The sequence below is a fragment of the Nostoc sp. genome (assembly GCF_036917315.1).
In the GTDB taxonomy this organism is placed as follows: domain Bacteria; phylum Cyanobacteriota; class Cyanobacteriia; order Cyanobacteriales; family Nostocaceae; genus Nostoc.
Map to the genome: position 1 here is coordinate 57,672 of NZ_JBALDR010000046.1, position 52,156 is coordinate 109,827.

The following is a 52,156-nucleotide window of genomic DNA, read 5'->3' on the forward strand; positions in this document are numbered from 1 at the left end:
TAGCAATTGACATGAGCATACCACCCAAACCAATCGCACTTACAAAGATACCAGTTTTTCCTAGCTGTTTAGTTTCCATGATTCTAGCTATAGCTTTCTGCTCCAATTATCTATCAGTTAGTTATTCATTAGAAATCCTCCCTAGTACTTAGACTTGAGAATAAGTGAATGTAATTTTTCTTCCTTGCTAGGTGTAAAAATATCACATTATATAGACGATTTACTCTAACTTTTAGTTAATAAGGATGATTAACATGAGATTTAAGATTTAATTTTCTGAAAGTCATGTTTGATTGTGGTCTTGGTGAATTTAATTATTATTGGTGTTTGCCATGATGTCAGAAGAGGAATAGTTGCGATCGAGTAGAGTACTTATTAATATTTACGCCCTGAAAACGGACGTAAATATCATTAAGTAATTTTGCTGGCTAATTTATTTTCTCTAAATTTATTAGAAAATTTAGAAAATAAATTAATAGCCTTCTATAGTATAACCAGCAGATTGAACCATCTGTTTAATTGACTCTTCAGAAGCCGCAGCATCTACAGTTACAGTTTTAGTATCAACATTGACATCTACTTTGGCATCAGATTCCATAGTCAGAATAGATTTAGTTATTTTTTGGGCGCACTCATCACCTTTAATATCTGGAACTTTCAATTGAATTGCCATTACTTACCTCATTACGTAAAATGAAATTTACATTTAACAAATATAATATCGATTTTAAGAGTGAGCGCACATCTTACTTGAGTTAGGGAATTGAGCATCACATAAATAGTAATAAATAATAGTTATATCTAAATCATTATTGACAAATTCTTTAGGCAGCAAAACCAAAATAAAATACCAAACTTTATAAATTTATTTATGAAAATGCACTTAGTACTACTAACTTATAACAAGCCGCTTTTTTAGTTTATTCTGAAGACTCCACCATAGATTCACCCTGTTTTTCTAGGCGTTGCTGTTCGACGTAGTTGTTCTTATAGCACTGCCCGATGGTACAAGGGTCTATGCGTAATTCACGAAACCTTTTTATCTGTAGTTTTTAATTTATTGTATGCTTCAGGTACTTCTACCAACGTTTGGAGTACATATAGATTCAAAAAACAGCTATCTTCCGGCATAAATATACTGTGGGCTTCGCAACAAACACTTTCAGTGACACAATTACGATCAAAGTGGTGGACGCTGCTAATTTGGGTATTGACAATAGAGGCTGCTTCACATTGCCAATGGGAACGATTCCTGAAATGTGCCATTAGTTAAAGTGCGATCGCTAGAAGCAACGAAAAAACTAGCATTTCTCGTTTGATTTATTTTCCAATCTTTATGACGAACTACGATCCTCGAAGTAAAACTCGCTAACGCAACTCTTGGAGACGCTACGCGTAGCTTGCTTACGCTATCGGTGGCACAATTTCAGGATGCTGAAGTCATCTTACTCATAAACACAACCTAGTAAACTACAAATACCCACTTTGTCAGTTTGTCTAATTAAGCTATGTTTGGTAAATAAAGTAAGTAGCCTAAATAATCGGCTGTTATTCCACACTTGACATAAAGCATTGTGAGTGCAAAACGTCTGCCAGAAACCACTGCCCATGTCAGAATTACCCGCCAATCCTGGCAACACGGCTTCCTAGAAGGCGAAGTGAATGCGGGTGAGTTTGAGTGGCATTTCCAGTGGCATTTTCGCCGGGGAGAACTTGCCGTCAAGCCTTCCCAAGGCCGCGCCTTAATCAAAGAACCCCTCGGTCGATTTTTGGAGCAACAAGATTATCAGCTAGAGCCTGGAGGAGACTATGCTTTTACGATTCGGGCGGAACTTTAAAAGTTAGGAGTTAGGAGTTTGGAGTTTGGAGTTTGGAGTTTGGAGTTTGGAGTTTGGAGTTAACGATCTAATTCCTCACTCCTGACTGCTTAGTGTTGATTCCGTGAGGCGATTTAAGTATCTTTCGATTAAGAGGATGGCAACGATGTCATCTATGGGTCTTGGAGGCTGTCTTAGACCCTGTGGCAATAGCTTGATTAGCCCTTTGGGCGGGAACATTTGCCAATAGCGATCGCGTGCTTCTAAGGTTGTGTAGCGCTCATCCACTAAAATAATACTCAACGGTTCTGTCAATTCTTGATATAATCTCTGTCTCCACTGTTTGGCTGTAGTTTGGTCGCCCATGACCATCAAAGAGATCGGAAACCTTTGGCGCAGTGTCTCGATGGTAGCGATCGCCTCTTTTGCTAGCACGACTTGATGATAATACAGTTGCCGATCGAGTCCCATCACCGCTAAACCACACTTATCTCGACCTGGATCAAACCCCAAGATGACTGGTTGCGTTGGTGAAAATTCACGGAAATTCATAATAAATAAAAAATAAAAAATAAAACTTGTTACGCGTAGTGTCTGCTAAATAAAAATGCAGCTACAGCAACTATTTTGACTGCTGTTCAATATGTTTAAATCTTACTAATAACAGCGTGCAAATAATTTTTTAAGTACTAAAAATAATTTTTCCGTTAACTATTGCCACTAATTTTACTCTCAATGGCCCGGCTGTATAAGTATTCTCTGCTGCGATCGCTTTGATCTCCAGGGGTTGATTATACTGTCTTAATTGGCTGACAAAGCGCAGAAAAGTCCCCTCTACTTGCACATTTTCGACAATTCCGGCATTACGGGCACGAAATTGGGAAGCAGAAATCAGTATTTCTAGCCGCTGCTGTAACTGATAAGATGTCATGGTTTTGGAATCAGCAGTAGTCGTGGCTAGCACCGCGCCTCCCGAAAAAACCAGTTGATTCTGGGCTGTATCCGCGAAAAATTCTATCTGCTTTTCTCCCCTGACGTAATTACCAGCAGAGAAAATTCGCACGACGTATTCTTTACCATCCTCAATCTGCTTGCTTAATTGGTCAACTCTATCCTGGGTTACGCGCAGTAGCTCTACATTTGCCGGATTTGCACCAGGTTCGCTTAATTCGAGGTTGGCATTGCGATTGGCTTCTTGTAAAAGTTGTCCCACTGCCTGACGAGCAGCAGCAGGTTGGGTAACACGAATTACAGCCGCGGACAGAACTTGACCGCGAACTAAGGCTAGCTTACCCAGACGCAGGTCGCGGTAGGACTGATAATATTTTTCCAGCCTGGCAACTTCCTGTTCTAGTTGCTCCTGTTGTGCTTCCAACTCTTTGAGGCGAGATTCCCGCTTGGCAATCACTTGCTCTCGTGCTGCAACTTCTACATTACGTTTTTGAATTAGTTGATCCAGTTGGGAAATTTTTTGATCGCGCTGTTCTATAGCTTCTTGACGGTTAGCAAGTTCGCGATCGCGTTTTTCAATTGCTGTTTTGGCTTCGTCAATGGCTTTTTTCGCTTCCGCATACAGTCTTTGACGTTCTGTTTTCAGTAGTTCAACTGCCGCCTGTAGTTCCTTTCTCTGATTGTAAACACTTTGCAATTCAGCTATGGCTTTTTGATATTGAGTTACAACCCGATCTAGCTGACCTTGAGTACGTTGGAGTTGAGTTTGGGTTTGGGCTTGTTGACTAATGGTGCGGTTTAACTGAGCTTGTGTTTGCCTCTGTTTGGCATTTGCCGCCTGCAAGGATTGATTAATTGCCTGCAAGTCCTGTTGTGCCTTTGCTTGGGCAATTCTTGCTTGGTTTAGCTCACCTTCTACCTGACTTTTCTGAGTTTCTGCGGTTTTTAGCTGTTCCCGCTTCTGTCTGAGGTCTGTTTGAATATCTTCTAACTCAAAGACTCCTTTTCGCAAGCCTTCGTCGGCAGCGAATAAAATCCCTAAAGTTGATGCTGAAATTAAACCACCAGTAAAAATTGTTACTAGTACGGCAGTGTTTTTCGGACGAAGATTAAAAAGTGAGAGGCGGGCTTTGCCAACTCGTGTGCCGATGCGATCGCCCACGGTGGCAATTACGCCTCCCAGAATCAAAATTGCTGCGATGAGGATGTATCCGGTGGTCATCTTTAGCTACCGAAATCCTTCCTGATACAGCCTACTACTTTTAAGCATTGTCTGGAAAGAAGTGGAAATTGGCAATAGCTGAAATTATTCAATTTTAGATTTACCTCTAGCTATTAGTGTCATTTTTCAAAATAGAACACGCGCCGATTCCCCTTTCTCCAATTGTTTTTATGTGAACTGCCTACTTAAGGTAACAGGTTTATGCACAGTAATCTTCTTTTTGTGGATGGAAATCATCTTTTTCTCACGCAAATCTCCCAGTAGCCTAGTAACGGTAACACGAGTTGAACCAATTGCCTCTGCGATCGCTTGATGAGATAATTTCAAATCAATTGTGATCCCATCTGCGCAAGGAACGCCAAAATCCCGACAAAGAATTAACAAAAAACTCACCAACCTAGAACCCATATCTCGGTGGGCGAGAGTTTCAATCATCATCTCTGTTTGTAAAATTCGCGAAGACAGACCTCGCAGCATTAACATTGATAATTCTGGATTTTCCTTGAGTGCTACCTCGACCTGTTCAATTGGTGCCGACAGTAATTCCACAGGAGTAAATGCAACCGCATGGTAAAACCGATCCGACTTATTTCCTGTCAGCAATGACAATACACCAAAAACACTATTTTCCCGCAGCAACGCTACCGTTATTTCCTCTCCTGCCTCGTACACCCTGGAAAGTTTAACAGCACCTTTCAAAAGAAAATAAACTCGTTCGGCAGGATCGCCAGGAAAAAAGATCGTTTTATTGCGTTCAAACGTTTCCACAACTGGCGGAAACGCCCCGGTCGCCATCTGACGAAAAACATTTGCTAGGGCTTTATCTTGTGTCACGATCATCTCCCTTCCCCTACCCAATGCCGGAAAAACAAAAACTGATTACCTAAGAATACACCCGAAAAATGAATAAAGCACCGTCAACCTTTCTGTACTTTCCTATACTCAAACTCATCTCTTCATAACTCTTTGTTTATAATGATACATAATTGTTGATCCTTTCAGCTAGTAATTGTTGATAAGTAGTTCCAATAGCTATATTCAAAAGGTTTTTTGAAGAGCAAATAAAGATATCTTGAGAATATCTTTATAAAAAATCAAGATTTTTGTCACGGCAAACACCCTTAGCAATATTCATTTTTGTCAACCCTGTATAAAACAAAGACAAAACGTGCCTCGGATTCTAGTATGCTCCTAATGATCGATCGCACTAACAATTTATATGCTAAATCTGACTGGAAAAAATGCCCTTGTTACAGGTATTGCCAATAACCGCTCGATCGCTTGGGGCATCGCCCAACAACTGCACAAAGCCGGAGCAAACCTGGGTATTACCTACCTGCCGGATGAACGCGGCAAGATGGAGAAAAAAGTCGCGGAGTTAGTAGAACCCCTCAACCCCAGCTTATTTCTTCCCTGTAATGTCCAAGATGACGAACAAATTAAATCTACCTTTGAGACAATCCGCGAACAGTGGGGAAAGCTAGATATCCTCATCCATTGTCTAGCCTTTGCTAGCAAAGACGATTTAAGTGGAGATTTTAGTCAAACCTCTCGTTCTGGGTTCAACACCGCTTTAGAAATTAGTACCTACTCGCTGGTGCAGTTAAGTGGCGCAGCCAAACCTTTGATGACAGAGGGAGGTAGCATCGTCACCCTGACATATTTAGGCGGTGTCAGAGCAATCCCCAACTACAACGTTATGGGAGTTGCCAAGGCGGGGTTAGAAATGAGTGTGCGTTACCTGGCAGCTGAACTAGGACCGCAAAATATTCGTGTGAATGCCATCTCCGCAGGCCCCATCCGCACTTTGGCATCCTCGGCAGTGGGTGGGATTTTGGATATGATTCATCACGTAGAAGAAGTAGCGCCCCTACGACGCACCGTCACTCAGTTAGAAGTGGGCAACGCCGCGGCTTTCTTGTGTAGTGATTTGTCCAGTGGGATTACCGGACAAATTCTATATGTAGATGCAGGATATGAAATTATGGGAATGTAAGATAATTTGGGCATAGGGCATTGGGGATTGGGCATTGGGAATTGAGTATTAGTATTTTTGCTCATTCCTCATTCCCTATGCCCGATGCCCGATGCCCCATTCCCCATTGTTTATGCAAACAACCAATCGCCAAGTTAATTCAAACTACGATCGCTTAACTGAAACCCCTCGGATTGCCACTGTTCACCGCACCACTGGTGAAACTAATGTGCAAGTTACCATCAACCTGGATGGTAGAGGAACTTGCACAGCAGCAACAGGTATTCCTTTTTTGGATCACATGTTGCATCAAATTGCCTCCCACGGGCTGATTGATATAGATGTCCAAGCCAAGGGAGACTGGGAAATTGACGATCATCACACTAACGAAGATGTCGGCATTACTTTAGGGCAAGCTTTTAACCAAGCACTAGGCGACAGAAAAGGTATTGTCCGCTTTGGTAATTTTCTTGCACCATTGGATGAAGCCTTAGTTCAGGTAGCGCTAGACTTTTCTGGACGGCCTCACCTCAGCTATGGCTTGCAAATTCCTACTCAGCGGGTAGGAACCTATGACACCCAACTGGTGCGAGAATTTTTTGTGGCTTTGGTGAACCATAGCCAGATGACACTGCACATTCGGCAACTGGATGGTATTAATTCCCATCACATCATTGAAGCAACATTTAAAGCTTTTGCAAGAGCAACACGGCTGGCAGTGGAAATTGACCCCCGACGTGCTGGCTTAATTCCCAGTTCTAAGGGAGTTCTATGAAAAGAGTCAAATTGGGCATTGAAAAGAGGCAGAGGTGCGGAGGGGCAGAGGGGCAGAGGCGAGAAAACTTACTACAACTTCTCTTCTCCTCTGCTCCCCTGCCTCCTCTGCTCCCCTGCCTCCCCTGCTCCCTTGCTTCTTCCCCAGTCCCCAGTCCCCGATAATTGACACACCAGCAGTTGATGGTTATTATCAGCCTACCGGGTAACTTCTAATTAATATCAAGCTGGTAAATAGTGATTTAACCGAGATGAAGTCTGTTGCAGATGACTCTAATTCTCAACTTAATACGATAGACATTCCACCAGTAGTCCTAACTTCTGAGTTGCGAAAAGTCTATCGCACTGGTTTTTGGCTAAATCAAAAAGTCGTATCGCTCAAAAACTGTTCTTTAACGGTTTACAAAGGCGAAACCTTTGGGTTGCTAGGGCCAAATGGTGCTGGGAAAACTACCCTTTTAAAATTGTTGTTGGGAATTATTCATCCCACTTCTGGACGCGGATCGTTGTTGGGTAAACCCATCGGCGATCGCACTGTTAAGCAACATATCGGCTATCTACCAGAAAATCCCTATTTGTATGACTATCTCACTGGCTGGGAATTTTTGCAGCTAGCTGCTGGGCTATTCCAAATTCCCCAAAGTGTCCAACGCCAACGTATTCCCCAACTGCTGGAATTAGTCGGTTTATCCCAAGCCGACGCTCGTAAAAAGCTGCTGCGTCGCTATTCCAAAGGAATGCTACAGCGTGTTGGTATGGCACAGGCACTAATTAACGAGCCAGATTTAGTTTTTCTGGATGAACCAATGTCTGGCCTCGATCCGGTGGGGCGCTACCAAATGCGAGAAATTATCCTGGCACTCAAAGCTGCTGGTAAGACGATTTTTTTCAACAGCCACGTTCTTAGTGAAGTAGAACAGATTTGCGATCGCATTGCCATCCTCGCTCAAGGTGAACTAATTTGCTCTGGTTCCCTCAATGAACTCTTAGGCGTAAAAAACACATATCAAGTAAAAGGTCAAGGTGGTGACTGGGAAATTCTCAAAAAATGGATACCCACTCTCATATTTGAGCCTGATGGTTCCTGGCACGGTACACTACAAGATGATTACTATGATTTTCTTGCCAGTCTTCGTCTCATGGAAGGTAAAATTATCGCCATTAACTTGTCACGTCACTCCCTAGAAGAATTTTTTATTCAACAGATCCAAAGAAAAAACAATCCCTTGAATTAGTCTTGTTGCCAAATAGGAAATTGTTGATTGACTGGAAAAATAAAACCCAAAATTCTGCCTTTTTAAGTTCTCTTTGCCCAACACAATCCACAAAAAATAAAATTTCTGCATCTTTTCAAGGTTATTTGTATTTATTTAATGAACTTGTTCCTAATTTTAGTAGTCCCTTACTACTCATCACAGATTTTAAATGTCATCAAATTAACTTTGACAAGAAAACTTTATTCGTGACTACTTGATTGTTGGCTAAGAGACAATTTCTTGTAGAAACTGGGTTTAGTTGCGTAAATCCTATATTTTTTGATATTACTCTATTCAAGCAACATTAACTTTAAGCTAACTTCACTAAAAATTTAACTTCAATAAACAAATTTCCTCCGGAAAATCACACTTTTCTAGGAAAATAAGAGTGTCGGGGAACATGAATACTTAGGTATAGTCAAAATAAAAATGTTTAGACAGTACTTTATTGATCGTAGTTTCAGAGTCTCAGGTAAATATGCTTAACAAAAGTTTGTCTAAATTCCTAATTCAGCCAGCTGTAGGTATGGCTTTGTTAACTGCTGTCAATGCCGCTATGTCATCTGCCAGTTTAGCTCAGGGACAACCATTACCACCAAATACACAACCACCAATCACACAAACACAATTAGATACTAATTATTCATTAGGAGGCGGCGATCTCATCCGTGTAAATGTATTTGAAGTACCTGAATATACAGGTGAATACCAAATTCCCCCAGGTGGAGCAATCAACCTACCTTTAATTGGCAGTGTGTCGGTACTAGGGCTAACAACTGAACAAGCTTCTGACGAAATAGCTAGAAGATATGCTCGCTTCCTCAAACGTCCCTTGATCTCAGTCAATCTGTTGTCTCCTCGTCCCATCAATATTTTCGTTGCTGGAGAGGTGACACGTCCTGGAGCTTACACTCTAAGCTTGAGCGGAGGCGCCGGGAACAATCCAGGCGTACAATACCCCACTGTATTAGCCGCATTAACCACAGCACAGGGGGTAACTTTAGCTGCGGATGTTACTCAAGTTCAATTACGGCGTAGAATAGGACGTTCTTCAGAGCAAGCCGTCACCGTCAATTTAAAGGAACTCATTCAAACAGGCAAGTTATCGCAGGATATTACCTTGCGGGATGGCGACACTATAGTTGTGCCAACAGCAACAAACTTCAACCTAGCAGAATCTCGCAATATATTTGCAGCTAACTTTGCCGCCAGTCAAACCACGCCCCGCACAGTAACAATTATTGGTGAAGTTAACCGTCCTGGTTCGTATCTTGTCACCCCAGGTAACACAGATAGCCAAGTGGGCGCAACCCCTAACAGTGGTACTACCACTCCCAATGGTTTACCAAATGTGACACGGGTAATTCAATTAGCTGGCGGAATTACAGCACAAGCTGATGTACGTAATCTCAAGCTACGCCGACCTACAAGAACTGGCTCAGAACAATCTATAGATATTAATCTTTGGCAACTGTTACAGAGTGGTGATGCCAATCAAGACATCATTGTGCAAGACGGAGATACGATTGTTATTCCGACGGCAACTGAAATTAACCCCGCAGAAGCGACTCAATTAGCCACCACTACTTTGTCTCCTACACGGATTCAAGTTGGTGTGGTAGGCGAAGTTAAAAAACCAGGTCTAACAGACGTTCAGCCAAATAGCTCTTTAAATCAAGCTATACTCGCTGCTGGCGGATTTAATGATGCTAGAGCTAGTAGTAAGGCTGTTGATTTAATTCGCCTCAACCCTAATGGCTCTGTTACTAAACGTATAGTAAAAGTGGATTTCTCCGCTGGGATTAATGAGCAAACTAATCCCATACTCCGCAATAATGACGTTGTAGTAGTCAACCGATCTGGATCAGCTAAGACTGGCGATACCGTCAACACTATAACTGGACCTCTAGGTGTTATCTTTAATCTTTTGAACTTATTCGGACTCTAGTTTAAGAGATAGATGCAAATTGGGGGCGTTGGCTAACCGTCTCGTCCCTAAAATTGCATTATCCTTCAATCAAAAGCAAGTTAAACATAGCAGATGTTCCACAAGGCATCGCTTCTTGCAAATTGTGTTTTATAGCGGCTTCATACTGTTACGACAAGTCTGCTATGACCAAAAAGGGTGTAGGGAAAGAACGTTCTCCCACACCCAACAGATACAAGCCCCTATTTTTAAATACGGAAAAAGAAATGTATCTCTATTTTTGAGACACATAGTGCGATAAAAATCAGCCTCCATGTTTGAAACCCCTAATTTTAATTATGGAGTTCCTATACCCTACACCCTCTTCATCGCTCTCTTGTGATTTGCCAATGTTCTAAGCTATCTGACTACTTTTATATATCCGTCCTTATAATAATTTTAAGTAATATTACTCGTAGAGAAATACTATAAACTTTAAAATTCTCACTGTAACTTCATAATGTGCATTGATAGACTTTTGAAATCTTTATTGTAGGTACTCGGATTTCTTATGATAATGAGAATATTTTAGAAAGCAGATTCTGTAAATACTAGTCAATAACTGCTTTTTAGTTATTTAGTGATTCTTATTATCATAAGAATTATTTAAGTAAATTAACCAATTGATGACAGATATACTATTTTAACCACAGATACCGCGTATACACAGTAGAATGATGTCGAATTGGAAATGACGCCATTTGTACGGTTGCTTGGTGTTCATGAATAGGGTGACTCTGGATACTGATATTTTTTATTCAGTGATATTATCAGATGTTTGCAATTTTTTGGAACACAAGCTCAAAAGGTGGTTCAGCCATATTTACGCAAAAATGCGCAGGTTTAAACTTATAAAACCGTGTATAAACTTACAAGTGGCAGTGATACGACCGTATCCAATACTAGGTTATTAACTAAGGCTAGAGTTACTAACCGTTAACGATTGAGTTTTTGCAACATACCCTATTTTTTCCCTATGATGATTCATGGTTTCGGTTTTCTCAGTTTGAGCGCATCTCTTGTACTTCCCTGGGCATTAACAGGTCTGGTTCAAGGACAGAGAATAACAGAGTCTTTATTTAAAGATGTTCCTCAACCATCCACTATTAAGGAAATACCACTACCTAACCGCAAGCTGATCAGTGGTATTTCAACTGCGACAACATACTATGTTAGTGGTAACGGAAACGACAGAAATAGCGGACTCTCTACCTCATCCGCTTTTAGGACACTTCAAAGGGCAGCAAACCTTACTAATCCTGGCGACACGGTACTTATTATGAACGGGCAATACAAGAATGGGCCCAAAAACGGTGCTGTACTAGGTATTAGACGTTCTGGAACTGCAAATGCATGGATTAAATATAAAGCATATTCTGGGCATTATCCAAAAATTCAGCACAATACATGGAATGGTATCTCGATTTCAAATGGAGCTTCATATATCGAGATTAACGGGCTAGAGGTTGTAGGGAACAATGCTAATATCACCCGTGATTATGCGTTAAGTCAGAAATATAACAGATCAAATCCGCTTACTAACGGAAGTTGCATAAGCATTGAAGGAGGAAACAAAGGCCGTTCTCATCACATAAATATTCTGAACAACAAAGTGCATGATTGTGGAGGAGCAGGTATCTCAGCAATCCAAGCTGATTATGTGAAAGTGGATAATAACACTGTTTTCAATAACGCTTGGTACACAGTTTATGGTTGCAGTGGCATTTCCATGCTTAATAATTGGAGTTCTGACAACAAACAGGGATACAAGATATTTGTAACCAATAACAGGAGCTACAACAATCGAATGTACGTTCCTTGGATTGGTTCAGGAACGATATCAGATGGTAATGGCATTATTGTTGATGTTTCAAAAGGATATAGAGGACGGATTTTAGTTGCGAACAATCTCACCTACAATAATGGCGGTTCAGGTATTCATTCCCATGATAGTCAGCATATCGATATTATCAACAACACGGCATATTTTAATCAGCAAAGTCCAGAAGTTAAAAAAAAGGGAAAGGGCGAAATTTATGCGGGTTATTCGTCTGATGTCAAAATTTTCAATAACATTATGTATCCTTCCCCTGGTAATGCTGCAAATAGCAATATGAAAAATGTCAACGTCAATTATAACTACAATGTTTATCCCAGTAATTCGACGATCAAGATTACAGGATCTAACGATATGATTGCAGATCCACAGTTTGTTAATGCCTCAGGTCGTGACTTTAGATTGAAATCAACAAGTCCGGCAATTAATAGTGGTTTAAAGTGGAGTAGTTTGAAAACCGATTTTCTAGGCAATCCTCGTGTGTCCGGTTCTGCAACCGATAGAGGAGCAATTGAAAATCGGTAGTAGTTAAAAGTATGGCATTGGGTTGTATGGAAAAGTTCTTATTTATACAGATTTTTTGTCTACAACCCAATTGGAAACGGACGAGGAAGAGCTACAAACGAAAACAAAACGCTATAGTCCGATCGCAGAAACAAGCAAAGCAGAATACAAATGCGGGGATTATGTACGGCTACTAGAGAAATAGACCTGAAGTATTTGGATGAATTAGGGTTTTGTTTTGTGCATGGAGGTACTTTCGAGGCGAGCAAAAACCCTAATAAACCCAATTAAATTAGAGTGGCAATACCTGAATAAATCGGACTATCATCCAGAAAATTATCTATAGCTCCTAATATAGCTTTTCTTATACTGGTAAAGATATATCTTATTCTATCTAGGATCTCTATATAATTAGAGTCCGGTTAATTACTTATTATTTCAAACTTCTTACATCTTTGCGTCAGTCTTTATTAATAAATATTTATCCGGACTTGATGTAGCTCCTAAAATAATTTTTTAGAAGCTTTATTTCTTCGCCAGTCCCTTAAGCTCTTTTGTCAACTCTCTTGGTTTAAAATATTCGTGAGAATGATATCGATAACTACTAGATTCATTTTTATCAATGACTCCATTGACTACTAAACCTAGAACGTTGTAACTGGATCTCTCTAATATCTCTTGAGCAGCATTAGCACTGTTGGAATCAATTACTCCGGGTCGAGCTACTAACAAAATACCATCAGTCATTTGGCTTAAAGTCAAAGCATCGGCTGCCAAAAGCAGTGGAGGGGCATCAATAATTACAAAGTCATACTTGTACTGAGATGAGAAATTATCAATGAGTGATGCCATCCGTTTTGAGTCAAGCAAAGCAAGTGGGTTGGGAGGTCTAACTCCAGCAGTTAAAACATCAAGATTGTCCATTACCTGAGATACGGCAATTTCAAATTCAGCTTGGCCTACAAGAACCTCACTCAAACCAACTTCATTGGTTAGTTGCCAGAGATGATGCTGAGAAGGAACTCGCATATCTGCATCAATTAGTAAAACTTTACGTCCTAGTTGAGCGATCGCTGCTGCCAAATTTGCTGAAACTGTAGACTTGCCTTCTTTAGGAATTGCACTAGTTATCACAATGGTTTTGAGCAAATTATCTGAACTTAAGAATTTCAGATTTGCTTGAATCATCCGATACATTTCACTCGTTAAAGAGTGGGGAGTATCCCTGACGGCAACTATTTGAGATGTTGATTCTGCATTTGAATCACGGGAACGAAGCTTTTTAACAGATAAAGGAACAATTCCTAGCAGAGTATATCCAAATACATCTCTAATTTCTTTAAGTGTTTTTAGAGATCTATCTCTCATAGCGAGAAAGAGTATAGTTGTGGTGGCAAAAAATAAACCGAACATGACTCCTAGCACCAAGACAATTATTTTTTTGCCTAATGTAGGATCTTTGGGCACTAAAGCCTGAGCAATAATTCGGGAACTAGGGGTATTTGTATTTTCAACTAACTGTAATTCTTGAACCTTTTTCAATAGAGTTTGATAGGTCGATTCTGCAACTTCAACTTTCCGTTCCAACTCCCGCTGGTTTTGTGCTAGCTGGGGTATAAGTTTCACCCGCTGTTCGTAACTGACACGAGAATTATATAGAGAGGAGAGTCTTTGAGTTAAGCCAAAACGTTGTATTTCTGATTGCAGAAAGTTTTGTATCAGGCTTTGTCTGAGTTCTCCAATCTGCAATAGGCTTGTGGGAACTTGTGTTTGATTGCCAACAGTCTGACCAACTTGCTGTTGCAGGAGAGATTTTAAATTAGCTTTTTTTGCTTCTAGGTTAATAATTATAGGGTTGTCATCTAGAAAACGGCTGCGCTCAACCGCTAGCTGCCGATCGGTCTCTTGGAGTTGTGTAAGAATTCCTTGTACTGCTGGTGACTGACTGAGGGCACTCACAGCGATCGCTTCCTGAGAATTTAGCTCTACTTTCTGCCGCAGTTCATTGGTTTGGGCATTTACCTCATCCAGTTGAGCCTTGACAGTATTCATCTCATTGTCTAGATTTCCAATAGTCGCAACAGCCGATCTTGTCTCCTCGGATAAATCTGCAATCTGATGCTTTTGTTTAAATATACGTAGCGCTACTTCTGCATTATTAACAGCAGCTTGAGTCGTAGGAAGTTGCTTGGCCATAAACTGACGAGTCGCTCCTGCCTCAGAGCGATTTGTCAGAATATCATTTTCTAAATAAAACCTCATAACCGTGTTGACTACTGCCGCTGCTTCTTCAGGATCGTGACTGCTATAACTAATACGCAATACATCTGTCCCACCAACAATTTTTAGGTTCAGGGCTTTTTGTAGTGCTTTCACCTCCAGAGGTTCGCCTTCCTTGTCTTTGAGTTGTAGTTTGTCTATTGTCCGTTGCAACAAAGCTGGGGAAGAAATAACTTCTATCTGACTGCTTATGGGATTTTGAGTTGCTACCAATGGTTTCAAATCTCCTGAGTCTCCTCCTTCAGAGGTACCAGGGGAAAGATTATTGCCTGCTACTTTAAAACTGGGAACTCTGAATAACAGTTTTCCTTCTGCTTCATAGTCTGGCTTCAGAAATTTTGTAGATATAGCACTCAGAATAACTGTCGCCACAAATATACTGAAAGCAGGCACCCACCACCGTTTCAATATCAACAAGTAACGATTAAGGTCTAAATCAATAGATTCTCTAGATTCCATAGATTTTTCTGACATAAATCTTCCAAAGTACAGGTCTTAAGCAAGAAACTCAAAATTGACTTATAACAGTCACAAACCAGCGCAATTTACAATACTGATTATGTATAATTTTACAATATAAAATATAGTATAGACCAATACGGTTCAGTTAAAGCTTAACTCTATATCAAAATCATTTTTTAACGAACCGTCAAAGACGCAAGAAGTGCTTAACTGAACTGTGTTGTAGTATATATTTAAGTTAAAAATTTAGTCCCCATGAGTACAAATTTGTGACGGTGGTGTGTTTACCTTTATTGAGCAAAACCTTTGTTAATTTGGGGATTTTAGGTGAGTCAACTACCTCCTAACTATAACTGCCATCCTATAAATCAACCCTTTAGTAACAGGACGTTCAATTAAAAGTTTTTGCATTAGCCATCAACCATTAATATTCATTCAAATTTCTTTCTGGATTATCAAAGATTTGATTTTTTACTTGGATATTATTACGGCTATATTCCTTAGTGAGATCAACTATCTTAGCCAAAGCCAAAATTTCAAAGTCAGGTAAAAAACTCGACCTTTAGTCAGGTTGTAATTTTTGACCATAAACATCTACTCATTACTCAACTCACTTACTTAATATAGTAATTCTGAAACTTAAAGTAGCTACCTACTTTGCCAAACTTTCTCGTAAGCATCTAACAGTTTTGGAGCTTGATATTGCCATTCAAGAATCTCCTCCATTCTGCGTCTCCCCTCAGCTCCGATCTTTTGTCTGCGTTCAGGAGAATCTAGAAGTTCCAAAATTTTGTCGGCAAATTCTACCTCATCGTTAGGCTTGGCATAAAGAGATGCTTCTTGTGCAGAACGTCTTCCCTCTCGCAAATCAAACTGGACAATTGCTTTTCCCATTGCCATGTATTCAAGGATTTTATTCATAGTGCAGTTTTCGTTATAAGCAGATGTTGGAGAAGGTTCTACACACACGTCGCAGCTGGAAAGTCGCTCTAAAAGTTCTTCACCTTGCTTAAACCCTGTAAATTCTACAAACTCATTCACTTCTAATTCTTTAGATAAGTCCTTGAGCTTTTCTGCCATAGGTCCACTACCAATTAGCATAAAGTGAATATCAGAGCGATTTTTTTTGTGGACAATGTAATATACCATTCTCAGGAGATAATCAATACCCTCTGGTTCTCCCATGACACCCATGTAACCTATCAAATAGTTTCTACCTCTACGGTAATTGGGGTTTGGAGGCATTCGGCGAAAGCGCGAAAGATCCGGCGCACTACGAACTACAAATACTTTCTCTGCTTTCTTGTGCCCACGGTTAAGAGCTACCTCTCGGTGTGACTCGTTCGTTGAAATTACCATGTCTGCTGTGGCATAAGTCAAGCGTTCAGCCCAGCGTAATCCATGATAAAAAATATCGCGCCGCCGATACTTAGCTTCATACATTTCCGGACTGAGGTCATGATGATCGAAGATAATAGATATACCATGAAATAATTTAAACCATGCTGCTACCAAGAAAAGTAAATCGGGCGGATTACAAATATGTATGATATCAAAACCACGCTCTCGCCATACCCTTTGAGCTAGACGAAATTGCCAGTTAACCGCCCAGCTGTATTCTCGGAGATAGCCAATGACAGAACTTTCTTCCGGTGGTAGAGGATGACGGTAAATGTGAATCTGCTCAATAATTTCGTAATCTTTTTCAAAGCCATTACCTGTAGGTGAAATTACGCTAACTTCATACCCAGCTTTTTGCAAAGTAGTTGCTTCCATCCATACCCGTCTATCAAAGGGAACTGGGAGATTTTCTACGATAATTAGTACTTTCTTCGGTGATGCCATAATAATTTCAATTTTTAATTAGTTTCGCAAGTAATTATTCACTCACTCGGTAAAATGGTCAAAACCCATAATTTATGGGTGATAGGCAGGGGAAATGTGAAACGTTACTTTAGTAAAACACTCATTTGTCAAGTCTAAAATATACCTTATTTATGTAACCTATAGTCATCCTTGGCGAAACTGGGTTAGAGAATAAATATGTATGTCTACATCACAATAGCTGTCAGATTTGCGGTTACTAGCTGGCTACAGTTATGTTGATTAATCATCTGATTTTTACATTTTTACATTCTTACATTCTGACTGAGAGAGATGCCGCCACATAGAGAATCCAAGTCAAACTGTTTGATTCCATCAAATTAGACTCAGTGAGGCTAGATAAGACTATAAATGTCATGTGTATAAGTGGCCAAATATCGAATGCTGTTTTGCTACTACGTACCCAAGCAAATCCTTGCAGATAACTGCGCCAAAATCCTAAAAAGAATACTCCTAACCCTAAAAGACCCAAATCTAGGCAAAGAGCCAGATAGCCATTGTGGGGATGACTTGGCGTCCATCCAGCGGCAAGCCAAACATAGGCAGATTCGCCATTCCATCCTTGCCAGAATCCACCATAACCATAACCAAGCCAAGGATGTTTCCAAATCATATCAATTACTAATGGCCATAATTCTGTTCGACCCGTCAGCGTCGCATCTTTGCCAATTGCACTGAACAGGATATCAGCATCGTTAGACAACCAAAAATATAAACTTTGGCTGATAGTAGCTATGATTATTAAGGTTGGTATCATGAACTGGTATGACCAGCGCCAAATTTGAAAAGCAAAAAATGCCAATATGAGAATTAATAGATTAATTAGAGATGAACCTGAAGACGCAAGGAGTAAAAGTATTACTGATAAACAAAACCCACCCCAAAAAAGCCAATTACGTCTTTTATTTTGATAACCCAGGATCAAAAAAGTCATACTACTCGTTACCATTCTTGCTCCCAGACCGTTTTTGTGCGTGAATACTCCACGCCACTTTGAGCCACCCAAATCGCTCTGTATCCCGTATTTAGGCAGTGCTATAGCAAAAATGCAACTAAGTATAATAATAATTGCAAAGTTCCAAGCAAGTAAATGTAACTGCTGTTTTAAGCTATATCGCGAAGCAAAATATAGTCCAAATAAACTGGAATTAATGAGGGCAAAACTATTTTTTAATGTTGTTGATGGTTCAAAAGACCAAATAATAGAAACAGCTGCCAATAAAATTAAAGAATAAAGCAAAAAGCTTTTACTAAGTAAATAAAGAGTTTTCTTCCAACGCAAAACTAGTAGTACTACGGTCACTGCGTAGATTAAAGAATAAATAATCCGTATCACAGAGCTATCATATTCTACTAAATCGTTCTGTCCTGCTCCTCCTGACAGTAGAAGAACAAAGATTGCCCCTGAATACATCAGTAAGCTCGCAATTGTAAATCCCTGTTCAGCAAAAATTAGTATTTTCCTCATAATAGTTTAACTAATATTTATTTTGCATATTCAATTCTTTATAATAAACTTGAGCTGTTTTAGCGGCAATATTTGACCAATTTAAATCTTCTTGACAACGAGATACTGCCGCAGTTTGCATACGTTTTTGTAAATCGCGATCGCTTAACAAATAAATAATGGCATCTGCTAAAGATTGGACATCACAAGGTGGAACTAACAACCCATCTTTTTTATGCTGAATTATCTCACTTAATCCCCCTACTTCAGAGGCTACAACCAGTGTTCCCATCCCATAAGATAAGGCTGCTACACCACTTTGAGAGGCTTCTATGTATGGTAGAACTGTCACTGTACTGCGTTGAAATAGATTACTTACTTCTTCAAGGGGGATAAAGTCATTGATAATTTCGTAGCGTTTCTCATCATAACCATTAGGGAAATATTGTTTGATGTTTTCTCCCCTTCCAGCGATAATCAGCTTGACTTCAGGTATCCGTTCAGCAATTAAAGGCATAGCCTGAAGTAAATATTTCAATCCTTTGTAGGGCCAGATGCGTCCAAAAAATAGTAATGTATTTGGCTCACGAGTCTGACTATTCTGCTTACCCCGACGCTGATACAAACTACCAAGTTCCCCATGTGGCAAAACATTGACTCGCTCTTGAGGGATACGAAATTGTTCAGTTAGAATCTTTTTTAGTTGATGAGTATGGACAATTAATTGTTGGGAACGATAGAAGGCAATACGCCTGGTATACTCTGAACCGAATACAGCCATGCTATCTCCTGGGTGACGGAATATATCGTGGATAGTTGTCACCAATGGCGGCATTTTGTTCAGTAACAAAGTCCAATCATACCAAGGATCGTTAGTTTCTTGCACGTGCAAAATATCTGGCTGTATGTCTTTGATAATACGCATCATCGCGTACATAGACAATAGGTTGCGTGGGTCGCGAATCCGTGGTTTTTTAAAACTAATTACGCGGATACTGGAATCAAGAACATTGCTACACACATTTGATATTTTTTCCGGGTGAATTAGCGTTAAATCAACATGTTTAACCAGACTGTTTGCTAATTCAATGGTGTAATCTTCAAAGCCAAAATGTAATAAAGCAACCTTAATCATAATTAAAATTATCCTCCCACCCTAAATTATTTATTTCATCAATTTTTATGTATGAGTTAATGATAATAATTTATCGGAAACGAATTACTGTGATTTTAATAATTTTAACCATAAAAAACGAAACCCTCCAAAGGCACGAATACCTAAATAGATCACAAATAAGGCATAGGCACAAGTTGCAATAATTAGAGTTAATATAAAGTCTAAGTTAAGCTGTTGTAATAATATTAATATAGGTAGCATTAAAATAGTTATTATTAATGGTCGGCGGATAATTCGCCATAAATTTAATGGAAATAGGCGAGTATAGGTGAAATAAATATACTGGCTAAAACCAGAAATAGTCATTAATAATGCCATTAAAGCTGCACCAAGTAACTTATAGTGCGAAACTAATACCACACCTCCTAAGCTGCCTAATGTAGTGGTAATAACTACTTCACGTAGGTTCACTATCTCGAAACCATTGGCTACAAGTAAATAAGTCAGTGAGCGTGTAAACGGCAAAAAAACGAGTGATGCAGCGCTTATAATAAGAGCTATATTTGCTTCAGCAAAGCTAGCATTATAGAGAAAAACTAATAGATCCTTGCCAAATAATAAGATTCCAATAAATAAGGGCAATGCGATGATTAGTAGGATTTCGATAATATTTTCAGCTATCTGCCTCTGCTTTTCCCGTCCTTGCTCTACTGCCTTTGAAAGTCTTGGAAATATTGCTAAACCTATACTGTTAGCAATAATCATAAAGGGTTGTAATAATTGTGTTATTCCGCCAAACAAACCTACTAAAAATTCATTTCCTAACAATGAAAGGATTAGTATTTGAATTCTGCCACTTACTACAGCTATTGCTTCAATAGCAAAAAATGTGCGCGCACTTTTAATTGTATTAAGGACAAAACTCCTATCAATTTCCCATTTTATTGTTACTAACCGAGCTATAAAAATCCATTCAATTACGAAAATTAGTGTTTCTGAAAAAACTAGGATCGCCCCCAAATATTCAATTCCATATTTTAGTTGCATCGCCCAAATCATTATTATTAGGCGTAAAATATAAACTGGCACTGTAGCGATCGCAATCAGATGCATCTTTTCTTTCGCTTGAAAAATTGCCTCTGTTATATTAGAAAGCGCAAAGGGAATGATCGTTAAACCCATTATGTAACAAACAGTCGAGGTTTTGGAACTATAGGGAAGTAAAAATACTACAATCACCAATGCCGCATAACTGAAAAAACTAAATATTAACTGTAGGCAAGTACCACTGATTAAATAGACTGGTGTTTTTTGTGGCTCACGAGCTAGTTCTCTAGTAAACAATGTTTTTAGCCCTTGTGAAGCAATGCCCACAAAGATAAAATAGTAGCTATATGCTAGTAGATACTGCCCTAAAGCTTCAGCTCCTAGAGTACGAGCAATAGAAGCGGTTAATACAAAAGCTGTAACACTTTGTGCTAACCGATTGAGTATCATCGAGAAGGAATTACTTATGAATTTGTACTTTTCTACCATTCTTAATAATTCTTAATTCAGCTTAATTCTTTTATTTTGAGTCACCACAATTTTTTGTCGGATATATCTTTATAGATTCTTCAAGAGCATCCTCAAACAAAACAAGTAAGTAATTACTCAGTAATGTAAAAAAATCTAAATTTAATCCGCTATAAATTAAACTGAACACTGCAATAAATTTATTGATTGATACGGAAAGCAAATTCTCTAATCCTAGCCCTCATATTATGGATTTTTTCTGTTAGTAAGCACCATCTTTTTTCAAAACCACCATAACTGTTTTAAGGAGAATTTCAAAGTCTAACCCAAGCGACCAATTTTCGATATAGCTAATATCTAGATGAATCACTTGTTCAAAATCTAAAATATCTGAGCGACCTGAGACTTGCCAAAGGCCTGTAATACCAGGTAATATTTCATGCCGAATAAAATGGTGTTCAGAAAACTTTTCGACATCTCTGGTGGGTAAAGGTCGAGGTCCTACTATACTCATTTCTCCAAGGATAACGTTAAAAAGTTGAGGTAATTCGTCTAAACTGTAGCGACGGAGAAATTTTCCAACACGCGTAATGCGAGGATCATCTTTAATTTTAAAGATAATTCCATCTTTTGTTTCATTTAAAGCTTCTAATTCTTTCTGTAACTTTTCCGCATCAGACCTCATAGTTCTGAATTTCCATACTTTAAACTGTTGACCATGTAAACCTATACGCGTTTGTCTGTAGAATACTGTGCCTGGAGAGTCAAGTTTTATAGCTATAGCTATAGCTATATAAACCGGGAATAATAACATTACAAATAAAGTCGCAAAACAAAAATCACAACTACGCTTTATCCAAAAATCCTTACCTGTAATTATCGGACAATCCAAACTCAGACAAGGCATTCCCCCTATTTTGTTGAATTGTACGTTTTTATAAATTGGTTTTAATTCCATCGGTAAAATATGTACTTGTATCCCAGATGCTTGAAATAACCAGCACAAAAACATTCTATTTTTTAGCGCATCCCAAGATATAAAAACTTCTGTCACTCCTAGTTGATTAAGCTGAGACAATGTTTGCTGACGCTGATATCTGTCTAGTGAATTAGCATTCGCCGTTCCAGATATAATGTAATGCTTTTCTTTTTTTATAAAACTCGCAATCTGTTCGCGATCTTGAGGATCGCAAATAATGAAAACAGAAGAACGAACTATTTTTTTCTGCTTGCGTAGATATTCAAGAGTAATATTTACAGCGTATCTACCAGTACAAACAAAAAATATACTTAGTAACCAAGGCAATAATATTAATCTTGGACGTGTTATATCAACAACTGGTTTATACAAAAAACTAACTAAAAGGATTAATCCATGAGCAAAAGTTAGCGATTTGATAATATTGAAATAGTCATAGCGTTTTTGACCTTCTCGATAAATACCTTCTATAGCTAGCGATCCTATTTGAATCCCAATAGCTGTTAAGATTGGTAAATAATGAATCGGTATATACCAATGAAAATGTCCATAAGTAGATTGATATGCTGCTAAAACCCAAGCTAGAAATAAAAGAGTGCAGTCTACTAAGAATAATGTTGTTAATCTCAACCACCATGAACCCTTACGTACCGTCACAAATGTCGATGCACGTAAATCCAAAGGTACTTCACTGAATTTATTTGTTGTAATGCTTTGATTACTCATAGTTAGGAACACTTGGTCTAGGTAAAATTTGATAGGATCTTAGATATACAAGAGAATTTGGGTATCTGACTATTTTTATTTACAAACGAAAACTTGACTTTTTAGTCTAGTCTTAACAATTTTCTTCGGAGTAACTTTAAGTTTTTTATCAAAAGCATCCTCCAGGGCCGGTTTGAGTGCCGTTACTACCGAAATACCTAGGTTTGATTGCAGCTTATAATCACAATTTTAGTCTGTAAAAATTAATTAAAAAAAGTATTTGTTGTCAACTTTAGATTAGTAGTTAATCAAAACTGCTGATGTTAACAATCAAGCAAGTAGGCAAAATAAAAAAATATTATAATTTTCGAGGTTACTAATACATTCATCAGCTGAATTAATTATGGATATCGCAGATATGTTGGAGAGTTTTACTTCATTCGAGGTATAGAATGATTGATATCACCTCAAAAATTACTCTAGCATATTTATTTGGACTGATTCAGCTTTGAATATAAAGTTGTCTTATTGTATTGATGTTTTTTTACGCATAATTACTGATTAACAAAAACTACACATAACTTATAACAAAATGCATCAAAAATTTGATATTTGTAATAAAACTTTACATTATTAAGTATTTATGGTTAAACTTGAGTCAGTTTCATAGACATTTCTAAATGAAGTCTTAAAAGGGCAACAACCTTAACGACGAGACTGTAGTTTAGAGTAGAAGACTGATGTTACAAACGTAGTTGGATTTTATAAGGTTCGCCTAAATTCTTCAAAAAAATAATATTACGACTTTACATTAATTTTATATAATTAGAGAGAAAATGAAGATTTTGTAAAAACTATTTTTCATTCAGTAGATTTTACTGAGATAGGATAATGTAATTTTATAATTGCGTGTTTGTGTTTGTTGGCTAAAACAAAAGTTTAATTTTTTGGATTCAATTGTAATAATTTAGAGTTTCATTTCAATCAATAAAACACGGGGTGAAAGTATGGTGACTAGTAAATTAGATATATTAGATCGATTGGGTAGGTTTTTAACCAGTAAAAAGTGGAGTTTCCTGACAGATTTGCGTCTCAACAATTTAGAAGTTAATAAAATTTTACGAGCCACAAATGATTCGGAAATAGGAAAGGCACAGACAGAAATAAACAATTTATCTTTTTCTGAAAAAGATTATAGGAATTTTATAAATTCAGATGTACTGAGTAAATATAATCAGCTTGATTATATCCATTCCAAACCACTTGAATATCTGACGACAATGACTCTGTTAGATTTGAAAGAGGGTGATAAAATACTAGATGCTGCTGGTGGTGAAAAAGCTGAATATATAAAGGCTTTAATGGCAGTTTCGGAGTTCAAATTGAATGCTTACTGTCAAGACTCTTTATTGGACGGAAAAGTCACAGATGGAATTAAGTACATTGGTGGCTCTATTGATGCGATCCCTCTCCCAGATGAATCTTTAGATGGAATTAGCTGTCATCATTCTTTTGAGCATTTTCGAGATGATTTGGATATTAAGTTTATTAAAGAGGCAGTACGTTTATTGAAAGTTGGCAGAAAACTTGTCATTGCACCGCTATTTTTAACTAACGAATATGCAGAAATCTGGAACAATAAACGGATTCAGAAGCCCAATCTTGACAAAGCAATCACAATTTTTGACAATACTGCAAGCTTTGCTGGATGGGGTGCATATGAAGGGTTTGCTAGAACTTATAGCCCTGCTGCATTTAAAACAAGAATTATTGATAATTTACCAAGCAACTGCCATGCAAAAATCTACAAAGTTATTGTAGATGGAAAACCTGTGCCAGACCTCCAAAAAAATTATCATCAACCTCTACTCAATGCTGAAATGAAGGCACTGGTAATAATCAAAAGCTAAATAGCAACTTTTGAGTTTGGTAAGTGTTATGGCAATTTGCAATCGCTTAGAGTCCAAACAATTAGTAGGGGTGCACAAGGTATCTGTGTGCTCCTAGTGTGTTTATCATTCAAAATTGCTATTATGTTGGTTATGTGAGAGTTATTAATAGTATTGTTCTCATTTTTTATATAATATTGGGGGCTATATTTGCTCATATCTTTTTTAGTCATAAACTTTAATTATTTACGTCCTCATAAACTTTAATTATTTATGCCCACTGGAACTTAATATAGAAAATGCAGATAAATAGTCAAACATCAGAATATAAGCAAAATATTACCTTAAATACCTTAAATAACATCATCGGCACTCAAGTTTTACAGGAATTGAATGACACCCAAGTAGTTCATCATCAGGATCTGTGCATTCATCAAATGTTTGAGATGCAAGTGGAGCGATCGCCCCAAGCAATTGCAGTAGTATGTGAAAATACACAACTTACTTATCAACAGTTAAACCAGCGGGCAAATCAACTAGCGCACCACCTACGTGCTTTAGGCGTTGGGCCGGAAGTACTTGTAGGTATATGCCTAGAGCGCTCCTTAGAGATGATTGTAGGACTACTGGGCATTCTCAAAGCTGGAGGCGCTTATGTGCCTTTAGATCCGGCATATCCGTCAGAACGTTTAGCTTTTATCTTGGAAGACACCCAAACACCAGTATTGTTAACCCAAGAAAAATTGGTCAAGAACTTACCACCGCATCAGGCGCAGGTGGTTTGTCTGGACTTAGACTGGCAAGGGAATATTCAAAATAGTCAAGAAAATCCTGTAAATCAAACTACGACTGATAACCTCATCTACGTAATCTATACATCTGGCTCTACAGGACAGCCCAAGGGTGTAATGATCCCTCACCGTGGTATCTGCAATCAACTCCACTGGAAGCAAACAACTTTTGGATTAACTCACGCAGACAAAGTTTTACTAACTATTTCTTTTAGCTTTGACCCCTCAGTGTGGCAGATATTCTGGCCATTGTGCTTTGGGGGTCAATTGTTCATAGCTCGCCCTGGTGGACATCAAGATACAGCCTACCTTGTGAAGGTGATTACTGAGCAGCAAATCACAGTTCTGGCTTTAGTACCTTCCATACTGCGTGTCTTATTAGAAGAGAAGGGAATTGAGAATTGCCGATTCATCAGACACATTACCTGCGGTGGTGAAGCTTTACCTGGCGAACTTATAGAACGCTTCTTTGCCCAACTGGATTTGGACAATGTTCTACATAATTGTTATGGCCCGACAGAAGCTTCCATTGATACCACCTTTTGGAGTTGCCAGCGCGGCACTAACTATGCTATCGCACCCATTGGTCGTCCGATTACCAATGCAGAGATTCACATCCTCGATGAAAATTTGCAGCCAGTGCCTGTTGGTGAATCAGGTGAATTGCACATTGGCGGTATTGGTCTAGCGCGAGGCTATCTTAACCGCCCAGAATTGACCACAGATAAGTTTATTTTCAACCCTTTTAGCTCTGAACCTGGGGCACGCCTTTACAAAACTGGTGACTTGGCACGTTATTTGAGCGATGGTAATATTGAGTTCCTTGGTCGGATTGACTACCAAGTTAAAATACGTGGCTTCCGAATTGAATTAGGAGAAATTGAAGCCATACTAGCTCAACATCCGGCACTGACGCAGACTTTAGTTATAGCCAAAGAGGAGATGCCTGGGGACAAGCGACTCGTGGCATATATTGTTGTTGCCAGTCCAGAGCAAATTCCTAGTCAGGCTGAATTGCGTCGCTTTTTGGAAACTCGGTTGCCTGAATACATGGTGCCTAGTTTCTTTGTATTTTTGGACACTCTACCATTAAATCCCAACGGTAAAATAGACCGTCGCGCCTTACCTGCACCGGATACATCTGATATTGGGCTGTCAACTAACTTTGTTCCACCTCAGAATTCGATAGAAGAAGTTTTAGCTGGCATTTGGGCAAAAGTTTTGCGTCTCGAACAAGTAGGCATCCACGACAATTTTTTTGAATTGGGAGGGCATTCACTGCTGGCCACTCAAGTGATGTCTAGGGTTCGCCAAGCTTTTCAAATAGAAATATCGTTCCAACTCTTATTTGAGAATCCCACGATCGCTACTTTAGCTCAAGCGATGCCTACGGCAACCCGAAGCGGGAACGCCCAAAACCAAACTCCAGAAAACGATCCCCAAAATCAGACTATTCCTCAAATAGCCAATCGGGGATCAGCCCCTTTATCCTTTGCCCAACAGCGAGTCTGGTTTTTGGAGCAGTTGGAACCCAACAGCACAGCGTATATTGTCTCCAATGCACAGCGCTTAACGGGTAAGTTAAACGTGGGTGTATTGCAACAGTCATTAGATGCGATCGTTGTCCATCATGAGGCATTGCGAACCAACTTTATTACATCACCTGATGGTAGCCCCATACAAGTAATTGGCACGCCTCGGACAGTAGAACTTAAAATCATTAAGGTAACAAAGGAACCAGTAGAATTTCTCCTACATCAAGAAGTGCAACGCCCCTTTAACTTAGAATCTGACTTGATGTTGCGAGCTACTTTGCTCCAAGTAGACGAACAGGAGCATATACTCTTGTTAATGATGCACCACATCGCTTCAGATGGTTGGTCAATCGGTATTCTTTGGCAGCAGTTAATAGCGCTTTATGAAGATTTTTTGAACAGTAAGCCTTCTCCCTTGGCAAAATTGCCCATTCAGTATGCGGATTTTGCTGTGTGGCAGCACCAATGGCTATCAGGTGAAGTACTTTCCAGCCAAATTAACTATTGGAAAACCCAATTAGCAGGTGCTAATACTGTACTGGAATTGCCCACCGACCGACCACGGCCACCAGTGCAAACTTACCAAGGAGCAGCCCAATCTTTGATGCTACCGCAGACTTTGAGTGCATCACTCACAGAACTCTCGCATCAGGAGGGTGTCACTCTATTCATGACATTGCTGGCAGCCTTTGGGACAATACTGCACCGCTACACTGGGCAAGAAGACATTCTTATCGGTTCTCCCATTGCGGGACGTAACCGTTCTGAGATTGAAGGGTTAATTGGATTTTTTATTAACACCGTTGTTTTACGGACTGATTTTGCCGAGAACCCCAGTTTTCGTTCAGTGTTAAATCGAGTTCGCCAGATGGCATTAGCTGCTTATGCCCATCAAGATATGCCCTTTGAGAAACTGGTAGAAGAACTGCAACCAGAGCGAGATACCAGTCGCAACCCACTATTTCAAGTGTGGTTTAATATGCTCAACTTAAGGGACATCCAACTGGAACTACCTGGAGTGGCTATCGAACCAGTCTCGATCCTAGAAACAGCTTCTAAGTTCGACTTAACCCTTTATGTTACAGAACAAAATCAAGGAATCCAACTTGATTTAGTCTACAACACCGATCTGTTTACTTCAGAGCGGATGATGGAAATGCTCGATCAATTCCATCACTTGCTGAATCAAATTGTTGCTGCTCCAGAGAGGAAAATTAGTTTATATTCTCTGGTGACACCAAAAGCGCAACTTTTGCTGCCAGAACCAAGGAAGGTTTTGCCAGAACCACGGTATGAGTTGACGACAACAATGTTTACCTCTTGGGTAAATCGTACCCCAGAACATTTATCACTTCGTCAAGGATTTCGTACTTGGAATTATGGGGAATTGGGCAAAATCGCTCAAACCTTAGCACAGATTTTGTTATCTCACGGAGTAGAGCGGGGAGATGTCGTAGCCGTGTTTGGGGCACGCAGCTTTGGGCTAATTGCCAGTATGCTGGGCGTACTCTTGAGTGGCGGTGTGTTACTCACCCTCGATCCCAAACTTCCCAGCCAACGCCAGCGGCTGATGTTACAAGAAGCTAAAGCTAAATACATATTATATATTGATGGTCAGCGTCCAGAAGACGAAAAGATAGGGGAGTCTTTAACTAGCATTTGTGTCAACCCAGACACAGGAGAAGCCATAAATTTATCCAAAAAGAGCATTGAAGCAGTAAATCTACCTGAAATCGCTGCCGACGATGCAGCTTATATTTTCTTTACTTCCGGCACTACTGGTGTACCGAAAGGTGTGCTGGGGTGTCATAAAGGGTTGGCACATTTTCTGAACTGGCAGCGACAGACCTTTGAAATTAATCAGCAAGACCGCATTGCCCAATTAACTGGTCTTTCTTTTGATGTCGTTCTTAGAGATATCTTTTTACCTTTAACTAGTGGTGCAACTCTATGCTTGCCAGAAGAAGAGGATAACTTAGAACCGACTAGAATTCTACGTTATTTGGAAAATGAGCAAATTTCTGTACTTCATACCGTTCCTTCGCTGGCGCAATTATGGTTAGCGAATGTACCGTCAGGAGTCTCTTTACGTAACTTACGCTGGTTATTCTTGGCTGGAGAACCTCTGAAAGAAACTCTTGTACTTCGGTGGCGGGATACTTTTCCCGAATCTGGTGAAATAGTTAATCTCTACGGCCCAACAGAGACAACCTTGGCGAAATGTTATTACCAAGTACCTGTTGACTGTAGCCCTGGTGTACAGCCAGTAGGATTACCGCTGCCTCAAACTCAAGCACTGGTTTTCACATCAAATCAACAACCATGCGGTATCGGTGAACCGGGCGAGATTGTAATCCGAACTCCATTCCGCAGTTTGGGCTATATCAATGCCCAGCAAGAAAACCATTCTCGGTTTGTCAAGAACCCTTTTCGGAACGATCGCCAGGATTGGCTTTATTATACAGGCGATCGCGGATGCTATCGTCCAGATGGCTCTCTAGAAATTCTCGGTCGCCAAGATCATCAAGTCAAGATCCGGGGGATACGCATTGAACCAGGGGAAATTGAAACGGTGTTAGCCCAACACCCAGATGTACTCCAGACTGTAGTGATTGCTCGTGAAGACGTTCCCGGCGATCGACGTTTGGTGGCTTACATTATACCTAATCAAGACTCAGCAATTGCGATTACTGATATCCGGGGTTTCCTCTCGACAAAATTGCCACAGTACATGATACCTTCGGCTTTTGTCGTGCTGGACACCATGCCCTTAACCCCCAACGGCAAGGTAGACCGCCGCGCCCTACCAGCACCAGACTTATCGAGGCAAGAGCCAGAAGATACCTTTGTTGCTCCCCGCAATGAAGTGGAACGTCAATTAACCCAGATTTGGGAACAAATTTTAGGTGTCCAGCCGATTGGTGTTAGGGATAACTTCTTCGAGCTAGGAGGACATTCTATCCTAGCAGTAAAACTGTTTTGGCAAATTGAAAAGACATTTAATAAAAACCTGCCGCTTGCCATTCTTTTCCAGTCGGGGACTGTAGAAGCTCTAGCCAAAATAATCTCTCAAGCAGAAGATTTAACAACAAACTCAGTTTTAGTAAATACCTCAAATCAGTCAAAATCTAGCTGGTCATCCTTGGTAGAAATTCAGCCCAACGGCTCCAAGCCACCTTTCTTCTGTATTCACGGATTGGGTGGAGAAGTTTTATGTTTCCGTGAATTGGCATTGCATCTGGGGACAGAACAACCATTTTACGGATTACAACCACGAGGGCTAGATGAAAAATACCCTCTTCATACCCGCATTGAAGATATGGCAGCGCACTACATTCAAGAAATTCAAACCCTTCAACCTCATGGCCCTTATTTTCTCGGAGGTTATTCCTTTGGGGGTACAGTTGCCTTCGAGATGGCTCGGCAACTCCAAAAGCAAGGCGAACAAATTGGCATTTTAGTTATGCTTGATAGTTGTCGTCCAGGTTATAGCTGGCAGTCGCCAGTTCTCAAGCGAGTTTTTTTGCATTTAAATAATATTGTTCAACAAGGGCCTAACTACCTTTGGCAAAAGGTTGTGAGATGGAGTTATTGGCGTAAGCAAGAATTACAAAATACATATAACCGTTACTTGGAAAACGTACTTCATGTACCTGAAACTGATAAGCATTTAAAGGTTATAGATACTAACACTCAAGCCCTCAATGACTATATTTTTTCACCTTACCTTGGTCGAGCTATTCTTTTGCGGACAGAGGATAAAAATCGGGACGAAGCTATAGGCATAGAATACGCTCCTCGATTTGGCTGGGACGAGCTAGTAGTTGGAGGATTAGATATCCATTACATTCCCGGATCTCACCTTGACATACTTAAAGAACCTCATGTACAAGTGTTAGCTGAAAAATTGAGAAATTGCTTAATTCAGGCGCAGTCTCAGTCTTTACAGCGTTTCCGGCTATTATGAGGTACAGTAGCAGCAACTAGCAAACCAGTTTCTTAAATGTTGAGGATTTATTAAATCGAGTGCAACTGAGATTAGTTTATCAACCATTTCTGTTGTAGTTGGAGCGAAACGGCGTAGAAAAGATTTAAGTTGTGACCACCATAATTCAATTGGATTAAAATCGGGAGAGTATGAGGATAAACAAATAACTTTCGCGCCTACATCTTCAATCATTGGCACAATTGAATCTAGTTTATGTGCGGATAAATTATCCATTACTACTACTGCTCCTGACCATAAATTTGGCACTAAAAAATTCTCAACAAATAATTCAAATGCTCTGCTATCCATTGAATCATTCATTGTCATTAATGCAACTACTTTATTAATACTAATTGCTCCAATTACTGTAACTTTTGAACCTCTATAAAAGGGGTTAATAGAGTAAGCTCTTGTTCCCATTTGTGAACGAGCATGAGTCCTCGTTAACCCAAGTAGAACGCCAGTTTCGTCCAAAAATACTAAATTTTCTGGCTCTATATGTTTGACCTTTTCCCAATAATCTAATCTTAAATTTAGGACTCTCTCTGTTCCGGCTTGGGTACTCCGCTTTGTTTTTTTTTACGATTTAATCCTAATTTCTGTAAGGCACGACACATTGCACTTCGACCCACCCAATTACCAGTCTTGTCTGCCAAGAATTCACATAACTCTATCAATGTTGCATCTGGATGTGCTTCAACTAATTCTCTTAATTCTACTTCCGCATTTGTTAAATGACTAAATTGTGGTTTCCCTCGCGGCTTTGGTTGTAAATTTCCTTCAACTTTTTGTTGCTTTACAAGCTTTTGCACTAAACTCTTTGAGACGGAAAATATGTTAGCTACTTTCCTGATTGAGATGTTTTTTTGAAGATGTGCTGCAACTATCTTTTCTCGAAGTTCGACAGAGTATGACTTCATTTAAAGGTATTTATATTTTAATTTAGTGTACCTCATAACAGACGCAAGTGCTGTAAAGAATTAATTTTAACTTTTTCGTTAGTTCACCTCCGCACAACTCAGCACTGCTAGGTCATTTTGCCATTTCTTGGTCTAAACTTGAGAAAATGGTAACTACGATGAGATAATTAGTCTGTGGAGCTGGAATATTGGTAAAAATCCAATAACCAAAAGACCTGACCGATTTAAGAATGCAATGAATATTGCTAGTGTCACAGATTGAACAGAGGAAATGATTGTGGCACTAAAAGCTGGAATGACTATCGTTGTTAGATTTTAAGTTGGTAAGCAATCCACAATCCACTGATGCTATATAGAAGATTTGGACGCACAGAATTAGAAATGCCAGTGTTTTCCTGCGGTGGCATGAGATATCAGTTCAAATGGGAAGATGTTCCCAATCATGAAATTCCTGCTGATAACCAGGCGAATCTGGAAGCGACTATTAGAAGGGCAGTCGAGGTTGGGATTAATCATATTGAAACTGCCCGTGGTTATGGCACTTCTGAAATGCAATTGGGGAGAATATTACCCAAATTTCCTCGCGAAAAGTTAATTGTTCAAACTAAAATCAGCCCAAAGGCAGATGCGAAAGAATTTCGGGAGACATTTGAACAATCATTAAAAAATCTCCAACTAGATTATGTTGACCTTTTAGGGTTGCACGGTATCAATCATCCTGAGTCGTTAGATGAAAGCATCCGTCCCGGCGGCTGTTTGGAAGTAGCGCAGCAGTTGCGAGCAGAGGGAAAAGTTAGATTTATTGGCTTTTCCACACACGGCTCGACAGATATAATCGTGCAGACAATTAATACCAATCAATTTGATTACGTGAACCTGCACTGGTACTACATTAATCAATGGAATTGGGCGGCAATCGAAGCAGCTAAACGCCACGATATGGGGGTGTTTATTATTAGTCCATCTAATAAAGGAGGTTTATTGTATGAACCCCCAGAAAAATTAGTAAATCTTTGCGCCCCGTTGAGTCCAATGGTGTTTAATGATTTGTTTTGTTTGAGCCATCAAGAGGTACATACCCTGAGCTTGGGAGCAGCAAAACCACAAGATTTTGATGAACACCTGAAGACTTTAGAATTAATAGACCGGGCATCAGAAATTTTGCCCCCAATTTTAGCAAGGTTGAAATCAGAAGCGATCGCTACTTTGGGAGAAGATTGGGTAAAATCCTGGGAAACAAATCTACCAAACTTTGACGAAACCCCTGGTGAGGTAAATATTCGGGTAATTTTGTGGCTGCGAAATTTAGCGATCGCCTACGATTTAGTAGACTACGCTAAAATGCGCTACAACCTGCTTGGCAATGGCGGGCACTGGTTTCCCGGCAACAAAGCCGATCGGCTAGATGAATTAAATTTGCGGCAATGTCTTACCCGGAATCCCCATGCCGATAAAATCCCCCAACTTTTGGAACAAGCTCATCAGATGTTAGCGGGTGAAGAGGTCAAACGTCTATCTCGCACTTAAAGGGATTGGGAAGAGACAAAGGAATGACTTTTTGAATAATTCCTCCTTTGCCTCCTTTTGCTAGTCAGATTTTTTCGTATCTGCTGATTTAACTGCCTTAGGTACGACTAGCACCTTATCAACGCGATTACCATCCATATCCATTACTTCAATTCGCATACTTTGCCATTCAAAATGATCTGCTGCGGCAGGAATACGACCTAGATGGGTAATCACAAAACCGCCTAAAGTTTGATAACTGCCGCGTTCCTCAGATTCCCACTCTTCCATACCAAAAAGTTCCAAAAACTCCTCAACAGGCAACATCCCATCCAAAAGCCAGGAACCATCTTCGCGTTGTACAGCTTGTGGTTGATCCTGTCCATCCGTTGAAGGAACATCACCCACGATTTCACTCATGATGTCGTTGAGAGTGACTAATCCTTGAATTACGCCGTATTCATCCACTACTAACGCCATGTGAGTGATAGTTTGCTTGAACAACTCTAAAACTTTCAAGCCACGAGTGCTTTCTGGCACAAATACAGGCTGTCGCAATCCGATCGTTAAATCTAGTGGTTCCCCTCGGAAACTCCTGGCTAATAAGTCGGTGACAGGGATAACACCCAGCACATTGTCAAGTCCCCCCTGACAAACTGGATACCGAGAATAAGCACTATCAACCATTTTTTGGCGATTTTCTTCGGCAGAGTCGTCTAAGTCTAGCCAAACAATATCGGGACGGGGCGTCATTAAGTAACTAACAGGGCGATCGCCTAAACGAAAGACCCGCTCTACCATATCCTGTTCAGCTTCCTCAAAGGTTCCCGCCTCAGTACCTTGCTCAATTAAGATTTTAATTTCTTCTTCGGTGACTTGCGGCTCAGTAGAAGCTGTAATTCCCAGCACTCGTAAGATCAAATCTGTAGAAGCACTTAAAAGATATACCATTGGCGAAGCGATCGCCGATAAAGCACGCATTGGAATAGCTACAGTCGATGCAATTCTTTCTGGGTTGTTTAATGCCAGACGCTTTGGTACTAATTCGCCAACAATCAGTGACAAATAGGTAATGATCAAAACCACTACTCCAAAAGATATCGGTTCACTATAAGGTGCTAGCAAAGGTACAAGTTTTACATAAACTGCCAGTCGGTTGGCAATTGTTGCTCCTCCAAAAGCACCAGTTAGGATACCGATCAGGGAAATACCCACTTGAACAGTTGACAGGAAATGATTTGGAGACTCCGCTAATTTCAATGCTGCCATTGCCTTGGCATCTCCTTGATTGGCAAGCTGCTGTAACCTTACTTTCCGTGCCGAGACAATCGCCATCTCAGACATAGAAAACACGCCATTGGCAATAATTAGCACCAAAATGATTAAAATTTCAAAAGTGATGGAGGACATGTTTAAAATTGCCGCTTATCAGAGCGAACGTAGCTCAATCCCTAGTATCTAGTATTAAAGGTGCTTCGATAAATACTTTGACTATATACAAAGTAGTAGTTATAGTTCTTAAGTTTATTAGTCACTGTGGATTATTCTTCCACTGAAGGAATAAGAAAGCTGTTAACACTTTTAAAATAGTTGACATAAACTGCCTCAAGATTTGCTGACCCACAAAGACTCCCATCGCTAGTAGTACTTATGTCATTTTCTTCTATTGTGCGTGCCTTAGGCCGATCGCCGCTCACCACTGAATTTATTTCTAAGCTGAATCGACAACAAGAATTGCGGTTAAATGGCATTCCCAGGCTGCCCAAGACTCTAGTAGCTTCGGCATTAGCGCAGTCTCAGGGCAAGGATTTGTTTGTGGTTTGCGCCACCCTAGAAGAAGCTGGACGCGTTTACGCACAACTGGAGGCAATGGGATGGCAAACAGTACATTTTTACCCCACCTCCGAGGCTTCTCCCTACGAACCTTTTGACCCAGAAACTGAAATGAGTTGGGGGCAAATGCAGGTATTGGCAGATTTACTCAAAAATCAAGAGTCATTAGTCATTAGTGAGTTGTCATTAGAAACAAACCAAAGACAAAGGACAAATGACATAGACGCTTCTGCGGCTTCCCGCAGGGTAGGACAAATGACAAATATGGCGATTGTGGCTACTCAAGGGGCGCTGCAACCTCATTTACCTCCGCCAGAAGCTTTTGGGCAATTCTGTCTTACCCTGAAAAAAGGGATGGAATTAGACCTGAATAGCTTCAGTGAGAAAATAACTATTCTGGGGTACGAAAGAGTTCCTTTGGTGGAAATGGAAGGGCAATGGAGTCGGCGGGGCGATATTGTTGATGTGTTCCCAGTTTCCTCGGAATTTCCAGTCAGGTTGGAATGGTTTGGTGATGAAATCGAGCAAATGCGGGAATTTGACCCAGCAACCCAACGTTCCGCCCTCGACAAAGTTGACCAGATAATTCTTACTCCCACTAGTTTTACTCCTGTGGTGATGGCTGCACTGAAAAATAGTGCCCAGTTCCGAGTGCTGAGTGCTGAGTTAAATTCTGACTCAGAACTTAGCACTGCGAACTCATCAATGTTAGAGGGTAGTCGTCGCTTTTTGGGGTTAGCATTCGAGCAACCAGCATCTCTGCTAAACTACTTAGCAGAAAATACCTTGATTGCCATTGATGAGCCAGAACAGTGTCATGCTCATAGCGATCGCTGGGTGGAAAATGCCCAAGAACAATGGGGAATGGCGCATGGGGAAGAATCTACTCCCCTAAGATTGCCGAAAATTCATCGTTCGTTTGATGAGTGTTTGGTTGATGTTGCCAAATTTAAAACATTATATTTATCGGAACTGTCAGAGGAAAATAGTGGGATCAATCTTGCTAGCCGTCCTGTTCCAGTCACGCCGCACCAGTTTGCTAGACTAGCTGAAACCATCCGCCAAGAACGCGATCGCAATTTCTCGATTTGGCTGCTTTCTGCTCAACCTTCGCGTTCTGTCTCGCTGTTACAAGAACATGATTGTCCGGCTCAGTTTATCCCCAATCCCCGCGACTACCAAGCAATAGATAAGCTGCAAATTAACCATATTCCCATAGCCCTCAAATATTCTGGTCTGGCGGAATTAGAAGGTTTTATCCTGCCTACATACCGATTGGTAATCGTTACAGATCGGGAATTTTTTGGGCAGCATTCCTTGGCGACTCCCGGCTATATCCGCAAGCGCCACAAAGCTACTTCTAAACAAGTCGATCCCAATAAGCTGCGTCCAGGCGATTATGTGGTTCACAGAAATCATGGTGTTGGCAAATTTGTCAAGCTGGAAAGTTTGACGATTAACAATGAAACCCGTGATTATTTGGTGGTGCAGTATGCTGATGGGTTACTCAGAGTCGCAGCCGATCAAGTAGGCGCTTTATCCCGGTTCCGCGCCGCAGGTGATAAAGCACCGGAACTTAACAGGATGACCGGTAAAGCTTGGGAAAATACTAAGAATAAAGTCCGCAAAGCGATTAAAAAATTGGCGGTGGACTTGTTGAAACTGTATGCAGCGCGATCGCAACAACAAGGTTTTAGCTTCCCAGGTGATATGCCTTGGCAGGAAGAACTAGAGGATTCTTTCCCCTACCAACCCACGACGGATCAGCTTAAAGCTGTACAAGATGTAAAACGCGACATGGAAAGCGATCGCCCAATGGATCGCTTAGTTTGTGGCGATGTCGGTTTTGGGAAGACGGAAGTGGCGATTCGTGCTGTTTTTAAAGCAGTCACCGCCGGTAAACAAGTGGCACTCCTTGCGCCAACAACTATTTTAACACAGCAGCATTACCATACACTCAAAGAACGTTTTGCACCCTACCCCGTGAATGTCGGTTTGCTCAACCGTTTTCGTTCCGCCGAAGAACGCCGCGATATTCAAAAGCGATTGGCTACGGGTGAATTAGATGTAGTAATTGGTACGCACCAACTTTTAGGTAAAGGCGTGACATTCCGGGATTTAGGACTGTTGGTAGTGGATGAAGAACAGCGGTTTGGGGTAAACCAGAAAGAGAAAATTAAAAGTTTGAAAACTCAAGTGGATGTGCTTACCCTCTCCGCCACACCCATTCCCCGGACTTTGTATATGTCCTTGTCGGGAATTCGGGAAATGAGTTTGATTACTACACCACCTCCAACCAGACGACCGATTAAAACCCATCTGTCACCGATAAATTCCGAAAGTATTCGCACTGCTATTCGTCAAGAATTAGACAGAGGCGGACAGGTTTTTTATGTAGTTCCACGAGTGGATGGAATTGAAGAGACAACAGCCAATTTACGAGAAGTGATACCGGGAGCTAGGTTTGCGATCGCTCACGGTCAAATGGATGAAAGTGAGTTAGAATCAACCATGCTCACCTTCAGTAATGGCGATGCAGATATCCTTGTTTGTACGACAATTATTGAATCTGGCTTAGATATTCCGCGAGTCAACACAATTTTGATTGAAGATGCTCACCGCTTTGGATTGGCACAGTTGTATCAATTACGCGGTCGTGTGGGACGTGCAGGTATCCAAGCTCATGCTTGGTTATTTTATCCGAAGCAACGGGCATTATCTGACGCAGCACGGCAACGTTTACGAGCGATTCAGGAATTTACTCAGCTAGGTTCTGGTTATCAGCTAGCGATGCGCGACATGGAAATCAGAGGCGTGGGTAACTTGCTAGGTGCAGAACAATCCGGTCAAATGGATGCCATAGGTTTTGATTTATACATGGAAATGCTAGAAGAAGCAATTCGGGAAATCCGAGGACAAGAAATTCCGAAAGTGGAGGATACCCAGATTGACCTCAACCTCACGGCGTTTATCCCAGCAGATTACATTACCGATTTGGATCAAAAAATGAGTGCATACCGGGCGGTAGCTACAGCTAAATCTAAATCAGAATTAAAGCAGATTGCAGCCGAGTGGAGCGATCGCTATGGTAGTTTACCAGTCCCTGCAAATCAACTTTTGCGAGTCATGGAACTCAAACAACTAGCGAAAAAACTTGGATTTAGCCGCATTAAACCAGAACAAAAGCAGCACGTTGTTTTAGAAACGCCGATGGAAGAACCCGCTTGGAATTTGTTGGCGGCGAATTTACCAGACAATCTCAAGACTCGGTTTGTGTATTCTCCTGGAAAAGTCACGGTGCGAGGGTTAGGAGTTTTTAAAGCAGATCAACAATTGCAGAATTTGATTGACGCTTTCGGGAGAATGCAGGGTGCGATTCCAGAGGCCGCTGTAGTTTGATCGGTAGAAAAAGATTAGTCATCAAGTGAAAACATATCTCAGACTTACTGAGAAGTAGTTTAGAGTAAAATAAGGTGTTCAAAGCATAGACAATGACGAGCAGTTGAAAAGAGTGGAAACATGGAAACTACAACTAAAAGGCAAGCGTTAATCAAGGCTATTAATGAACAAATAGAACTGGCTTATGACGATACATTGCAAGAAATTTTATCACTGTTGGAAATCCGTAAACAGGAAGACGAGTCCGACGAAAGAGACTTTGAAGAGGGATTAAAAGATATCGTAGAAAATGGTACTTTAACTTGGTCAGAACATCAGCAAAAAACTGCATGAGCTACCAAGTAGAAATTTCCAAAAGTGCATCTAAACAACTCAAAAAATTACCCGTAGATATTCAAGAAAAGCTAGAGAGCAAAATTCAACAATTAGCTATTGATCCACGCCCTGATGGTGTCGGCAAATTAAAAAATGGTGAAAATCGTTATCGCATCAGAGTCGGCGATTATCGGATTTTGTATCATATTTATGATGATGTCCTAGTCGTAACCGTTGTCAGAGTAGGGCATCGTAGAGAAGTTTATAAAGATGATTGACGCTTGAACAAGCAAGAATTTCATACCCAGCCTTTTAAGTCTAGTTAGTAGAATTAAAGGAAATACCAACCCAACTTAAACTCATCTCATGATAAAAACTGTCGAAGGCATTTATCAAGATGGGGAAATTCACTTCACCCAGCTACCGCAAGAGATTAGCGATCGCTCTCAAGTTCTCGTCACCTTTCTAGACCCTGCCAAAATCGACCCTACCAAATTACGTCAACTGATTGATCAATTGGAGACAATTGCTGGTATTGGACAAGGTTTCGAGGATTGATGAATGCTATTGCTAGCCTACAAGAGAAGCCCCAACGTTGTGCTTTAGCAGTCGAACATGAAGTTTTTCCAGAAGAAGTACGTCAACTCCTTTATGGGAAAACTAAAAATGTATACCGAGTAATTTTTACAATTCGAGGTACTACAGTTAATGTATTGTATGTGCGCCATAGTGGCCAAGCACCACTGACAGTAGATGATCTAGAGGAGTTAGAAGGTGGAGTTTAGCATTTCAAGGCGATCGCTATGGTACTTTACCAGTCTCTGCAAATCAACTTTTGCGAGTCATGGAACTCAAATAGTTAGCGAAAAAACTCGGATTTAGCCGTATTAAACCAGAAAACAAGCAGCACGTTGTTTTAGAAACGCCAATCGAGGAACCTGCTTGAAATCTGTGACGACAACATAAAATGGCGTTCTTTAAACTTTAGTTTGGTAGGAGATGAGGTTATCATCCTCATCTGAGGTGATAATAAATAGTTCAACGCCTTCGAGAGGTTTAGGAGCAATGGGATATCGATTTTTAGTTTTGTACTGTTTTGATCCAATTTCGTTTGTATAAAATTCTCCTATCCAAGTGTCTACGCATGTAGCGAAATTAATTATTTCATCGTTATATTGGTTTTTGTTTTTATTAGACAATCTCTTAAAAAAAGTTTTAGATATATTGTCACTAACTTGAACAAATGCAAGATGAGCTTCCTTTTCAGGTTCTATTATCACTGCATATAATGCATCTAATATTCTTGATGCTTGCTCTCTAGCCCGAATGTATGTGGGATGCATTTGCGGATGATATGGTTTATCTCGTTTCGGACGGTAACAGAACACTTCAAACCCTGAACAAATTATTTTAGGCTCATTGTTTTCAAGATGTAGCTTGTTTAACATTTCCTTTAATCTCGAATCCTTAAAGGTTATCATTTCAGCATAAGTTGCCTCAGTCTCAAAATCTACTTGATGGATGCGAACCATCATGATAGGTTGATGCTGCCAAACAATAAGCCCTACTTCGTCACTCCTAACTATTTCACCAACAAATAGGCAAAGGCTATTCATAAATCCTTCTGTGGTATAAGTGTCTAGCGCTTTGCTATAAGCCCATTTAATATCAGTCACTTTAATTGTTTTATGCACAGTTAATGGTTTCCCTAAGCCAAATATTGTTAACGCTCTATTAACAATAATCTATTTTAGATGAATAGTACTGAAGATAGCATGTGTCTAAAATTAGTAAGTAAGGGCTAAAATAAAGAATAACTTTCAGCCTTGTCTATGTCTTCTCCACGGACTCCATCTAATTCTTCATCCAAGATACAAATCACACCACGCGAAAAGGCAGAGAAATTTCTAGCAACAGTTCTAGCTCCTATTGATGTCTTTGGCAAAGCTTTGATGGGCGACCTATGGAAGACTTTTTACGAGTCTATACAGGATGCGATCGCACTGAGTCTATTACTTCAAATTCCGAGCTTAATTGGAAGATGGATTTTGGGTAAAGAGTTTTCAGGGTTTGATGTATGTATGCAAGAAAGCCAATTTGGAGTTAACCGCTATGCCTGTTTCATTATTGTTATTTCTGACTTTTGCCTTTGGATTGTTCTGGCAGGTAGAATAATAAGCCGCTTTCTGTCAGACCTTAACCAACTTCTTGCAAAAAAGGGAGGTAAACGTGTTGGCAACCCCTAATTTATCAATGGTTACAAAACTTCAAGTCAACCTGAAATCATTAGTCAAGCAGGTTACATTAGTCTTTCTAGGGTTTGTAATCTTGCTGCTAGTAACTGGAGGTCATCTGCCTTCTTCTTGGTTAGCTATGTACATTTCTATTGGAGTTCTCTTTGTTGCCTGGGATGAGTACAGACGAAATTTTCACAGTTCAGAAGCAAGTGAACAACTTTTTGAGTTAACTCAAGAAGAATCAAATCAGCATTCACAACCTTTAATAACTAAAGATTTTCAATTGGCAATACTCCAGCGCAGTATTTATGAATGGAATGCTTGGAGACAACAAACACCAATAGAGATACAGCTAAGTAAAGTAAATCTTCGTGGAGCTAACCTATCTGGGGCTAATCTCTCTGGGGCTGACTTTCGCGCAGCCAACCTTCGTGGTACAAATCTTGGTATGGCTGACCTTCAAGACGCTGACTTTCGAGATGCCCACCTTAGTAGAGCCAACTTTCAGGGAGCTAATCTAAGGGAAGCTAACTTTAGCAGAGCTAACCTGAGCGAAGCCAATTTCAGCAGAGCCAACTTGAACGAAGCTAACTTCAGCAGAGCGCATCTAGGTGGAGCCGATTTTAGTGAAGCGGATATTAATGAAGCCAACTTCAGCAGAGGACATCTCAGTGAGGTCAACTTTAGTAGATCCCATCTTAATGAATCAAATTTTATTGGGGCTGACCTCAGTGGAGCCGACCTCACAGGAGCTAACTTCAGCGAAGCTAACTTTCTTGGGGCTGACCTCAGCGGAGCTAACCTCTATAAGGCGAACCTTAGCGGAGCTAAACTTTACAGGGCTGATCTCTGTGGGAGCAATCTTCTAAATACAATCCTGAGCTATGCAAACCTTGTTGGAGCTAACCTTAGTGAGGCTGACTTCACCAATACTGTTGTAGAAAGCACTATCTTTGGAGAAAACCGTGGCTTAACAGAAGAAGATAAATCTAATCTACTTGCCCGTGGAGCTATTTTTCAGAACTCTCCTGACTCAGATGTTCCGGCTTCGATGAGAAGTTAGTATCAACCTCCACCGCACTATTGCTTTTCGCACCCTAAAAACCCAACAGAGTGCAAGCAGAGATAATTTATAGTATGACTTTCGTAACGATTGACAGCTATGACTGAGCTACTCGAACAAGCGATCGCCAAACTAAAAAATTTGCCTGCCAATGAACAAGATGCGATCGCGGCGATGATTTTGGAAGAACTAGAAGATGAGCGCTCTTGGGATGAAGCTTTCGCCCGTTCCCCTGATGTACTCGCTTTCCTGGCAACTGAGGCAATGGTGGAATACCGCGCAGGAAAAACCCAAGAGTTAGATCCAGATAAATTGTGAAGTCACGTATAACCTATAAATATTCAAAAAATACTTCAGGTACTAATCTGAATTCCCCAGATTTCAAGCGAGAGATATCTATCCATAACGCTCTATGTTTATGATGTGGTGATTCTGAAAAAACTAAACTTTCCAGTTGATAAAATTTGGAATCAGCAAAGTCACATTGATAAAGTTGAATAATTTCATGACCTTGCCTACCATTAAATGTAAACAGGTTCTCTATACAACCAAGATATTTAATATTCGTTAACTCTGCTTGAATTTCCTCTTGAAATTCCCGTTTTAAGGCGGCGTGGCTGGTTTCGCCAAAGTCAACACCACCGCCTAAAGCACGATAAAATGTCTCTTGTTTTACGGAGTCGTAGCCTTCAGAAAGAAATATGCGTTCGCCATTCCGAATTAACCCCAAGGCTATTACCCGAATTTCACCAGCTTTATTCATTTTTGTAACTAATTATCATAAATAGACTGGGGACGACTTTCGCTATCCTCAATAGGCCAATCTGAATTTTCACCACCGATATACAATTCTTCAATGGTGACATATTCCTGACTTAGCTGGCTGAGGGCGTTGATTAAAATATCCAGAGCGATCGCATCACTGGTTCCTAAGTCAAACCAACAACGCCCCCATTGACCCTCATATTCAAACTCACCGATGTTGTGCATCAGTGCTAGCAGGCTTTTGTCATAGCCTTGTTCATCATAATTCATGTAGCTGATATCGAGTCCAGTGTCCTGCACCTGGAGATTTTCTGCATTAAATGCACCCAATTTACCTAAATAAAACCAGGAATTGAAAACTTCTTCTACATACTGCTTTTCACGCGCAGAAGGATTTGTGCTGAATTTCAGCCAAATCCACATATCAAAAGGATTAATTTCGCGGAACTGAATCTCCATTTTGGTCTAATATCTCAAGTACTCTTCTGCAAATAAGCATATCAAAGTAGGGAGTGGGCTTGCCGTGACTTGTGCCGAGCATCTCGACTTACTTCGACTACGTTCAGTACAAGTCGCTCGATGGAACCGGAGCCGAGGTAGCGTAGCCGAACGGGAGTAGGGAATGGAGGTTAAGAATTCTTCAAGCTAACAGCACTTCTGCGTTCACGCTCAATTTGTTTAACTAAATCGCCTGGGAGTTGGGATTTTTTAGTCAATGCTTTGTCAAAATTAGCGATCGCTTCCTGGAACAACTGCTGGCTTTTTTCTTTTTGCCCAAGTTTTTTAAGGATTTGGGCTTTGAGATAATAAATTTCTGGATTATCTGATGTAGTTTTGATCGCCCGGTTGACATATTCTAGTGCCTGTGGATACCGTTTTAAATCCCGGTAAGCAAGAGCAATACCCCGATCCACTAAATACTCAGGAGCAGCATTTTTTTCTAAGCGTCCAATTGCCTGATCTGGGCTAGCAAAAGGCAAATTAACCGCCAACAATAAATCCATATAACCCTTGATTAAATTCAGTTCTGGATCGTTGGCAGAAATTGCTTCAGCTTTGTCTAAATATTCATAAACTTGCCGCAACCGACTAAAGGCTTGCGGCACACCGTTGACTGTACCCTCACGGGTAATAACTACTGCACCTTCTAAAAAATGACCAACAGCAGTGTATAAATTACCACGCAATGGATCGCTAGGAATCAGTTTTTGTCCAGTTTCTAGAGTTTTCTGACTATATGTGTCAAGTTTAGCCCAATCTTTATTTCCGTATGCTAAAGATGCCTTCATAGCATAGACTAGAGGTTCATTTGGCTCTTTGGATAGTGCTTGTTCCAGATAACGATCTGCTGCTGGATAGTTGCCCTGTTGGAAAATCGCTTTAAAAGCTGCTTCTGTTTGGTCGCCAATTTGATGAGGTTCGCGATCGCGAAACGGATCGCCAGCCAGGGAGGGATTTACCCAGACATTAAGTGCGATTGCCCAAGGGGCAACGCCAAAGGCGAACGCAACTGCAAAAGCAGTCTGAGCAAAGGCAGTGAGTTTAGCAGACACTACTAATCGAGGCGAAGAAAACCTTTTAGTCATTTTAACCCTCAGAATAATTGCGGTTGAAATAGTTGTATGTGTTACTTAGAATGCAAAAATGGTTAATTTCAACTTGCCTCTGCTTCAACCAAAATTTTTTTATATATTGGTAATCTTTCCATGTTTCCAGGCTTGCTCTAGCCATTATTTCAGGCCTAGTCTGCCACAATGGAGAAAAAGTGGATAATTCTTGCTGCTAAATTAAGGTGTTAATCCAGGTAAGGCGCTATAAATTGTTTTTCCAGAATTTTCCAGACATTCTCAGTGTAACTAATCAGTAATTTGCTGACTTTTTGGTAATCTTAACAAATGCTTTATCTCCGAAATGTAAATTATCATCCTACAGCGTGCCCAACAGCGATTCTCAAATCGATCAATTTAGAATTAGCACCCCAGCAGCTAGGTCTGATTATTGGCCCGAGTGGTTCCGGTAAAAGTACCTTACTAGAAATTTTGTCGGGACTAGCCGAACCCACTACCGGCGCACTCTTCTGGCGGGAACAAGAACTTATAGCCGAACAGCTACAACAATTAGCCGGGTTAGTATTTCAGTTTCCAGAGCGGCACTTTTGCGGTGGTTCGATTTTAGAAGAATTACGTTTAGGACATCCTGAGTTAGGGTCAGAACGAGTCAGACAGGCCCTTACTGAAGTGGGATTAGAGCATTTATCGCTCTCCGCCGCTCCCCATGCTTTGAGTGGTGGTCAGCAACGACGTTTAGCTTTAGCAGTGCAATTGATTCGCCAGCCAAATTTACTGTTATTAGATGAACCCACAGCTGGTTTAGATTGGTCAATGCGTCGGCAACTGGTAAATTTATTAGCGAAACTGAAACAAGATTGGACATTGTTAATAGTGACACACGACGCTGGGGATCTGTTAGCGATCGCAGACCGTTGCTGGACACTCAACCACGGCGAACTAGAATCAGTAGACCCAAAGTCACTAGAATCCAAAGTTAAAGAACCTCTACCAACTGTGTGAGAGCAGGGGAGCAGGGGAGCAGGGGACAAAAGGACAAAGAGAAAAACTATGCCCCATGACAAATGACAAATGACAAATGACAAATGACAAATGACAAACCTATTGCCTGAAATGGCAGAAATCTGGCAGCAAACTCTTAATTGGCAACCAACTCTTCAACAACAAGCGCAATTCCAAAAGCTTTATGAGTTAATCCTAGAAGGTAATCGCCAACTAAATTTAACTCGGATCGTCGATCCCCAAGAGTTTTGGGAAAAACATCTTTGGGATTCTCTACGAGGAATTGCACCTCTATTATCAGCAAATTTCTCCCTCGCTTCCCCTGCTCTCATCGATATTGGTACAGGTGCGGGTTTTCCGGGTGTTCCCGTAGCAATTACTGTAACTAATTGCCCAATTACTCTTCTTGATTCCACTCGGAAAAAAATTACTTTTCTCGACAATATATTAACTGAACTTGCCCTTATCAATGCCAAAACTCTTGTTGGTAGGGCTGAAGAAATCGGTCAGCACTCCCAGCATCGACTAGCTTATGATATTGCATTGATCCGTGCTGTAGGGGCAGTTTCTGTCTGTGCAGAATATACTCTACCACTGCTCAAACAGGGAGGTTTAGCTATAATTTATCGCGGTAATTGGACAGAGGATGAAACAGCTGCTTTAAAGAATGCTGTGAAGCAGTTGGGTGGTGTCATTGAATCAATCGAACAATTTACAACACCCCTGAGTCACAGCATCCGACACTGTGTGTATGTGCGTAAGGTAGCTACCACTCCAGCTAATTTTCCTCGTGCTGTAGGTGTACCGACTCAAAAGCCTCTTTGAGCCGCAAGTGCGAGAAAAAGACAAAGTATTAGCTCTAATTCCCAAAAATATACCAAGTGCCATTACTCGATCGCCAAACTGACTTCGCAGTTTGGCGATTTAAAGCAAATCATTATTCATCTTTTGAAAATGATTAGCGCTCTTCTATGACTCTGGAGAGAGAATAATCCAAGCGATTAGATAATGCACAACGGCCGTCTCAGTGACCACCTGCGCGGACTAATGCCAAAATAGGGTTTCTAATTTAATCTGACGAGAGTAATAAAAGAGCGTTAGATTATCACATCAAAAAACTGGCAACAGAAACAATATTCTGTCGCCAATTTTTAAGCACATATAACCCTAAATTGTTGTCTGGTTTCAGGCAAATTTACTTGCTGCTGCAAACCGCTTGTTAATCTCATCCCAATTAACCACGTTCCACCAAGCGTCTAAATAATCAGCGCGGCGATTCTGGTAATTTAGATAATATGCATGTTCCCATACATCATTACCCAGGATGGGATATTTACCTGCACTTAAGGGACTGTCTTGGTTAGCTGTAGTTGTCACTTCCAACTTGCCACCTTTGTTACGTACTAGCCAAACCCAACCACTACCAAAACGACTAGCACCAGCTTCGTTAAACTTTTCTTTGAAAGTTGCAAAAGAGCCAAAACGTTGATTAATTGCGGAGGCTATATTTCCTGTTGGTTCACCACCACCTTTCGGCTTCATAATTTCCCAGAACATTGAGTGGTTAACATGACCACCGCCATTATTACGTACCGTTCTACGAATATCTTCTGGCACATTCTCAAGTTTTTGCAACAGTTCTTCAACAGTTTTACCTTTGAGTTCTGGATGTTTTTCTAAAGCTGCATTTAGGTTTTTCACATAAGTTGCGTGGTGTTTATCGTGGTGAAATTGCATCGTTTTGGCATCGATATGTGGTTCCAGTGCTTCATAGGCGTAAGGTAAACGCGGTAGTTGGATAGCCCCTGTTGTATTGGCTGTCGTATTTGCTTTTGTATTTGGTGTTGTGTCTGAAGTTGCAGTGTTTACCTGAGGAGATTTCTCTGCCAATGCACAAGCATCTAATGCAAAAGCACCCGCACCTGCTGTGAGTAAAAACACGAAATGGCGTCGATTAATAGTCATATAAGTTTTTGCAGCTAATCCATTAAGTCTCTATTGCAGTTTTTATTTTCTTAGATTCTGGCTACAAAAAATTAGAAATTGACAATTATTTCTGACAGTTTAAGAAACTCTTTAGAAGATTCTGTCCCCAGTTTTAGGATCAAATACAAACAATTGATTTAAATCGAGTTGTAGAGAAAGGCGATCGCCTGGACGAAGACGCACATCACCGCCTACCTGGATATTCAACATCACCGCCGAACCAGGTAAACCAGCACGAATCAAAGTTTCTCTTCCCAAAGGTTCCACCACCTTAACTTCCACAATCAGCTGACCATCATTTACTTCTTGGGGACTTGGCGGTTCCTTAATAAAAATATGCTCTGGACGAATCCCCAAATCATAACTGTGTCCTTGACGCAACTGTAATTTTTCTTCCACAACTGCTGGAATTACTAATAACTGTCCACTTACATCAAAACCGTTATTTTCATAGATTGCAGGCAAAATATTCATTGGTGGACTGCCTAAAAAACTTGCCACCATCTGATTAGCAGGACTTGCATAAATAGTTTGGGGATCGCCAATTTGTTGAATCCGCCCGCGATTTAGCACGACGATTTTATCAGCCAAAGTCATCGCTTCAACTTGATCGTGGGTGACATAAATAGTTGTAATGCCTAATTCTTGATGTAACTGTTTCAATTCTGCCCTGGTATCATCGCGCAATTGGGCATCTAAATTAGATAAAGGTTCATCAAGTAAAAACACTTGGGGTTCACGAGCGATCGCTCTTCCTAATGCTACCCGTTGTTGCTGTCCCCCGGAAAGTTGTTTGGGTTTACGATCCAGCAAATGATCCAAAGAAAGCGATCGCGCCACATTCATCACTCGTTCTTGAATGATTTTTCGGTCAACCTTCCGCATTTCCAAGCCAAAGCCGATGTTTTGCGCCACACTCATGTGAGGATAGAGAGCGTAGTTTTGAAACACCATCGCCACATCCCGTTGTCTGGCTGGGATATTATTTACCAAGCGATCGCCAATATAGAGTTTGCCAGATGTAGCGGTTTCTAAACCCGCGATCGTTCGCAAAATTGTAGACTTACCACAACCCGATGGCCCAACTAAAACCCAAAATTCGCCATCAGGAATTTCAAAGCTAATGTCCTCGATCGCGGTGACATTATTGAATCTACGCTTAATATCTTCTAGACGAACGTTTGCCATTATCTAATTTGAGATTGTGGATTTGGGATTAGTGGAAAACTTCCCAAGTCTATTATTCCAGCAAACCTATAAACTCTTCCCTTGTAAGTTCAACATCGCGTAGTATTTTGCGTAATAATCCTTTACCTATTGTTTTACCAGCATGAACAGGAATAGTTACTAACCGCCCATCTTCATGTTGCATTTGTACATGAGAGCCTTTTTGACGCACCGTCTGAAATCCTATTTTCTCAAGGGCGTTAATAACTGTTTTACCTGTTAAAACTGGTAGTTTTGGCATTAAATTACTACCTTTTGAATACCTATAAATTCTGGTATTTTTTCATCACTTGTTGTTTCTAAACAAAGCTCAATTACTTCTTTCATATTAACCATCAACTCATCAATTGTTTCTCCCTGACTGTAACAGGCTTTTAGCTGAGGAACTTCTCCAACATAGTAGCCATCTTCATCCCGTTCAATGATGACGTAGAATTCTCGGTTCGTGGGATTAATCATAATCTATTTGTACGTAGGCTCAAAATCATTTTTCTGGATTCTTCGACCAAGCAGGGTGAGAAAGTAAAGAAGCAAAAACTCGTACTCCCCGAAGTTGATTAGAAAGGGGTAAGTGACCTTTAGGCGCACTCAAATCCCAAGTAAACTCGTTAGGGTATCGCGTCCAAGTATTACCTGCTTTCCAGCCAATTTTCGGCCAGAAATTCTCCCAGTTTTTACCCAAACTTAACCAGATTTCTCGCTGCACTGAAAAACCAAATTTACCTTCGGAGTGGACTAACCAGAGGTTGTTAATAGTTTGCAAGTCAACAGCCGAGGTATTTTCTACTTCAGTAAAATACAACCATTTTCGTTGTACAGCCGTTGGCCCTGATAGTTCGCACATTTTTTCAATGGTGACGCGATCGGCTGCTTGGAAGTCTTGAACAGCCAATAGCTGTTGCAAAGAATTATAGTTAATCCCGCACTCTGATTTTAGAGGTACAATTCCCTCAGGAAAAGAAGAGCGCAAAAATTCTTTGACTTGAGGTGCGTCAGAGTTGTATAGGACTTGGTAAGCTTTGCCATCAACCCAAGTTGCTGGGTTTTCACGTCGTTTCAGTAAAAATTCCATCAACACGTCTAATCCCTCATTACCCAACTCAGCTAACTGTGGGATTATCTGCTGTTGGACTTTTTCAGACCCAGCGATTAACGGTTGTCGGAGGGAGTCGATGTCATTTGCAGGGCCTGATAAAATCATTGGGTCTGTCATGCCATTCTTGTGTTAACGGTCAGTGAAAGAGCGGTAAGCTATCGGGCATTCTCGAAAGTGAAACACTGATAGCGAAAAGTAGTTTACTATTTTTGATCGTACAAAATTGCGATCGCTTCACTGAAATCTCTCACTTAATCCCCAAATAATGTACAAGGGGAATAGGGGGAAAATCTGTGCCTTATGGCTTGGCGAACAAAAGACATAGCAAAATATACAAGCCTGCCACATAAAGATTTTTTGAATAGCAGCGTATCGATTAGGAGTGTGTGAACGATGTACGAAAAGATTACCCCCCCCGCAGCCGGAGCAAAAATCACCTTCAAAAATGGTGAACCAATCGTACCGGACAATCCAATTATCCCCTTTATTCGTGGTGACGGCACAGGTATAGATATCTGGCCTGCTACGCAAAAGGTGCTAGATGCTGCGGTAGCCAAAGCATACAAGGGTCAGCGTCAAATTAGCTGGTTTAAGGTTTACGCTGGGGACGAAGCTTGTGATTTATACGGAACTTACCAGTATTTACCTCAAGACACTCTAACAGCAATTGAAGAATATGGTGTAGCTATTAAAGGGCCTTTGACTACTCCCATTGGGGGAGGGATTCGTTCTTTAAATGTGGCATTACGGCAAATTTTTGACTTGTATGCTTGCGTGCGTCCTTGCCGTTACTATGCAGGTACGCCCTCACCGCACAAAAATCCCGAAAAGCTGGATGTAATTGTTTATCGGGAAAATACAGAAGATATTTATTTAGGGATTGAGTGGCGACAAGGTAGCGAAATCGGCGATCGCTTAATTAAAATTCTCAATGAAGAATTAATCCCCGCCACCCCAGAACATGGGAAAAAACGCATTCCTCTTGATTCTGGTATTGGCATCAAACCCATCAGCAAAACTGGTTCTCAGCGCCTAGTCAGACGTGCTATCAAACACGCCTTGCTATTGCCCAAAAACAAGCAACAAGTGACTTTGGTGCATAAAGGCAACATCATGAAGTACACCGAAGGCGCTTTCCGCGATTGGGGTTATGAACTAGCAACTAGTGAATTTCGCCAAGAAACTGTTACAGAACAAGAATCTTGGATTTTGAGTAACAAAGAAAAAAATCCGAATATTTCCTTGGAAGAAAACGCCCGCCAGATTGAACCTGGGTTTGATAACCTTACCCCAGACAAGAAGGCGCAAGTTGTCAAGGAAGTTGAAACTGTTCTTAACACAATTTGGGCAACCCACGGCGATGGTAAATGGAAAGAGAAAGTTTTGGTGAATGACCGGATTGCTGACAGTATTTTTCAACAAATCCAAACCAGACCGGATGAGTATTCGATTTTGGCGACGATGAACTTGAACGGCGATTACTTGTCTGATGCCGCTGCTGCCATTGTTGGGGGATTGGGAATGGGGCCAGGGGCAAATATTGGTGATTCTAGTGCGATATTTGAAGCTACCCACGGCACTGCACCCAAACACGCCGGATTGGATCGGATTAATCCAGGTTCAGTGATTTTGTCTGGCGTGATGATGCTGGAATTTTTGGGTTGGCAAGAAGCCGCAGACCTAGTTAAGAAAGGTTTAAGCGATGCGATCGCGAGTAGTCAAGTCACCTACGATTTAGCCCGGTTGCTAGAACCGCCTGTTGAACCCTTAAAATGTTCTGAATTTGCCGACGCAATTATTCAACATTTTGGTTAATTCTATTAGGGTTAAGTCGAATTACCCCACCCTAACCCTCCCCTTGTAAAGCAGGGTGGTTTTATACAACCAGAGAAAAATTAAAACTGGGTTTCAAAGCCTCTCTCCGTTTCGGGGAGAGGTTTGGAGAGGGGTAAAAAGCCATGCTACAAAACAAGAAATCAAGGCTTATGTATTATTTCTTTTTTCGTATGAAACCACCCTGCTTTTTTAAGGGTGGTTAGGGGGATCGACAAATATTTAATACTTCTCAGACATCCTCTGATAAATCAACCATTTTAAACAAGCGAAATGGCATTTCACTTGCGGAAAACACCAAAATCAGAAAGCAAACTGGGGTTTGAGTAAGTCAAATGGCATTTTGAGAAAGCAAAAGCTTCTTTTACTTGCGGAAAACACCAAAATGAGTAAGTCAAATGGCATTTTGAGAAAGTCAAAGCTTCTTTTACTTGCGGAAAACACCAAAATGAGTAAGTCAAATGGCATTTTGAGAAAGTCAAAGCTTCTTTTACTTGCGGAAAACACCAAAA

General features: G+C 40.5%; 43 protein-coding genes and 2 pseudogenes (1 of these 45 running past the window's edge). 22 read left to right on the plus strand and 23 right to left on the minus strand.

The annotated features are described in order from the left end of the window. On the minus strand, positions 1 to 79 hold the start of the coding sequence (locus V7K84_RS20145) for an aldo/keto reductase (protein WP_334840590.1). The gene continues 788 nt to the left of window position 1, outside the view; the window shows 79 of its 867 coding nt (coding positions 1-79); it begins with the start codon at positions 77 to 79; its stop codon lies beyond the left edge, outside the window. A gap of 393 nt (positions 80 to 472) precedes the next feature. After that, positions 473 to 673, minus strand: coding sequence for a heavy-metal-associated domain-containing protein (locus V7K84_RS20150; protein ID WP_334840591.1), 201 nt, complete (start codon positions 671 to 673; stop codon positions 473 to 475). Positions 674 to 1,574: 901 nt separating this feature from the next. Here V7K84_RS20150 and V7K84_RS20155 point away from each other — a divergent pair. Next, on the plus strand, positions 1,575 to 1,838 hold the full coding sequence (locus tag V7K84_RS20155; protein WP_094347376.1) for a DUF3146 family protein: 264 nt from the start codon (positions 1,575 to 1,577) through the stop codon (positions 1,836 to 1,838). Between the two features lie 75 nt (positions 1,839 to 1,913). Here the strand turns inward: V7K84_RS20155 and V7K84_RS20160 are convergent, their stop codons facing one another. The 3 genes from V7K84_RS20160 to ntcA all read right to left on the minus strand — a co-directional run bounded on the left by V7K84_RS20160 (position 1,914) and on the right by ntcA (position 4,830). Continuing rightward, a complete protein-coding gene (locus tag V7K84_RS20160; protein WP_334840592.1) occupies positions 1,914 to 2,369 on the minus strand; it encodes a resolvase in 456 nt (151 codons plus the stop codon). 130 nt (positions 2,370 to 2,499) lie between these two features. After that, positions 2,500 to 3,990 (minus strand): DUF3084 domain-containing protein, encoded by a 1,491-nt coding sequence (locus V7K84_RS20165; protein WP_334840594.1) that lies wholly within the window; start codon positions 3,988 to 3,990, stop codon positions 2,500 to 2,502. Positions 3,991 to 4,158: 168 nt separating this feature from the next. Continuing rightward, positions 4,159 to 4,830 (minus strand): global nitrogen regulator NtcA, encoded by a 672-nt coding sequence (gene ntcA / locus V7K84_RS20170; protein ID WP_292854711.1) that lies wholly within the window; start codon positions 4,828 to 4,830, stop codon positions 4,159 to 4,161. A gap of 379 nt (positions 4,831 to 5,209) precedes the next feature. On the opposite strand from ntcA, the gene fabI reads away from it, so the two are divergent. The 5 genes from fabI (at position 5,210) to V7K84_RS20195 (ending at position 12,323) form a co-directional block, all read left to right on the plus strand. Next, positions 5,210 to 5,986, plus strand: coding sequence for an enoyl-ACP reductase FabI (fabI, locus tag V7K84_RS20175; RefSeq protein WP_334840595.1), 777 nt, complete (start codon positions 5,210 to 5,212; stop codon positions 5,984 to 5,986). Positions 5,987 to 6,098: 112 nt separating this feature from the next. Beyond that, positions 6,099 to 6,740, plus strand: a complete 642-nt coding sequence (hisB, locus tag V7K84_RS20180) for an imidazoleglycerol-phosphate dehydratase HisB (protein WP_292730822.1) — start codon at positions 6,099 to 6,101, stop codon at positions 6,738 to 6,740. Between the two features lie 250 nt (positions 6,741 to 6,990). Next, on the plus strand, positions 6,991 to 7,974 hold the full coding sequence (locus V7K84_RS20185; RefSeq protein WP_334840597.1) for an ABC transporter ATP-binding protein: 984 nt from the start codon (positions 6,991 to 6,993) through the stop codon (positions 7,972 to 7,974). A gap of 499 nt (positions 7,975 to 8,473) precedes the next feature. After that, entirely contained in the window at positions 8,474 to 9,943 is a 1,470-nt protein-coding gene (locus V7K84_RS20190) for an SLBB domain-containing protein (protein WP_334840600.1), read from the plus strand. Between the two features lie 994 nt (positions 9,944 to 10,937). Beyond that, positions 10,938 to 12,323, plus strand: coding sequence for a right-handed parallel beta-helix repeat-containing protein (locus tag V7K84_RS20195; RefSeq protein ID WP_334840602.1), 1,386 nt, complete (start codon positions 10,938 to 10,940; stop codon positions 12,321 to 12,323). Positions 12,324 to 12,827: 504 nt separating this feature from the next. Here the strand turns inward: V7K84_RS20195 and V7K84_RS20200 are convergent. The 6 genes from V7K84_RS20200 to V7K84_RS20225 form a co-directional block, all read right to left on the minus strand. Next, complete coding sequence (locus V7K84_RS20200) at positions 12,828 to 15,056, minus strand: GumC family protein (RefSeq protein WP_334840605.1); 2,229 nt, start codon at positions 15,054 to 15,056, stop codon at positions 12,828 to 12,830. Between the two features lie 636 nt (positions 15,057 to 15,692). After that, positions 15,693 to 16,889 (minus strand): glycosyltransferase family 4 protein, encoded by a 1,197-nt coding sequence (locus tag V7K84_RS20205; protein ID WP_334840607.1) that lies wholly within the window; start codon positions 16,887 to 16,889, stop codon positions 15,693 to 15,695. Positions 16,890 to 17,181: 292 nt separating this feature from the next. Next, positions 17,182 to 18,396: an O-antigen ligase family protein gene (locus V7K84_RS20210; RefSeq protein WP_334840608.1), complete on the minus strand. Its 1,215-nt coding sequence runs from the start codon at positions 18,394 to 18,396 to the stop codon at positions 17,182 to 17,184. Between the two features lie 10 nt (positions 18,397 to 18,406). Then, a complete protein-coding gene (locus tag V7K84_RS20215) occupies positions 18,407 to 19,510 on the minus strand; it encodes a glycosyltransferase family 4 protein (RefSeq protein ID WP_334840611.1) in 1,104 nt (367 codons plus the stop codon). A gap of 84 nt (positions 19,511 to 19,594) precedes the next feature. Then, positions 19,595 to 21,028 (minus strand): oligosaccharide flippase family protein, encoded by a 1,434-nt coding sequence (locus tag V7K84_RS20220; protein ID WP_334840614.1) that lies wholly within the window; start codon positions 21,026 to 21,028, stop codon positions 19,595 to 19,597. A gap of 241 nt (positions 21,029 to 21,269) precedes the next feature. Continuing rightward, positions 21,270 to 22,712: a sugar transferase gene (locus V7K84_RS20225; RefSeq protein WP_334840616.1), complete on the minus strand. Its 1,443-nt coding sequence runs from the start codon at positions 22,710 to 22,712 to the stop codon at positions 21,270 to 21,272. A gap of 986 nt (positions 22,713 to 23,698) precedes the next feature. Here V7K84_RS20225 and V7K84_RS20230 point away from each other — a divergent pair. Next, on the plus strand, positions 23,699 to 24,601 hold the full coding sequence (locus V7K84_RS20230) for a methyltransferase domain-containing protein (RefSeq protein WP_334840618.1): 903 nt from the start codon (positions 23,699 to 23,701) through the stop codon (positions 24,599 to 24,601). Positions 24,602 to 24,879: 278 nt separating this feature from the next. Then, positions 24,880 to 30,873 carry an amino acid adenylation domain-containing protein gene (locus V7K84_RS20235; RefSeq protein ID WP_334840619.1) on the plus strand — a complete coding sequence of 1,998 codons (5,994 nt, stop codon included), beginning with the start codon at positions 24,880 to 24,882 and terminating at the stop codon, positions 30,871 to 30,873. Here the strand turns inward: V7K84_RS20235 and V7K84_RS20240 are convergent. Further along, a complete protein-coding gene (locus V7K84_RS20240; protein ID WP_334840620.1) occupies positions 30,868 to 31,368 on the minus strand; it encodes a transposase in 501 nt (166 codons plus the stop codon). The two genes, V7K84_RS20235 and V7K84_RS20240, sit on opposite strands and share 6 nt — an antisense overlap. Before the next feature lie 59 nt (positions 31,369 to 31,427). Next, positions 31,428 to 31,814, minus strand: coding sequence for a helix-turn-helix domain-containing protein (locus tag V7K84_RS20245; protein ID WP_089131644.1), 387 nt, complete (start codon positions 31,812 to 31,814; stop codon positions 31,428 to 31,430). Between the two features lie 345 nt (positions 31,815 to 32,159). Here V7K84_RS20245 and V7K84_RS20250 point away from each other — a divergent pair, with 345 nt between their 5' ends. Then, entirely contained in the window at positions 32,160 to 33,341 is a 1,182-nt protein-coding gene (locus V7K84_RS20250) for an aldo/keto reductase (protein ID WP_334840626.1), read from the plus strand. 60 nt (positions 33,342 to 33,401) lie between these two features. On the opposite strand, the gene V7K84_RS20255 is transcribed toward V7K84_RS20250, so the two are convergent. Then, entirely contained in the window at positions 33,402 to 34,730 is a 1,329-nt protein-coding gene (locus V7K84_RS20255) for a hemolysin family protein (protein WP_334840628.1), read from the minus strand. A gap of 240 nt (positions 34,731 to 34,970) precedes the next feature. Between V7K84_RS20255 and mfd the strand changes: the two genes are divergently transcribed. The 6 genes and pseudogenes from mfd to V7K84_RS34305 all read left to right on the plus strand — a co-directional run. Continuing rightward, positions 34,971 to 38,552 carry a transcription-repair coupling factor gene (gene mfd / locus V7K84_RS20260; RefSeq protein ID WP_334840629.1) on the plus strand — a complete coding sequence of 1,194 codons (3,582 nt, stop codon included), beginning with the start codon at positions 34,971 to 34,973 and terminating at the stop codon, positions 38,550 to 38,552. A 120-nt stretch (positions 38,553 to 38,672) separates the two neighbouring features. Then, positions 38,673 to 38,885, plus strand: coding sequence for a hypothetical protein (locus V7K84_RS20265; protein WP_334840631.1), 213 nt, complete (start codon positions 38,673 to 38,675; stop codon positions 38,883 to 38,885). Further along, a complete protein-coding gene (locus V7K84_RS20270) occupies positions 38,882 to 39,145 on the plus strand; it encodes a type II toxin-antitoxin system RelE family toxin (RefSeq protein WP_334840632.1) in 264 nt (87 codons plus the stop codon). The genes V7K84_RS20265 and V7K84_RS20270 overlap by 4 nt, the downstream gene beginning before the upstream one ends. Positions 39,146 to 39,233: 88 nt before the next feature. Further along, positions 39,234 to 39,425: a hypothetical protein gene (locus V7K84_RS20275; protein WP_334840634.1), complete on the plus strand. Its 192-nt coding sequence runs from the start codon at positions 39,234 to 39,236 to the stop codon at positions 39,423 to 39,425. Then, positions 39,425 to 39,652 carry a hypothetical protein gene (locus V7K84_RS20280; RefSeq protein WP_334840636.1) on the plus strand — a complete coding sequence of 76 codons (228 nt, stop codon included), beginning with the start codon at positions 39,425 to 39,427 and terminating at the stop codon, positions 39,650 to 39,652. The genes V7K84_RS20275 and V7K84_RS20280 overlap by 1 nt, the downstream gene beginning before the upstream one ends. An 11-nt stretch (positions 39,653 to 39,663) precedes the next feature. Further along, positions 39,664 to 39,810 (plus strand): annotated as a pseudogene (locus V7K84_RS34305) (TRCF domain-containing protein); the annotation flags it as partial. Positions 39,811 to 39,844: 34 nt separating this feature from the next. Here V7K84_RS34305 and V7K84_RS20285 read toward each other — a convergent pair. Further along, positions 39,845 to 40,561 (minus strand): hypothetical protein, encoded by a 717-nt coding sequence (locus tag V7K84_RS20285; protein WP_334840637.1) that lies wholly within the window; start codon positions 40,559 to 40,561, stop codon positions 39,845 to 39,847. Positions 40,562 to 40,699: 138 nt separating this feature from the next. Here V7K84_RS20285 and V7K84_RS20290 point away from each other — a divergent pair, with 138 nt between their 5' ends. The 3 genes from V7K84_RS20290 (at position 40,700) to V7K84_RS20300 (ending at position 42,485) form a co-directional block, all read left to right on the plus strand. Next, a complete protein-coding gene (locus tag V7K84_RS20290) occupies positions 40,700 to 41,113 on the plus strand; it encodes a hypothetical protein (RefSeq protein WP_334840639.1) in 414 nt (137 codons plus the stop codon). A gap of 7 nt (positions 41,114 to 41,120) precedes the next feature. Beyond that, positions 41,121 to 42,167 (plus strand): pentapeptide repeat-containing protein, encoded by a 1,047-nt coding sequence (locus V7K84_RS20295; RefSeq protein ID WP_334840641.1) that lies wholly within the window; start codon positions 41,121 to 41,123, stop codon positions 42,165 to 42,167. A 99-nt stretch (positions 42,168 to 42,266) separates the two neighbouring features. Then, a complete protein-coding gene (locus V7K84_RS20300) occupies positions 42,267 to 42,485 on the plus strand; it encodes a hypothetical protein (protein WP_334840643.1) in 219 nt (72 codons plus the stop codon). A gap of 13 nt (positions 42,486 to 42,498) precedes the next feature. Here the strand turns inward: V7K84_RS20300 and V7K84_RS20305 are convergent, their stop codons facing one another. The 3 genes from V7K84_RS20305 to V7K84_RS20315 all read right to left on the minus strand — a co-directional run bounded on the left by V7K84_RS20305 (position 42,499) and on the right by V7K84_RS20315 (position 44,518). Further along, positions 42,499 to 42,930 (minus strand): NUDIX hydrolase, encoded by a 432-nt coding sequence (locus V7K84_RS20305; RefSeq protein ID WP_334840646.1) that lies wholly within the window; start codon positions 42,928 to 42,930, stop codon positions 42,499 to 42,501. Positions 42,931 to 42,938: 8 nt separating this feature from the next. Next, on the minus strand, positions 42,939 to 43,391 hold the full coding sequence (locus V7K84_RS20310) for a DUF3531 family protein (protein ID WP_334840649.1): 453 nt from the start codon (positions 43,389 to 43,391) through the stop codon (positions 42,939 to 42,941). 170 nt (positions 43,392 to 43,561) lie between these two features. After that, positions 43,562 to 44,518, minus strand: a complete 957-nt coding sequence (locus tag V7K84_RS20315) for a Sll0314/Alr1548 family TPR repeat-containing protein (RefSeq protein ID WP_334840651.1) — start codon at positions 44,516 to 44,518, stop codon at positions 43,562 to 43,564. Between the two features lie 309 nt (positions 44,519 to 44,827). On the opposite strand from V7K84_RS20315, the gene V7K84_RS20320 reads away from it, so the two are divergent. Then, positions 44,828 to 45,502, plus strand: a complete 675-nt coding sequence (locus V7K84_RS20320; RefSeq protein WP_334840654.1) for an ABC transporter ATP-binding protein — start codon at positions 44,828 to 44,830, stop codon at positions 45,500 to 45,502. A 90-nt stretch (positions 45,503 to 45,592) separates the two neighbouring features. Beyond that, entirely contained in the window at positions 45,593 to 46,327 is a 735-nt protein-coding gene (gene rsmG, locus V7K84_RS20325; RefSeq protein ID WP_334840657.1) for a 16S rRNA (guanine(527)-N(7))-methyltransferase RsmG, read from the plus strand. Between the two features lie 360 nt (positions 46,328 to 46,687). Here rsmG and V7K84_RS20330 read toward each other — a convergent pair whose 3' ends face one another. The 5 genes from V7K84_RS20330 to V7K84_RS20350 all read right to left on the minus strand — a co-directional run bounded on the left by V7K84_RS20330 (position 46,688) and on the right by V7K84_RS20350 (position 49,928). After that, complete coding sequence (locus V7K84_RS20330) at positions 46,688 to 47,467, minus strand: superoxide dismutase (RefSeq protein WP_334840659.1); 780 nt, start codon at positions 47,465 to 47,467, stop codon at positions 46,688 to 46,690. 111 nt (positions 47,468 to 47,578) lie between these two features. Next, complete coding sequence (locus V7K84_RS20335) at positions 47,579 to 48,676, minus strand: ABC transporter ATP-binding protein (RefSeq protein ID WP_334840661.1); 1,098 nt, start codon at positions 48,674 to 48,676, stop codon at positions 47,579 to 47,581. 52 nt (positions 48,677 to 48,728) lie between these two features. After that, the gene (locus V7K84_RS20340; RefSeq protein WP_334840663.1) at positions 48,729 to 48,956 is read right to left on the minus strand and encodes a type II toxin-antitoxin system HicA family toxin; all 228 of its coding nucleotides are present in this window, start codon (positions 48,954 to 48,956) and stop codon (positions 48,729 to 48,731) included. Then, a complete protein-coding gene (locus tag V7K84_RS20345; RefSeq protein ID WP_322685392.1) occupies positions 48,956 to 49,174 on the minus strand; it encodes a type II toxin-antitoxin system HicB family antitoxin in 219 nt (72 codons plus the stop codon). Before V7K84_RS20345 ends, V7K84_RS20340 begins: the two co-directional genes overlap by 1 nt. A 25-nt stretch (positions 49,175 to 49,199) precedes the next feature. Then, positions 49,200 to 49,928 (minus strand): GUN4 domain-containing protein, encoded by a 729-nt coding sequence (locus tag V7K84_RS20350; protein ID WP_292738502.1) that lies wholly within the window; start codon positions 49,926 to 49,928, stop codon positions 49,200 to 49,202. Between the two features lie 276 nt (positions 49,929 to 50,204). Here V7K84_RS20350 and V7K84_RS20355 point away from each other — a divergent pair, with 276 nt between their 5' ends. Continuing rightward, a complete protein-coding gene (locus V7K84_RS20355) occupies positions 50,205 to 51,626 on the plus strand; it encodes an NADP-dependent isocitrate dehydrogenase (protein WP_334840668.1) in 1,422 nt (473 codons plus the stop codon). A 340-nt stretch (positions 51,627 to 51,966) separates the two neighbouring features. Beyond that, positions 51,967 to 52,156 (plus strand): annotated as a pseudogene (locus V7K84_RS20360) (hypothetical protein); the annotation flags it as partial.

Coding starts and splice junctions, on each gene's coding strand:
- V7K84_RS20340 (WP_334840663.1), bottom strand. CDS start 48,956: ATGCCAAAACTACCAGTTTTAACAGGTAAAACAGTTATTAACGCCCTT.
- V7K84_RS20215 (WP_334840611.1), bottom strand. CDS start 19,510: ATGATTAAGGTTGCTTTATTACATTTTGGCTTTGAAGATTACACCATT.
- V7K84_RS20190 (WP_334840600.1), top strand. CDS start 8,474: ATGCTTAACAAAAGTTTGTCTAAATTCCTAATTCAGCCAGCTGTAGGT.
- V7K84_RS20320 (WP_334840654.1), top strand. CDS start 44,828: ATGCTTTATCTCCGAAATGTAAATTATCATCCTACAGCGTGCCCAACA.
- V7K84_RS20220 (WP_334840614.1), bottom strand. CDS start 21,028: ATGGTAGAAAAGTACAAATTCATAAGTAATTCCTTCTCGATGATACTC.
- V7K84_RS20315 (WP_334840651.1), bottom strand. CDS start 44,518: ATGACTAAAAGGTTTTCTTCGCCTCGATTAGTAGTGTCTGCTAAACTC.
- hisB (WP_292730822.1), top strand. CDS start 6,099: ATGCAAACAACCAATCGCCAAGTTAATTCAAACTACGATCGCTTAACT.
- V7K84_RS20210 (WP_334840608.1), bottom strand. CDS start 18,396: ATGAGGAAAATACTAATTTTTGCTGAACAGGGATTTACAATTGCGAGC.
- V7K84_RS20150 (WP_334840591.1), bottom strand. CDS start 673: ATGGCAATTCAATTGAAAGTTCCAGATATTAAAGGTGATGAGTGCGCC.
- V7K84_RS20250 (WP_334840626.1), top strand. CDS start 32,160: ATGCTATATAGAAGATTTGGACGCACAGAATTAGAAATGCCAGTGTTT.
- V7K84_RS20330 (WP_334840659.1), bottom strand. CDS start 47,467: ATGACTATTAATCGACGCCATTTCGTGTTTTTACTCACAGCAGGTGCG.
- V7K84_RS20195 (WP_334840602.1), top strand. CDS start 10,938: ATGATGATTCATGGTTTCGGTTTTCTCAGTTTGAGCGCATCTCTTGTA.
- V7K84_RS20345 (WP_322685392.1), bottom strand. CDS start 49,174: ATGATTAATCCCACGAACCGAGAATTCTACGTCATCATTGAACGGGAT.
- V7K84_RS20230 (WP_334840618.1), top strand. CDS start 23,699: ATGGTGACTAGTAAATTAGATATATTAGATCGATTGGGTAGGTTTTTA.
- V7K84_RS20275 (WP_334840634.1), top strand. CDS start 39,234: ATGATAAAAACTGTCGAAGGCATTTATCAAGATGGGGAAATTCACTTC.
- V7K84_RS20295 (WP_334840641.1), top strand. CDS start 41,121: ATGGTTACAAAACTTCAAGTCAACCTGAAATCATTAGTCAAGCAGGTT.
- V7K84_RS20355 (WP_334840668.1), top strand. CDS start 50,205: ATGTACGAAAAGATTACCCCCCCCGCAGCCGGAGCAAAAATCACCTTC.
- V7K84_RS20305 (WP_334840646.1), bottom strand. CDS start 42,930: ATGAATAAAGCTGGTGAAATTCGGGTAATAGCCTTGGGGTTAATTCGG.
- mfd (WP_334840629.1), top strand. CDS start 34,971: ATGTCATTTTCTTCTATTGTGCGTGCCTTAGGCCGATCGCCGCTCACC.
- V7K84_RS20235 (WP_334840619.1), top strand. CDS start 24,880: ATGCAGATAAATAGTCAAACATCAGAATATAAGCAAAATATTACCTTA.
- V7K84_RS20310 (WP_334840649.1), bottom strand. CDS start 43,391: ATGGAGATTCAGTTCCGCGAAATTAATCCTTTTGATATGTGGATTTGG.
- V7K84_RS20335 (WP_334840661.1), bottom strand. CDS start 48,676: ATGGCAAACGTTCGTCTAGAAGATATTAAGCGTAGATTCAATAATGTC.
- V7K84_RS20300 (WP_334840643.1), top strand. CDS start 42,267: ATGACTGAGCTACTCGAACAAGCGATCGCCAAACTAAAAAATTTGCCT.
- V7K84_RS20270 (WP_334840632.1), top strand. CDS start 38,882: ATGAGCTACCAAGTAGAAATTTCCAAAAGTGCATCTAAACAACTCAAA.
- V7K84_RS20165 (WP_334840594.1), bottom strand. CDS start 3,990: ATGACCACCGGATACATCCTCATCGCAGCAATTTTGATTCTGGGAGGC.
- rsmG (WP_334840657.1), top strand. CDS start 45,593: ATGACAAACCTATTGCCTGAAATGGCAGAAATCTGGCAGCAAACTCTT.
- V7K84_RS20200 (WP_334840605.1), bottom strand. CDS start 15,056: ATGTCAGAAAAATCTATGGAATCTAGAGAATCTATTGATTTAGACCTT.
- ntcA (WP_292854711.1), bottom strand. CDS start 4,830: ATGATCGTGACACAAGATAAAGCCCTAGCAAATGTTTTTCGTCAGATG.
- V7K84_RS20265 (WP_334840631.1), top strand. CDS start 38,673: ATGGAAACTACAACTAAAAGGCAAGCGTTAATCAAGGCTATTAATGAA.
- V7K84_RS20350 (WP_292738502.1), bottom strand. CDS start 49,928: ATGACAGACCCAATGATTTTATCAGGCCCTGCAAATGACATCGACTCC.
- V7K84_RS20255 (WP_334840628.1), bottom strand. CDS start 34,730: ATGTCCTCCATCACTTTTGAAATTTTAATCATTTTGGTGCTAATTATT.
- V7K84_RS20280 (WP_334840636.1), top strand. CDS start 39,425: ATGAATGCTATTGCTAGCCTACAAGAGAAGCCCCAACGTTGTGCTTTA.
- V7K84_RS20185 (WP_334840597.1), top strand. CDS start 6,991: ATGAAGTCTGTTGCAGATGACTCTAATTCTCAACTTAATACGATAGAC.
- V7K84_RS20225 (WP_334840616.1), bottom strand. CDS start 22,712: ATGAGTAATCAAAGCATTACAACAAATAAATTCAGTGAAGTACCTTTG.
- fabI (WP_334840595.1), top strand. CDS start 5,210: ATGCTAAATCTGACTGGAAAAAATGCCCTTGTTACAGGTATTGCCAAT.
- V7K84_RS20290 (WP_334840639.1), top strand. CDS start 40,700: ATGTCTTCTCCACGGACTCCATCTAATTCTTCATCCAAGATACAAATC.
- V7K84_RS20245 (WP_089131644.1), bottom strand. CDS start 31,814: ATGAAGTCATACTCTGTCGAACTTCGAGAAAAGATAGTTGCAGCACAT.
- V7K84_RS20160 (WP_334840592.1), bottom strand. CDS start 2,369: ATGAATTTCCGTGAATTTTCACCAACGCAACCAGTCATCTTGGGGTTT.
- V7K84_RS20205 (WP_334840607.1), bottom strand. CDS start 16,889: ATGGCATCACCGAAGAAAGTACTAATTATCGTAGAAAATCTCCCAGTT.